This is a genomic window from Burkholderia sp. BKH01, from assembly GCF_025685725.1.
Lineage (GTDB): Bacteria > Pseudomonadota > Gammaproteobacteria > Burkholderiales > Burkholderiaceae > Burkholderia > Burkholderia pyrrocinia_C.
On the sequence record NZ_JAOTQT010000032.1, the window covers coordinates 1 to 57,414 of the forward strand.

47 protein-coding genes and 1 pseudogene are annotated in these 57,414 nt (G+C 68.1%); 16 read left to right on the top strand and 32 right to left on the bottom strand.

Going from position 1 to position 57,414, the window contains the following annotated elements; translation table 11 throughout:
- Positions 1-106 precede the first annotated feature (106 nt).
- The 3 genes from OEJ37_RS30940 to OEJ37_RS30950 are packed head-to-tail and all read left to right on the top strand — an operon-like array spanning position 107 to position 3,399.
- Positions 107-2,311 carry an FUSC family protein gene (locus OEJ37_RS30940; protein WP_174420472.1) on the top strand — a complete coding sequence of 735 codons (2,205 nt, stop codon included), beginning with the start codon at positions 107-109 and terminating at the stop codon, positions 2,309-2,311.
- On the top strand, positions 2,308-2,511 hold the full coding sequence (locus tag OEJ37_RS30945; protein ID WP_011351756.1) for a DUF1656 domain-containing protein: 204 nt from the start codon (positions 2,308-2,310) through the stop codon (positions 2,509-2,511). Before OEJ37_RS30940 ends, OEJ37_RS30945 begins: the two co-directional genes overlap by 4 nt.
- 12 nt (positions 2,512-2,523) lie before the next feature.
- Entirely contained in the window at positions 2,524-3,399 is an 876-nt protein-coding gene (locus OEJ37_RS30950; RefSeq protein WP_174420473.1) for an HlyD family secretion protein, read from the top strand.
- A 21-nt stretch (positions 3,400-3,420) separates the two neighbouring features.
- Here the strand turns inward: OEJ37_RS30950 and OEJ37_RS30955 are convergent, their stop codons facing one another.
- The gene (locus tag OEJ37_RS30955) at positions 3,421-5,094 is read right to left on the bottom strand and encodes a methyl-accepting chemotaxis protein (RefSeq protein ID WP_174420474.1); all 1,674 of its coding nucleotides are present in this window, start codon (positions 5,092-5,094) and stop codon (positions 3,421-3,423) included.
- A gap of 403 nt (positions 5,095-5,497) precedes the next feature.
- On the opposite strand from OEJ37_RS30955, the gene OEJ37_RS30960 reads away from it, so the two are divergent.
- A complete protein-coding gene (locus tag OEJ37_RS30960) occupies positions 5,498-6,736 on the top strand; it encodes an MFS transporter (RefSeq protein WP_174420475.1) in 1,239 nt (412 codons plus the stop codon).
- Between the two features lie 69 nt (positions 6,737-6,805).
- Here the strand turns inward: OEJ37_RS30960 and OEJ37_RS30965 are convergent, their stop codons facing one another.
- Positions 6,806-7,603, bottom strand: a complete 798-nt coding sequence (locus OEJ37_RS30965; RefSeq protein WP_174420476.1) for a 5'-methylthioadenosine/adenosylhomocysteine nucleosidase — start codon at positions 7,601-7,603, stop codon at positions 6,806-6,808.
- Positions 7,600-9,963 (bottom strand): UvrD-helicase domain-containing protein, encoded by a 2,364-nt coding sequence (locus OEJ37_RS30970; protein WP_263348562.1) that lies wholly within the window; start codon positions 9,961-9,963, stop codon positions 7,600-7,602. Before OEJ37_RS30970 ends, OEJ37_RS30965 begins: the two co-directional genes overlap by 4 nt.
- Before the next feature lie 213 nt (positions 9,964-10,176).
- Between OEJ37_RS30970 and OEJ37_RS30975 the strand changes: the two genes are divergently transcribed.
- Complete coding sequence (locus OEJ37_RS30975) at positions 10,177-13,044, top strand: valine--tRNA ligase (RefSeq protein WP_263348565.1); 2,868 nt, start codon at positions 10,177-10,179, stop codon at positions 13,042-13,044.
- Between the two features lie 87 nt (positions 13,045-13,131).
- Positions 13,132-14,016 (top strand): UTP--glucose-1-phosphate uridylyltransferase GalU, encoded by an 885-nt coding sequence (gene galU, locus OEJ37_RS30980; RefSeq protein WP_034183387.1) that lies wholly within the window; start codon positions 13,132-13,134, stop codon positions 14,014-14,016.
- Between the two features lie 52 nt (positions 14,017-14,068).
- Here galU and OEJ37_RS30985 read toward each other — a convergent pair whose 3' ends face one another.
- From OEJ37_RS30985 to OEJ37_RS31015, 7 genes are all read right to left on the bottom strand, one after another.
- A complete protein-coding gene (locus OEJ37_RS30985; RefSeq protein WP_263348566.1) occupies positions 14,069-14,683 on the bottom strand; it encodes a DUF4136 domain-containing protein in 615 nt (204 codons plus the stop codon).
- 37 nt (positions 14,684-14,720) lie between these two features.
- Positions 14,721-17,108, bottom strand: a complete 2,388-nt coding sequence (locus OEJ37_RS30990) for a CHASE2 domain-containing protein (protein ID WP_263348569.1) — start codon at positions 17,106-17,108, stop codon at positions 14,721-14,723.
- Between the two features lie 10 nt (positions 17,109-17,118).
- Complete coding sequence (locus OEJ37_RS30995; RefSeq protein ID WP_263348571.1) at positions 17,119-18,480, bottom strand: FecR domain-containing protein; 1,362 nt, start codon at positions 18,478-18,480, stop codon at positions 17,119-17,121.
- Positions 18,477-19,181: a response regulator transcription factor gene (locus OEJ37_RS31000; RefSeq protein ID WP_034183383.1), complete on the bottom strand. Its 705-nt coding sequence runs from the start codon at positions 19,179-19,181 to the stop codon at positions 18,477-18,479. The genes OEJ37_RS30995 and OEJ37_RS31000 overlap by 4 nt, the downstream gene beginning before the upstream one ends.
- Positions 19,182-19,447: 266 nt before the next feature.
- Entirely contained in the window at positions 19,448-19,873 is a 426-nt protein-coding gene (locus OEJ37_RS31005; RefSeq protein WP_175918740.1) for a peptidase, read from the bottom strand.
- A 228-nt stretch (positions 19,874-20,101) separates the two neighbouring features.
- Positions 20,102-20,329 (bottom strand): sulfurtransferase TusA family protein, encoded by a 228-nt coding sequence (locus tag OEJ37_RS31010; protein ID WP_006402122.1) that lies wholly within the window; start codon positions 20,327-20,329, stop codon positions 20,102-20,104.
- Positions 20,330-20,445: 116 nt separating this feature from the next.
- The gene (locus tag OEJ37_RS31015; RefSeq protein WP_263348576.1) at positions 20,446-21,381 is read right to left on the bottom strand and encodes a LysR family transcriptional regulator; all 936 of its coding nucleotides are present in this window, start codon (positions 21,379-21,381) and stop codon (positions 20,446-20,448) included.
- A gap of 109 nt (positions 21,382-21,490) precedes the next feature.
- Between OEJ37_RS31015 and OEJ37_RS31020 the strand changes: the two genes are divergently transcribed.
- Entirely contained in the window at positions 21,491-23,011 is a 1,521-nt protein-coding gene (locus OEJ37_RS31020; protein WP_174420484.1) for a CoA-acylating methylmalonate-semialdehyde dehydrogenase, read from the top strand.
- 57 nt (positions 23,012-23,068) lie between these two features.
- Here OEJ37_RS31020 and OEJ37_RS31025 read toward each other — a convergent pair whose 3' ends face one another.
- From OEJ37_RS31025 to OEJ37_RS31060, 8 genes are all read right to left on the bottom strand, one after another.
- The gene (locus OEJ37_RS31025; protein WP_174420485.1) at positions 23,069-23,953 is read right to left on the bottom strand and encodes a MurR/RpiR family transcriptional regulator; all 885 of its coding nucleotides are present in this window, start codon (positions 23,951-23,953) and stop codon (positions 23,069-23,071) included.
- A 296-nt stretch (positions 23,954-24,249) separates the two neighbouring features.
- The gene (locus OEJ37_RS31030) at positions 24,250-25,422 is read right to left on the bottom strand and encodes a Gfo/Idh/MocA family protein (protein ID WP_263348578.1); all 1,173 of its coding nucleotides are present in this window, start codon (positions 25,420-25,422) and stop codon (positions 24,250-24,252) included.
- A 57-nt stretch (positions 25,423-25,479) separates the two neighbouring features.
- Positions 25,480-26,406, bottom strand: a complete 927-nt coding sequence (locus OEJ37_RS31035; protein ID WP_175918743.1) for a TIM barrel protein — start codon at positions 26,404-26,406, stop codon at positions 25,480-25,482.
- A gap of 62 nt (positions 26,407-26,468) precedes the next feature.
- On the bottom strand, positions 26,469-27,482 hold the full coding sequence (locus OEJ37_RS31040; RefSeq protein WP_263348580.1) for a Gfo/Idh/MocA family oxidoreductase: 1,014 nt from the start codon (positions 27,480-27,482) through the stop codon (positions 26,469-26,471).
- 59 nt (positions 27,483-27,541) lie between these two features.
- The gene (locus OEJ37_RS31045; protein ID WP_175918745.1) at positions 27,542-28,453 is read right to left on the bottom strand and encodes a sugar phosphate isomerase/epimerase family protein; all 912 of its coding nucleotides are present in this window, start codon (positions 28,451-28,453) and stop codon (positions 27,542-27,544) included.
- 43 nt (positions 28,454-28,496) lie between these two features.
- A complete protein-coding gene (locus tag OEJ37_RS31050; RefSeq protein ID WP_263348673.1) occupies positions 28,497-29,522 on the bottom strand; it encodes an ABC transporter permease in 1,026 nt (341 codons plus the stop codon).
- 27 nt (positions 29,523-29,549) lie between these two features.
- The gene (locus OEJ37_RS31055; RefSeq protein WP_263348583.1) at positions 29,550-31,145 is read right to left on the bottom strand and encodes a sugar ABC transporter ATP-binding protein; all 1,596 of its coding nucleotides are present in this window, start codon (positions 31,143-31,145) and stop codon (positions 29,550-29,552) included.
- 69 nt (positions 31,146-31,214) lie between these two features.
- On the bottom strand, positions 31,215-32,141 hold the full coding sequence (locus OEJ37_RS31060) for a sugar ABC transporter substrate-binding protein (protein WP_263348584.1): 927 nt from the start codon (positions 32,139-32,141) through the stop codon (positions 31,215-31,217).
- A gap of 306 nt (positions 32,142-32,447) precedes the next feature.
- Between OEJ37_RS31060 and OEJ37_RS31065 the strand changes: the two genes are divergently transcribed.
- The 5 genes from OEJ37_RS31065 (at position 32,448) to OEJ37_RS31085 (ending at position 38,765) form a co-directional block, all read left to right on the top strand.
- Positions 32,448-34,403 carry a bifunctional 5-dehydro-2-deoxygluconokinase/5-dehydro-2-deoxyphosphogluconate aldolase gene (locus tag OEJ37_RS31065; RefSeq protein WP_263348586.1) on the top strand — a complete coding sequence of 652 codons (1,956 nt, stop codon included), beginning with the start codon at positions 32,448-32,450 and terminating at the stop codon, positions 34,401-34,403.
- A gap of 47 nt (positions 34,404-34,450) precedes the next feature.
- Positions 34,451-36,334: a 3D-(3,5/4)-trihydroxycyclohexane-1,2-dione acylhydrolase (decyclizing) gene (gene iolD / locus OEJ37_RS31070; protein ID WP_263348588.1), complete on the top strand. Its 1,884-nt coding sequence runs from the start codon at positions 34,451-34,453 to the stop codon at positions 36,332-36,334.
- A 55-nt stretch (positions 36,335-36,389) separates the two neighbouring features.
- Positions 36,390-37,319: a myo-inosose-2 dehydratase gene (gene iolE, locus OEJ37_RS31075; RefSeq protein ID WP_263348590.1), complete on the top strand. Its 930-nt coding sequence runs from the start codon at positions 36,390-36,392 to the stop codon at positions 37,317-37,319.
- 53 nt (positions 37,320-37,372) lie between these two features.
- Positions 37,373-38,191: a 5-deoxy-glucuronate isomerase gene (gene iolB / locus OEJ37_RS31080; RefSeq protein ID WP_263348592.1), complete on the top strand. Its 819-nt coding sequence runs from the start codon at positions 37,373-37,375 to the stop codon at positions 38,189-38,191.
- A 79-nt stretch (positions 38,192-38,270) separates the two neighbouring features.
- The gene (locus OEJ37_RS31085; protein WP_263348594.1) at positions 38,271-38,765 is read left to right on the top strand and encodes a heme-degrading domain-containing protein; all 495 of its coding nucleotides are present in this window, start codon (positions 38,271-38,273) and stop codon (positions 38,763-38,765) included.
- Between the two features lie 61 nt (positions 38,766-38,826).
- On the opposite strand, the gene OEJ37_RS31090 is transcribed toward OEJ37_RS31085, so the two are convergent.
- The 8 genes from OEJ37_RS31090 to OEJ37_RS31125 form a co-directional block, all read right to left on the bottom strand.
- On the bottom strand, positions 38,827-39,573 hold the full coding sequence (locus OEJ37_RS31090) for an SDR family NAD(P)-dependent oxidoreductase (RefSeq protein ID WP_174420497.1): 747 nt from the start codon (positions 39,571-39,573) through the stop codon (positions 38,827-38,829).
- Positions 39,574-39,734: 161 nt separating this feature from the next.
- Positions 39,735-40,442 carry an ABC transporter ATP-binding protein gene (locus OEJ37_RS31095; RefSeq protein ID WP_175918751.1) on the bottom strand — a complete coding sequence of 236 codons (708 nt, stop codon included), beginning with the start codon at positions 40,440-40,442 and terminating at the stop codon, positions 39,735-39,737.
- Positions 40,439-41,191 carry an ABC transporter ATP-binding protein gene (locus tag OEJ37_RS31100; RefSeq protein ID WP_175918752.1) on the bottom strand — a complete coding sequence of 251 codons (753 nt, stop codon included), beginning with the start codon at positions 41,189-41,191 and terminating at the stop codon, positions 40,439-40,441. Before OEJ37_RS31100 ends, OEJ37_RS31095 begins: the two co-directional genes overlap by 4 nt.
- Positions 41,188-42,417 (bottom strand): branched-chain amino acid ABC transporter permease, encoded by a 1,230-nt coding sequence (locus OEJ37_RS31105; RefSeq protein ID WP_263348597.1) that lies wholly within the window; start codon positions 42,415-42,417, stop codon positions 41,188-41,190. The genes OEJ37_RS31100 and OEJ37_RS31105 overlap by 4 nt, the downstream gene beginning before the upstream one ends.
- Entirely contained in the window at positions 42,410-43,345 is a 936-nt protein-coding gene (locus OEJ37_RS31110) for a branched-chain amino acid ABC transporter permease (protein WP_174420519.1), read from the bottom strand. The genes OEJ37_RS31105 and OEJ37_RS31110 overlap by 8 nt, the downstream gene beginning before the upstream one ends.
- A gap of 13 nt (positions 43,346-43,358) precedes the next feature.
- Positions 43,359-43,796: an acyl-CoA thioesterase gene (locus tag OEJ37_RS31115; protein WP_174420501.1), complete on the bottom strand. Its 438-nt coding sequence runs from the start codon at positions 43,794-43,796 to the stop codon at positions 43,359-43,361.
- 130 nt (positions 43,797-43,926) lie between these two features.
- On the bottom strand, positions 43,927-44,463 hold the full coding sequence (locus OEJ37_RS31120; RefSeq protein ID WP_263348600.1) for an NUDIX domain-containing protein: 537 nt from the start codon (positions 44,461-44,463) through the stop codon (positions 43,927-43,929).
- Between the two features lie 122 nt (positions 44,464-44,585).
- Positions 44,586-45,839: a YbfB/YjiJ family MFS transporter gene (locus OEJ37_RS31125; protein ID WP_263348603.1), complete on the bottom strand. Its 1,254-nt coding sequence runs from the start codon at positions 45,837-45,839 to the stop codon at positions 44,586-44,588.
- A 123-nt stretch (positions 45,840-45,962) separates the two neighbouring features.
- Here OEJ37_RS31125 and OEJ37_RS31130 point away from each other — a divergent pair, with 123 nt between their 5' ends.
- Positions 45,963-46,877, top strand: a complete 915-nt coding sequence (locus tag OEJ37_RS31130) for a LysR substrate-binding domain-containing protein (protein ID WP_263348606.1) — start codon at positions 45,963-45,965, stop codon at positions 46,875-46,877.
- A 237-nt stretch (positions 46,878-47,114) separates the two neighbouring features.
- Here the strand turns inward: OEJ37_RS31130 and alaS are convergent, their stop codons facing one another.
- Positions 47,115-49,739 carry an alanine--tRNA ligase gene (gene alaS, locus OEJ37_RS31135; RefSeq protein WP_263348609.1) on the bottom strand — a complete coding sequence of 875 codons (2,625 nt, stop codon included), beginning with the start codon at positions 49,737-49,739 and terminating at the stop codon, positions 47,115-47,117.
- 255 nt (positions 49,740-49,994) lie between these two features.
- On the opposite strand from alaS, the gene OEJ37_RS31140 reads away from it, so the two are divergent.
- Complete coding sequence (locus OEJ37_RS31140; RefSeq protein ID WP_263348676.1) at positions 49,995-51,215, top strand: CaiB/BaiF CoA transferase family protein; 1,221 nt, start codon at positions 49,995-49,997, stop codon at positions 51,213-51,215.
- A 34-nt stretch (positions 51,216-51,249) separates the two neighbouring features.
- On the opposite strand, the gene OEJ37_RS31145 is transcribed toward OEJ37_RS31140, so the two are convergent.
- Together OEJ37_RS31145 and OEJ37_RS31150 are read right to left on the bottom strand one after the other, a co-directional pair.
- Complete coding sequence (locus OEJ37_RS31145; protein ID WP_263348612.1) at positions 51,250-51,798, bottom strand: RBBP9/YdeN family alpha/beta hydrolase; 549 nt, start codon at positions 51,796-51,798, stop codon at positions 51,250-51,252.
- Positions 51,799-51,962: 164 nt separating this feature from the next.
- Positions 51,963-52,172, bottom strand: coding sequence for an ornithine acetyltransferase (locus OEJ37_RS31150; RefSeq protein WP_006497729.1), 210 nt, complete (start codon positions 52,170-52,172; stop codon positions 51,963-51,965).
- A gap of 252 nt (positions 52,173-52,424) precedes the next feature.
- On the opposite strand from OEJ37_RS31150, the gene OEJ37_RS31155 reads away from it, so the two are divergent.
- Both OEJ37_RS31155 and OEJ37_RS31160 read left to right on the top strand, forming a co-directional pair.
- Positions 52,425-54,134, top strand: a complete 1,710-nt coding sequence (locus OEJ37_RS31155; RefSeq protein WP_263348624.1) for a glutamine--tRNA ligase/YqeY domain fusion protein — start codon at positions 52,425-52,427, stop codon at positions 54,132-54,134.
- A gap of 312 nt (positions 54,135-54,446) precedes the next feature.
- Positions 54,447-55,646 carry a hypothetical protein gene (locus OEJ37_RS31160; protein WP_263348625.1) on the top strand — a complete coding sequence of 400 codons (1,200 nt, stop codon included), beginning with the start codon at positions 54,447-54,449 and terminating at the stop codon, positions 55,644-55,646.
- 69 nt (positions 55,647-55,715) lie between these two features.
- On the opposite strand, the pseudogene OEJ37_RS31165 reads toward OEJ37_RS31160, so the two are convergent.
- The 3 genes and pseudogenes from OEJ37_RS31165 to OEJ37_RS31175 all read right to left on the bottom strand — a co-directional run.
- A pseudogene (locus OEJ37_RS31165) lies at positions 55,716-56,240 on the bottom strand (transposase); the annotation flags it as partial.
- A gap of 216 nt (positions 56,241-56,456) precedes the next feature.
- On the bottom strand, positions 56,457-56,930 hold the full coding sequence (locus tag OEJ37_RS31170) for an NUDIX hydrolase (RefSeq protein ID WP_263348679.1): 474 nt from the start codon (positions 56,928-56,930) through the stop codon (positions 56,457-56,459).
- 8 nt (positions 56,931-56,938) lie between these two features.
- On the bottom strand, positions 56,939-57,325 hold the full coding sequence (locus OEJ37_RS31175) for an RT0821/Lpp0805 family surface protein (RefSeq protein WP_174420510.1): 387 nt from the start codon (positions 57,323-57,325) through the stop codon (positions 56,939-56,941).
- Positions 57,326-57,414: the final 89 nt, after the last annotated feature.

Genomic DNA, 57,414 nt, shown 5'->3' on the forward strand with positions numbered 1-57,414 from the left:
CTCGTCTGGCTCGTCTGGCTCGTCTGGCTCGTCTGGCTCGTCTGGCTCGTCTGGCATGTCCGGCATGTCCGGCATGTCGGCCGCACGGTAACGCGGAGCGACCGCCATGTCAGCCTCCTCCCCCGCTTCCACGCACGCCGGCAGTCCGCTCGCGGCCTGGTCCGCCGCGTTCGGCGACTGGGCCCGCAGCGACGGCGCCGCGTGGCTCTACCTGTTCAAGGCGCTGCTCGCCGCATTCATCGCAACCGGCGTGTCGATGCGGCTCGACCTGCCCGCGCCGAAAACGGCGATGACCACGGTGTTCATCGTGATGCAGCCGCAAAGCGGCGCGGTGCTCGCGAAGAGCTTCTACCGCGTCGCCGGCACGATCTTCGGGCTCATCGCGACGCTCACGTTCGTCGGGCTGTTCCCGCAGCAGCCGCAACTGTTCCTTCTGGCGGTCGCGCTGTGGGTCGCGCTGTGCACGGCCGGCGCCGCGCGCAACCGCAACTTCCGCAGCTATGGCTTCCTGCTGGCCGGCTACACGACCGCGCTGATCGGGCTGCCCGCGTCGCAGCACCCGGACGGTGCGTTCATGAGCGCGCTGACGCGCGTTGCCGAAATCATGGTCGGGATCGTGTCGGCCGGCGTGGTCAGCGCGCTCGTGTTTCCGCAGTACACGGGCGAGCAGATGCGCACGACGGTACGCAAGCGCTTCGGCAGCTTCGTCGACTATGTCGCTTCGGCGCTGTCGGGCAAGCTCGACCGCGCGCATATCGAAACCATCCATACGCGCTTCGTCGCCGACGTGGTCGGGTTCGAGGCGGCCCGCAGCATGGCCGTGTTCGAGGATCCGGATACGCGGATGCGCAGCGGCCGACTCGCGCGGCTGAACAGCGAGTTCATGAGCGCATCGAGCCGTTTCCATGCGCTGCACCAGTTGATGAACCGGCTGCACGCGGCCGGCGCGCAGGCCGCGATCGACGCGATCGAGCCGTACTTCCGCGAGATCGCGCCGCTGCTGCTGACGCCCACAGGCGAACCCGTGCGCACGTCGACCGACGCGGGGCACGCGGCCGAGCAACTGCTCGCATGGCGCGACGCGCTGCCGCGCCGCATCCGCGCGACCCGTGCGGCACTCGAAACGCAGCCGGACTTTCCGCTGCTCGACTTCGATACGGCCGCCGAGCTGCTGTACCGCTTCATCACCGACCTGCACGAGTACGCGGCGACCTATGCGTCGCTGTCGACCGCGACGCACGAACGCGAACGCTGGATCGAGCGCTACGAGCCGCGCACCAACATGACGGCGATGGTGATCGCGGCGATTCGCACCGCAACCGTGATCCTCGTGCTCGGCTGGTTCTGGATCGAGACCGCGTGGCCGAGCGGCGTGACGCTCACGCTGACGGCGGCGGCCACCTGCGCGCTCGCGTCGTCGACGCCGCGCCCGACCGCGATGTCCGCGCAGATGGGCATGGGGACGGCGCTCGCCGTCTGCACGGGCTTCCTGCTGACGTTCGGCATCTATCCGCACATCGACGGCTTCCCGCTGCTGTGCGTCGCGCTCGCGCCGCTGCTCGCGATCGGCATCTTCATGACGCTGAAGCCGAAGCTCGCGGGCTACGGGATGGGCTACCTGATCTTCTTCAGCTTCCTCGCCGGCCCGGACAACATCACGCACTACGACCCGACCAGCTTCATGAACGACGCGCTCGCGCTCGTGCTGTCGATGCTGGCGTCGGCGATCGCGTTCGCGGTGCTGTTCCCGCCTACCGCGCCGTGGCTCAAGAAGCGGCTGTTCGCCGACCTGCGCCACCAGGCCGTCGCGGCCTGCCACGCGCGGCTCGCCGGCTTGCGCACGCGCTTCGAGAGCGGCGCGCGCGACCTGATGTACCAGGCCCACACGCTGTCGGCCGACCAGCCCGACGTGCAGCGCGACGCGCTGCGCTGGATGTTCGCGGTACTCGAAACCGGCAACGCGGCGATCGACCTGCGTCACGAGCTGGCGACGCTGCCGTCCGACCCGCGCTATGCGCCGGCGATGCCGTGGCGTCGCGCGATCGAGACGATGCGCGGCTCGCTGTCGACGCTGTTCTCGAAGCCGAGCGCCGCGCGCTTCGATGCGACGCTCGCCGCGACCAATGCGGCGATCGACGCGACCCGGCAGACGCTCGACGCGTTCGAGCCGACACGCGACGAGCGCCACCGGCTGCAACGCATCCTGAGCCATCTGCATTTCGTGCGCACCGCGCTGCTCGATCCGGAATCGCCGCTCGAGCCGCTCAACCGCAACCGCCCCGTGCGTCCCCAACCAGGAGCCTCGTCATGATGCCGCGTGAAATCGCCATTCTCGATGCCTACATGCCCACGGTGGTGCTGATGTTCGTCCTCGGCGCGCTCGCGACCTGGGCCGTCGACCGCCTGCTCGCCTACACGGGCCTCTACCGTCTCGTCTGGCACCCGTCGCTGTTCCGGGCCTGCCTTCTCGTCTGCATTTGCGGCGGACTGAGTCTTGCCGTTTACCGTTGATTCCGAACCATCATGATTCTCAGAAAACTCTTCGGCTTCGTCGCGACCGCCGTCATCCTTGTCGTCGCGATCCTGATCGGGCGCTCGCTGTGGGTGCACTACATGGACGATCCGTGGACGCGCGACGGGCGCGTGCGCGCCGAGATCGTCAACGTCGCGCCGGACGTGTCGGGCGCGATCGTCGAGCTGCCCGTGCATGACAACCAGCTCGTGAAAAAGGGCGACCTGATCATGCAGATCGACCCGTCGCACTACCAGATCGCGGTCGAACAGGCGCAGGCGGCCGTCGCCGCCCGCCGCGCGGAACTGCAGATGCGCCGCGACGACGCGGCCCGCCGCGCCGATCTCGATGCGCTCGTCGTGTCGAAGGAAAACCGCGAGAACGCGGCGCACAGCGCGTCGAGCGCCGATGCGCAGTACCAGCAGGCGATCGCCGCGCTCGACGCCGCGAAGCTCAATCTCGAACGCACGCGCGTCGTCGCGCCGGTCGACGGCTACATCACGAACCTGCAGACGTTCAAGGGCAACTACGCGGTGGCGGGCCAGGCCAAGCTCGCGATCGTCGACAGCCACTCGTTCTGGGTCTACGGCTATTTCGAGGAAACCAAGCTGCCGCGCGTGAAGATCGGTGCGCCGGCCGAAATGCGGCTGATGAGCGGCGGCGTGATGAAGGGCCACGTCGAAAGCATCTCGCGCGGCATCTACGATCGCGACAACCCGCAAAGCCGCGACCTCGTCGCGGACGTGAACCCGACCTTCAACTGGGTGCGCCTCGCGCAGCGCGTGCCGGTGCGCATCCGGATCGACGAAGTGCCGGCCGACGTGGTGCTGTCGGCAGGCACGACCTGCACGGTCATCATCGATCCGGACAAGCCGAAGAAGTCGTAAGCGCGGGACGGCCGGGCGCGCTCAGGCCGCGATGCGAAAGCGCCCGACCAGCGACTTCAACGCCTGAGCCTGCTCATCGAGCGCGTTTGCGGCAGCCGCCGCCTGTTCGACGAGCGCCGCATTCTGCTGCGTGCCGGAGTCCATCTGCGTGACCGCGCGGCCGATCTCCTCGATCCCGGCGCTCTGCTCGTCCGATGCCGCCGAAATCTCGCCGATGATGTCCGTCACGCGCTTGACCGCGCGCACGACGTCGCCCATCGTGCGGCCCGCGTCGTGCGCGAGCGCGGCGCCGTTCGCGACGCGCTCGACCGATGCGCCGATCAGCGCGCGGATCTCCTTCGCCGCGGTCGCCGCGCGCTGAGCGAGCAGGCGCACCTCGCCCGCGACCACCGAGAAGCCGCGCCCCTGTTCGCCGGCGCGCGCGGCCTCGACCGCCGCATTCAACGCGAGAATGTTGGTCTGGAACGCGATCCCTTCGATCGTGCCGATGATCTCGCGAATGTTCTTCGCGCTGTCGTCGATCTCGCTCATCGTCGCGACCACGCGCCCGACGACTTCACCGCCCGTTTCCGCAACGGCCGACGCATTGGCGGCAAGCGTGCTCGCCTGCCGCGCGTTCTCGGCGTTCTGCCGCACGGTCGACGTGAGCTGCTCCATGCTGGCCGCGGTGCGCTCGAGCGCGACGGCCTGCTGCTCGGTGCGTCGCGACAGGTCGAGATTGCCGGTCGAGATCTCGCCGGATGCGGCCGCGATCGCCTCGGCACTGACGGCGATCTCGCCGACGGTCGCCGCGAGCCCCGTCTGCATCTCGGCCAGCGCGCGCACCATGCTGTCGCGGTCGTGCCGGCCGAGCGCGATCGGTCGCGTCAGGTCGCCGCGCGCGATGTCGGCCGCAATCGCCTTCGCGTGCGCGGGCTCGCCGCCGAGCTGCGACGCAAGGCGCCGCACGACGCGTTCGGCGATCGCGATCGCGAGCACGATCAGCGCGGCCGTCATGATCGCGATCATCGCGAACGACGACGAGAAGATGGTGGCGGACGCATCGAGCGTCGCCTTCGATTTCTCGCCGCGCGTCTTCACGAGTTCGGCGACGAGTTTTTCGAGCTTGCCGGTCTCGACCAGCAGCGACACGTCCTGCGTGCCGACCTGCCAGTTCATCTGCGACAGGTCGAGCGGCTGCGCGCGCACGAGCGCGACGAAATCGCGCAGATGCGCGCTCCACGTGCCGACAGCCGTCGAGAACGCACGCAGCCGCGCCGAATCGCCGGCGTCGGCCGGATCCGCATAGCGCTGCAGCGTGCCGAGCGCCTGGCCGATCGACGCGAGCCCCGCGCCGACCTCGGCGCCCAGTTCGTCGCGCTCCTTCGCGGTGGTCGCGGTCAGCAGCATCTTCTGCGCACGGCTCGCCCGCAGCACCTCGGCCCGGACTTCCTGCGCCGCGCGGCTCGCGACGTGGCCCTGCTCGTAGACCGACGAGATCGACGCGTTCAGCCGGCTGATCTGCCACAGCGAAAACACGCCGATCGCGAGCGTGCCGGCCAGCAGGATCGCGAACGCGGCGCGCAAGGTCGCCTTGACGGTCCACGGCCGGCGCTCGCGACGCGCCGCGCGCGGGCGCCGTGCGGCGCGACCGGCGGCAACGTCGGGTGCGGCGGCGGCCGCACCTGGCTGTGGATGCAATGATGCTGCTTTCATCGATATATCCCCGTATGGATCACGCTGCCGGAAAGGTCGGTCCCGGCGGTCCGCGATGGCAGGCCATGCCGCGCGTCCTGCGCCTGCACGGCGGGTAGCCGGTGCCGGGCGCGGCGCACCTGTGGTCATTGGGTCGTTCAACGGCCGCCACCGCCGTTTCTTGAGTCCGGTAAAACACGCACCGGGCTCCGGCGCGGCCTCGCAGTCAGGCAGCCCCGCCGCCAGCGTTATACCCGGTCAAAAAAACAGGTAACGGCCGATCTATCGGACGAATGTCCGATTCGCGACAAAACTTGGCCTGACATTCTCGATACGCCACATTACACTTCTTTGACGCATCAATGATTCGAAACGCGCCGATCCCCATCAGAGCGCGCCCGTTACCTCAACTCGTTCAGCTCACATGGAAACCAGCCTCGACACCGGAGCCGCCGGCGCAGCCGCCGCGCAGCCGTCCGCGCCACCCGCACCCCGCACCGTCTATCCGGTGCTCGGCGCGATCAGCTTCTCGCACATGCTCAACGACATGATCCAGTCGTTGATCCTCGCGATCTATCCAATGCTCAAGAGCCAGTTTGCGCTGTCGTTCGCGCAGATCGGCCTGATCACGCTCACCTACCAGATCACCGCGTCGCTGCTGCAGCCGCTCGTCGGCCTCTATACCGACAAGCGTCCGAAGCCGTATTCGCTGCCGGTCGGGATGGGCTTCACGCTCGCGGGGCTGCTGCTGATGTCGGTCGCGCCGAACTTCCCGATGCTGCTGGTGGCCGCGGCGCTGGTCGGCTGCGGCTCGTCGGTATTCCATCCCGAATCGTCGCGCGTCGCGCGGATGGCGTCGGGCGGCCAGCACGGGCTCGCGCAGTCGGTGTTCCAGGTCGGCGGCAACGCGGGCTCCGCGCTCGGGCCGCTGCTCGCCGCGCTCGTGATCATTCCGCACGGCCAGCACAGCATCGCGTGGTTCTCGGCGGCCGCACTCGTCGCGATGGTCGTGCTCACGCAGATCGGCCACTGGTACAAGAAGCATCCGTCGATGAAGAAGAAGGCCGCGGCGGCCGGCCACCCGACGCTGTCGCGCGGCCGCGTGATCGGCGCGATCGGCGTGCTGGTGCTGCTCGTGTTCTCGAAGTACTTCTACCTCGCGAGCATCAACAGCTATTTCACGTTCTACCTGATCGACAAGTTCCACCTGTCGGTGCAGGCCGCGCAGATCCACCTGTTCGTGTTCCTCGCGGCCGTGGCGGCCGGCACGCTGATCGGCGGTCCGGTCGGCGACCGGATCGGCCGCAAGTACGTGATCTGGGTATCGATCCTCGGCGTCGCGCCGTTCACGCTGCTGCTGCCGTACGCGAACCTGTTCTGGACCAGCGTGCTGACCGTGATCATCGGCATCGTGCTCGCGTCGGCGTTCGCCGCTATCCTCGTCTATGCGACGGAACTGATGCCCGGCAAGGTCGGGATGGTCGCGGGCCTGTTCTTCGGCTTCGCGTTCGGCCTCGGCGGCGTCGGCGCGGCCGTGCTCGGCCAGCTCGCCGACGCGACGAGCATCACGTTCGTCTACAAGGTGTGTTCGTTCCTGCCGCTGATCGGCGTGCTGACGGTGTTCCTGCCGAACCTCGAAAGCAGCCGGCGCAAGAAGGCGTGACGAGCCGGCCGCGGCGGCGTGCGCGCCGCGGCCGGTCGAACGGCTGGATCGGAGAAAACGACGGCGGCTTCAGGCCGCCGCCGTCGCATGCAGCGTCAGGAAACGCGTGAGGATGCCGGACGAATAGCTGCTCGCGATCGCCGACAGGAAGTGCGAGAACGACTGCGTCGCGTGATCGTCGGCCGTATCGGAGATCGTGCGCACCAGCGCGAACGGCACATCGTGTTCCGCGCACACCTGCGCGATCGCGGCGCCTTCCATTTCTACCGCGAGCGCGTCCGGCAGCGCCTCGCGCAGCGTGACGACCTCGCGCTCGCTCGACACGAACCGGTCGCCGCTGATGATGAGCCCCGCGTGCAGCGTCGCGCCGGCGAGCCCGAAGCGTTCGGCGAACCGCCCGCCCTCTTCCGCGACGAACAGCGTGCACGCGGCCCTGAGACGGGCCGTCAGTGCCGCGTCGGTCGCGAAACGCGTGATGCCGAGCAGCGGCACCTCGTAGCGCGGAAAGAGCGGCGACGCGTCGAGATCGTGCTGCAGCAGCGTATCGGCCACGACGACGTCGCCGACGCGCACCGCGCTCGACACGCCGCCCGCGACGCCGGTGAACACGACGCCCGCCACGCCGAACACGTGGATCAGCGCGCTGACCGTGGCGGCGGCCGCGACCTTGCCGACCCGTGCGAGCGTGACGACGCAGGCCGCGCCGTGCACGGTGCCGACGTGGTAATCGCGGCGGCCGAGCGTGACCGTCTTCATCGCGCCGTCGGCGCGCATCGCGGCGATCAGGTCGCCGAGTTCCTCGGGCAGCGCGGCGAGTATGCCGAGCGGGCGGGTCGAAGGCACGGCAACCATGTCGATGCCCATCATTCCACCGCCTGCAGTTTCGCGACCGCGAGCGCGAGCCACTTCTCGCCGTGCCGCTTGAACTTCACCTGCGCCTTCGCATCGGTGCCGTTGCCTTCGAGCGCGGTGACCGTGCCTTCGCCGAACTTGGTATGGAACACCTGCTGGCCGACCCGGAAGCCGGCGCCGGCCGCGCGCTGCTTGTCCGCGAACGCGGGCAGCGGCGCCGACACCGCTGCATCGACGATCTGCTCGCGACTGCCGCCGCCCGGCCGCGCGAACCAGTCGCGCCCGTACCCCGCGTTGTCCGATCGCCCGCCCCAGCGCGAACCGGCCTCGACCTTCGGCGTCAGCCACTTCAGCACGTGCTCCGGCAACTCGTCGAAGAAGCGCGAACGCACGTTGTAGCGCGTCTGGCCGTGCAGCATCCGGCTCTGCGCGAACGACAGGTAGAGCCGCTCCTTCGCGCGCGTAATCGCGACATACATCAGCCGGCGCTCCTCCTCGAGGCCGTCCGATTCGAGCACGCTGTTCTCGTGCGGGAACAGCCCTTCCTCGAGGCCCGTGATGAACACGGCCGAGAATTCGAGCCCCTTCGCCGCGTGCACCGTCATCAGTTGCACGGCGTCCTGCCCGGCCTGTGCCTGGTTGTCGCCGGCCTCCAGCGACGCATGCGACAGGAAACCGGCGAGCGGCGTCATCGTGTCGGGGTTCTGCGCCGGGTCGCCGGGCGATGCCGGATCGAGTACCTCGACCGCCGGATCGTCCGTCGCCGCGCCGAGCTCGGGCGCCGCGATCGCGCCCGCGCGCAGCGGGATCGAGCGGGCCGGCGTGTCGAGCCCGTAGCCTTCCTCGCTGACGAACGCGGTGGCCGCATTCACGAGTTCCTGCAAGTTCTCGAGGCGGTCCTGCCCTTCGCGCTCGCCCTGGTAGAAATCGGCGAGACCGCTCGCGCGCACGACATGCTCGACGGTCTCGGGCAGGCTCATCTGCTGCGTGTCGGTGCGCATCTTCGCGACCAGGTTCGCGAACCCGCCGAGGCTCGTGCCGGCCTTGCCGGTCACGTACGGAATTGCAGCGGCCATCGAGCAGCCGTACAGGCGCGCGGCGTCGGCGAGCTGCTCGATCGACCGCGCGCCGATCCCGCGCGTCGGGAAGTTCACGACGCGCACGAACGCCGTGTCGTCATTCGGGTTGTCGATCAGGCGCAGGTACGCGAGCGCATGCTTCACTTCCTGGCGCTCGAAGAAGCGCAGGCCGCCGTACACGCGGTACGGGATGCCCGACGACATCAGCGTGTGCTCGATCGAACGCGACTGCGCGTTGCTGCGATACAGGACGGCCACTTCGCTGCGCGCCATCCCGGTGTTGATCAGCGAGCGGATCTCTTCGACGATCCAGCCGGCTTCCTGCGAATCGGTGCTCGCCTCGTACACGCGCACGGGCTCGCCGTGGCCCGCGTCGGTGCGCAGGTTCTTGCCGAGGCGGTGTGCGTTGTTCGAGATCAGCTGGTTCGCCGCATCGAGGATGTTGCCGTGCGACCGGTAGTTCTGCTCGAGCTTGATCAGGTTGCGCACGCGGAATTCGTCTTCGAAATCGCGCATGTTGCCGACGTTCGCGCCGCGGAACGCGTAGATCGACTGGTCGTCGTCGCCGACCGCGAAGATCGCGTTCTGGCCGCCCGCGAGCATCTTGAGCCACGCATATTGCAGCTTGTTGGTGTCCTGGAACTCGTCGACGAGGATGTGCTTGAAGCGCGCCTGGTAGTGCGCGCGCAGCGGCGCGTTGTACGCGAGCAGCTCGTAGCAGCGTAGCAGCAGCTCGGGGAAATCGACGACGCCTTCGCGCTGGCACTGCTGGTCGTACGCCTGGTACAGCTCGACGAACTTGCGGTTGAAGTTGTCGGTCGCGTCGACCTTGTCGGGACGCAGCCCCTGCTCCTTCGCGTTGTTGATGAAGTACTGGACGTTCTTCGGCGGGTACTTCTCGTCGTCGACGTTCGCCGCCTTCATCAGCCGCTTGATCGCGGACAACTGGTCGGCCGTGTCGAGGATCTGGAAGGTCTGCGGCAGGCCGGCGTCGCGCCAGTGCGTGCGCAGCATCCGGTTGCACAGGCCGTGGAACGTGCCGATCCACATCCCGCGCGTGTCGATCGGCATCATCGCCGACAGGCGCGCCATCATCTCGCGCGCGGCCTTGTTCGTGAAGGTGACGGCGAGCACGGTGGGCGGCGACGCGTAGCCCTGCTGGATCAGCCACGCGATGCGCGTGATCAGCACGCGGGTCTTGCCGCTGCCCGCCCCTGCGAGGATCAGCGCCGGTTCGTTCGGCAACGTGACGGCGGCGTGTTGTTCGGGGTTCAGATTGGCGAGCAGATCGGGCATGGAGCGGCGGCGGACGGGCGAGAAAAATGCGGACCCGCCATTATAAGTCGGCCGCGCGATGCCGTTCCCGATCCGTTCGGTCGAGCGCCGCAAACGCGCCGCGGCCGCTTCGCGACAAGCCCGCGCCGGCAACGCGATGGCTGGCCGATGTGCATCCATTTATAATTGTCAGATTCGGCATCCAATTCACGCATTTTTCGGCAGATTTCCAACATGAGCGACAACACGCTTGCGAAGAGCTTCGAGCCCCACACCATCGAGTCCCAATGGGGGCCGGAGTGGGAAAAACGCGGCTATGCCGCCCCGGCGTTCGATCCGTCCCGCCCCGATTTCGCGATCCAGTTGCCGCCGCCGAACGTGACGGGCACGCTGCACATGGGCCATGCGTTCAACCAGACGATCATGGACGGCCTCGCCCGCTATCACCGGATGCTCGGCGAGAACACGCTGTGGGTGCCCGGCACCGATCACGCGGGGATCGCCACCCAGATCGTCGTCGAACGCCAGCTCGACGCGCAGGGCGTATCGCGCCACGACCTCGGCCGCGAGAAGTTCGTCGAGCGCGTGTGGGAATGGAAGCAGCAGTCCGGTTCGACGATCACGGGCCAGGTGCGCCGCCTCGGCGCGTCGACCGACTGGTCGCGCGAATACTTCACGATGGACGACAAGATGTCGGCCGCCGTGCGCGACGTGTTCGTGACGCTCCATGAACAGGGCCTGATCTACCGCGGCAAGCGCCTCGTCAACTGGGATCCGGTGCTGCTCACCGCGGTGTCGGATCTCGAAGTCGCGAGCGAAGAGGAAAACGGCCACCTGTGGCACATCCGCTACCCGCTCGTCGACGGCTCGGGCTCGCTGACCGTCGCGACGACGCGCCCCGAGACGATGCTCGGCGACGTCGCGCTGATGGTCCATCCGGAAGACGAGCGCTACGCACACCTGATCGGCAAGCTCGTCACGCTGCCGCTGACCGGCCGCGAGATCCCGGTGATCGCCGACGACTACGTCGACCGCGAATTCGGCACGGGCGTCGTGAAGGTCACGCCCGCGCACGACTTCAACGACTACCAGGTCGGCCTGCGCCACAACCTCGTGCCGATCGAGATCCTGACGCTCGACGCGAAGATCAACGACAACGGCCCCGAGCAGTATCGCGGCCTCGACCGCTTCGACGCACGCAAGGCGATCGTCGCCGACCTCGACGCGCTGGGCTTCCTCGACTCCGTGAAGCCGCACAAGCTGATGGTGCCGCGCGGCGACCGCACGGGCGTCGTGATCGAGCCGATGCTGACCGACCAGTGGTTCGTCGCGATGACGAAGGCGGCGCCGGAAGGCACGTTCAATCCCGGCAAGTCGATCACCGAAACGTCGCTCGACGTCGTGCGCAACGGCCAGATCAAGTTCGTCCCGGAAAACTGGACGACCACCTACTACCAGTGGCTCGAGAACATCCAGGACTGGTGCATCTCGCGCCAGCTGTGGTGGGGCCACCAGATCCCCGCGTGGTACGGCGAGAACGGCGAGGTGTTCGTCGCGCGCAGCGAGGAAGACGCGCGCGCGAAGGCCGCCGCGCAGGGCTACACGGGTGCGCTGAAGCGCGACGAAGACGTGCTCGACACGTGGTTCTCGTCGGCGCTCGTGCCGTTCTCGTCGCTCGGCTGGCCGAACGAGACGCCTGAACTGAAGCACTTCCTGCCGTCGTCGGTGCTCGTCACGGGCTTCGACATCATCTTCTTCTGGGTCGCCCGGATGGTGATGATGACCACGCACTTCACGGGCAAGGTGCCGTTCCATACCGTCTACGTGCACGGCCTCGTGCGCGACGCGGAAGGCCAGAAGATGTCGAAGAGCAAGGGCAACACGCTCGACCCGATCGACATCGTCGACGGCATCGACCTCGAGACGCTGGTCGCGAAACGCACGACGGGCCTGATGAATCCGAAGCAGGCCGCGACGATCGAGAAGAAGACGCGCAAGGAATTCCCGGACGGCATCCCCGCGTTCGGCACCGACGCGCTGCGCTTCACGATGGCGTCGATGGCGACGCTCGGCCGCAACGTGAACTTCGACCTCGCGCGCTGCGAAGGCTATCGCAACTTCTGCAACAAGCTGTGGAACGCGACGCGCTTCGTGCTGATGAACTGCGAAGGCCACGACTGCGGCGCCGACAAGCCGGAAGTCTGCGGCGCGGGCGACTGCGGCCCCGGCGGCTACCTCGACTTCTCGGCAGCCGACCGCTGGATCGTGTCGCTGCTGCAGCGTACCGAGGCCGACATCGCGAAGGGCTTCGCCGACTACCGCTTCGACAACGTCGCGACCAGCATCTACAAGTTCGTGTGGGACGAGTACTGCGACTGGTATCTCGAACTCGCGAAGGTGCAGATCCAGAACGGCACGCCGGAACAGCAGCGCGCCACGCGCCGCACGCTGCTGCGCGTGCTCGAGACGGTGCTGCGCCTCGCGCACCCGGTCATCCCGTTCATCACCGAAGCGCTCTGGCAGAAGGTCGCGCCGCTCGCGGGCCGCTATCCGCAGGGCTTGGCCGAAGGCGAAGCTTCACTGATGATGCAGGCGTATCCGGTCGCCAACCTGCAGAAGATCGACGAGGTGTCCGAGCAGTGGGCGGCCGACCTGAAGGCGATCGTCGACGCATGCCGCAACCTGCGCGGCGAGATGAACCTGTCGCCGGCGACGAAGGTGCCGCTGCTCGCGGCCGGCGATGCCGAGCGCCTGCGCTCGTTCGCGCCGTACGTCCAGGCGCTCGCGCGCCTGTCGGAAGTGCAGATCCTTGCCGACGAAGCAACCCTCGACAAGGAAGCGCACGGCGCGCCGATCGCGATCGTCGGCCCGAACAAGCTGGTGCTGAAGGTGGAAATCGACGTCGCGGCCGAACGCGAGCGCCTGTCGAAGGAAATCGCGCGCCTGACGGGCGAGATCGCGAAGTGCAACGCGAAGCTCGGCAACGAGGCATTCGTCGCGAAAGCGCCGCCGGCCGTGGTCGAACAGGAGCAGAAACGCGTCGCCGAATTCCAGAGCACGCTCGAGAAACTGCGTGCGCAGCTCGATCGGTTGCCCGCGTAACAAACCGTAAGGCCGTTTGCGTTCACTATAATGCGGACGTGAACATAGACCGTCTGACAAGTCGATTACAGGAATAAAGGTTCGATCATGTTGAAAGTCACCAAGGCGGTATTCCCCGTTGCCGGCCTCGGCACGCGGTTCCTGCCGGCAACGAAGGCGAGCCCGAAGGAGATGCTGCCGGTCGTCGACAAGCCGCTGATCCAGTACGCAGTCGAGGAAGCGATCGCCGCGGGCATCACCGAGATGATTTTCGTCACCGGGCGCAGCAAGCGCGCGATCGAGGATCATTTCGACAAGTCGTACGAGGTCGAAGCCGAGCTCGAGGCGCGCGGCAAGGAAAAGCTGCTCGAGCTCGTGCGCAGCATCAAGCCGAGCCATGTCGACTGCTTCTACGTGCGCCAACCGGAAGCGCTCGGCCTCGGCCATGCGGTGCTGTGCGCGGAGAAGCTCGTGGCCGACAACCCGTTCGCGGTGATCCTCGCGGACGACCTGCTCGACGGCAACCCGCCCGTGATGAAGCAGATGGTCGACGTGTTCGACCACTATCACAGCTCGGTGATCGGCGTCGAAGAGATCCCGCCGTCGGAAACGAAGTCGTACGGGATCGTCGACGGCAAGGAATGGGAAGAGTCGATCGTCAAGATGTCGGCGATCGTCGAGAAGCCCGCGCCGGAAGTCGCGCCGTCGAACCTCGGCGTGGTCGGCCGCTACATCCTGAAGCCGCGGATCTTCGAACACCTGCGCGCGCTGAAGCCGGGCGCGGGCGGCGAACTGCAGCTCACCGACGCGATCCAGGCACTGCTCGCCGACGAACAGGTGCTGGCCTACAAATACCAGGGCACGCGCTACGACTGCGGCAGCAAGCTCGGCTACCTGAAGGCGACGGTCGAATTCGCACTGCGCCACCCGGAAGTCGGCGCGGAATTCGACGAATACCTGCGCACGCGCGGCGGCGCGCAACCGGCCGCCTGAGCGCGGCAAGGGCTCGCCCCGGCGGGCCCGCCCTCACCTTACCGGCCGGCGCTCAGCGCGCCTCGGCCGGCTTCACCGAGACGACGCCCGGCATCCCGCCCGCGTCGTCTTTTTTCGTCTTGACGAGCCAGCCGTCGGCCGCGTCGAACGGCACCTTCGCGAGCGCGCTCTTCACGAGCGCCGGCGCGGCCTGCTGCGAGCCCGGTTCGCGATCGCGCAGCGCGGCCGTCACGCGATAGACGTCGGCGCCCGAATTCGCATCGACGAAACGCAGCGTCAGCACGTGGCGGTACACCTTGCCCGCGAACGGCAGCGCGAGCGGCGACGGCCCGTCGACCGTCACGCACGCGCTGCTCGCGGCGCCGCACTGGTCAGCGATGGCCGCGACCGCCGCCGGCTGCGTCGCGTACGCGATCGACAGCCGGTAGCGCGCGTCCTTGAGCGGCTGCGCGTCGAAGCCGCGGCGCACGAGTTCGTCGCGCACCAGCGTCTCGATCTGAAGGTATTCGGCGTCGTTCGCCTGCGCAGCCGTCCGGACGAAATCGTAGCCGTGCGCGCCGGCTGCGAATGCATCCGGCTGCCCGACCGCACTCACGCCGCTCGTCACGCCGGCGCAGCCCGTCAACAGCGACACCGCCAGCGCGGCCGCTGCCCATTCCTTTCTCATGGCTTTCCCCAGATGCCTGCCGTCGCGCCCGGCCCTGTCAGGCGGACGGCTCGTCGATCGCGGGCAGCGACACCGTCACCGCGGTGCCGACACCCACTTCGCTATCGACCGACACGCTGCCCCCATGGCGCGTGACGACCGTCTTCACGAATGCCATGCCGAGCCCGGAACCCGGAATCTCGGGCCGCTCGCCGGCATGGAATCGCTTGAAACGCTCGAACAGATGCCGCTGATCTTCCGGCGCAATGCCGTACCCCTGATCACGAATCGTACAGAACATCCGCTTCGACGCGTGCTCGACCTTCAGCGTACACGTGATCACGGTGTCGGACGGACTGTATTTGACCGCGTTGTTCAACAGGTTCACGAACGCGCGCGTGATCAGCGAGCGGTCCGCGCGCACCCAGCACATGTCGGCGCCGACGTCGGTGTAGACGCGGATGTGCTTTGCCTGCGCCTGCGGCCATACCTCGTCGCTCGCATCGATCAGCACGTCGACGAGGCTCGTCGCCTCGAGCTGGTACGCCTGCGACTCCGCGCGCGCCAGTTGCACGAACTCGTCGGCGAGCGACAGCGCGCGGTGCGCATAACGCTCGATCCGCGCGAGCAGCCCGCGCATCGCGTCGGTCTCGACGCGGTCGCGCTCGATCTCGACCAGCGCGAGGATCGACGACTGCGGCGAGCGCATGTCGTGCGACAGCAGGTGCAGCGCTTCCTCGCGATGCCGCTCGGCCGCGTGCAGTTCGGTCACGTCGACGAGGCCGGCAATCCAGCCCGTCACGCGGCCCTGCGCGTTCGTGCAAGCGGCATAGCGTAACAGATGGTCGAGCCCGTCACGGTCGCGCACCTCGATGCCGCGCGCCATCGCATCGTGCTCGGCTTCGAGCGTCGGGTCGAGCGCGGCCGGCCAGTGCTCGCGGATCGCCGCATCGTGTTCGGCGTTACCGTCGACGGTCTTCATGAACGTCAGCTCGCCGAGCGCGGCGCGCAGCGGCCGCCCTTCCGGCAGCGGCAGCGCGAGCCGCGACCCGTAGCGCTTCGCCGCATGGTTCGCGATCAGCACGGTGCCGGCCAGGTCGGTCACGAAGATCGGTTCGGGCATGCTGTCGAGGCTGTCCCACACGAAGCGCTTCATGTCCTGCACGCGCTGCGCGGCTTGCGCCATCAGCGCCATCTGGCGCTCGAGCACGTCGCCGCCGACGCTGCGCGTGCGCGGCGCCTCGGGCAGCAGGTGCGGCTCGTCGGCGAGCCGCTGCAGCTCGCGGCGCAGGTACGACATCGTCATTTCGAGGCGCCGCCAGTTCCAGATCGGGTAGACGGCGATCAGCCCGAAGATCGCCGGCGCCGGCGACAGCCAGATGCGCGCCTCGAACAGCAGCGCCATGCTCGCGACGACGGCGAGCGCGGCGAGGCTCAGCGTCAGCAGCAGCGCGCGCCACGGCGATAGCATCAGGAACCCGCCCAGCAGCGCGGCGAGCGGCAGCAGCGACGCGACGAACAGCCCCGCGCGCGACGCGGGCGAGATCGCGCTGCCGGTCGCCAGCATGTCGAGCACGTTGGCGTGGATATACACGCCGGCGAGCGGGCCGAAATCGCCGGATACGGGCGTCGCGAAACGGTCGTACAGCCCCGACGCGGTCACACCGACGACGACGATCTTGCCGCGCAGCGCGTCGGGCTTCACGCGCCCCTCGAGCACGTCGTCGAACGACACCGTCGGATAAGCAGGCGTGTTACGGCTGAACGGAATCAGGTAGCGGCCCTCGCCGGCCGCGTCGCGCGCCAGGTCGTGCGCGTTCGCGCCCGGCGCGCCGCCGGCCGGATGCAGTCGGCCGGCCTGGATCGCGCGGTACACGGGCACCATCAGTTGCGGCCAGCGCACGCGGCCGTCGCTTTCGAACAGCGCGACGCTGCGCACGATACCGTCGGGATCGACTTCGAGGTTGATGTGACCGAGCCCCGTCGCGCGCGCCGCGAGCGCGGCCACCGGCGGTTCGACGGTACGCGAGCCGTCCGCCTGCTCGGGGCTCAGCAGCACGGGCAGGAAGGTCGGCACGTGGCTCATCGCGTCCGCGAACGCGCGATCCTCCGGCGACGGTTCGGTGAACAGCACGTCGTAGACGACGGCGGCCGGCTGCGCGCGCGCCAGTGTGTCGAGCAGCCGCGCGTGCACGTCGCGCGACCACGGCCAGCGGCCGAGCGCCGACACGCTCTGGTTGTCGATGTCGACGACGACCACGTCGGGCGACAGCGGCAGGCTGCGCAGCATCAGCAGCCGGTCGTAGATCAGCCCGTCGACGCTCGACGACAGGCGGCCGAGCGCACACGCGAGGATCACCGCGATCCCGAGGCAGCCGATCGCGATCCATTCGATCAGGAAGCGGCGGCCGAGGTGCCGCCGCGGGGAAACGGAGTCGGGTTTCATGCGCCGCGGGTCAGCGCGACAGCGTGAACGCGCCAACCGGGCTGGTCTTTTCGTAGAACTTGCCGCCTTCGAACTCCTCGACGGTCACCGCCCAGAAATAATCGCCCGGCGGCAGGTGCGCGACGGTGATCTGGCGCGCATGCAGGCCGACCTGGTCGACGACCGGCGCGCTCAGGTCCTTCGAGCGCGACAGCACGAACCGGTAGCGCGCGTCCTTGCCCGAACCGTTCGGCGACCAGCGGAACTCGTAGCCATCCGCGCCGGGCGACGCGCTCGCGTCGAGCCCCATCACGCGGCGTTCGAACGCATAGGTGCGCGGCAGCCCCTCGAGGCCGTTGGCATCGATCGCGGCGATCCGCACGAAGTAGTTACCGTTCGGTATGTCGCGGAAGACCGCGCGCGGCGAATCGGTGCGCGTTTCGCGGAACAGGTCGAGCAGCCCCGCATCGTGCGCGAGCTGCACGCGGTACGCATGCGCGTTCGCCTGCGGCACGACGTCGAACGCGACGTCGGGTTCGTCCTGCACCTTGTCGGGATGCGCGAGCGCCGGCGCGGCCGGCAGCGCGACGGGCACGCCGACCGCACCGGACGACGTCGCGACGCTGCCGAAGTTCGCATGTACGAGCGTCGGCTTGGCCGATTGCCGGCCGCCCGCGACGCCGACGGTGCCGTCGAGCACTTCGACACGCGTCGACGCATTGCCGGCCGCGTCGTAGTTCACGCGAAAGCGCGTGCCGCGCACGCCGGCCACGACCGACGGCGAGCGGATCTGGAAGCGGTCGTCGCGTTTCTTCAGATGAGTGACTTCGCTGTCGACCGAGCCGCGCGTGAGTTCGAACTGGCGATCGAGCGTGCCGATCAGCACGGTGCGGCGCAGCGCCTTCAGGTCGAGTTGGCTGTCGGGCGGCAGGCTCATGTGCGTGCCGTCGGTGAGTTCGAGCGTCACGAAGCCGTTCGCGCCCGTGCGCACGCGGTCGCCCTCGGCGAGCGCCGTATCGTTCGCCAGCGGCACGTACGCGTCGCCGGACGCGCGCTCGGCCGTGCCCTGCACCGCGACGACACGCGCGGTCAGCTTTTCCTTGCGCAGGCGCGCGACCGGCAGCTTCAGCGCGACGCCGGGCTGCAGGTGCTTCGGCGCGGGCACGCCGTTGATCTGCTGGAGCAGTTGCCAGTCGTCCGCGCCCTGCAGGTAGCGGGCGGCGACGTCGTACAGCGTGTCGCCCGCCTCCGTGCGGTAGACGACCATCTTGCCCGCGGCAGCGGGCGGCTGCGCGGCCGCATGCTGCGCGGCGAATGCAAACGCGACCGCACAAGCCGCGCGCAGCACCATCGTGTGCAGGTTCGCCGTGCGCTGCGTGAATCCCGTGGTCACTCCGGTTCCCCCTGACCGACCCGCTCGAGCCGGTAGCCGTAGCCGTAGATCGGCGCGAGGCGATAGCCGTTTTCGGGCCGCAGGCCGAGCTTGGTGCGCAGCATCGAGATGTGCGTATCCATCGTGCGCGACGGGATGTCGGTCGCCTGCTTCCACACGAGATCGAGAATGTGCGCGCGCGACAGCGGCCGGTCGAGATGCTGGAACAGCAGCAGCGCGAGCTCGAATTCCTTCTGCGTCAGGCTCACGGGCTTGTCGCCGACGTAGGCCTGCTTCAGGTTCACGTCGAAACGGAATTGATCGAATTCGCGAACGGTCGCCTCGGCGTTGACCGGATACGCGCGGCGCAGCAGCGAGCCGATGCGCGCGCGCAGGATCGGGCCCGACACGGGCTTGACCACGTAATCGTCGGCGCCGGCGTTGAGGATCTGCGTGATCCCCGCCTCGTCGTCGCGGCTCGTCATGAAAATGATCGGCAGGCTGTGCTCGGTCTGGTTGGCGCGCACCCACTTGAGCACTTCCTCGCCGGACATGTCGGGCACGTTCCAGTCGAGCACCAGCAGATCGAACGTCTCGCGCTGCAGACGCTTCTTCAGGGCCTTGCCTTCCTTGAACGCATAGCACGTATGGCCAACGGCCGTCAGCGTTTGACTGACGAAATCCGTCTGGGCCGGATCGTCATCCAGTACAGCAATTCTCATAGCACCCCGCAAATCGAAATCGATTCGTCCAGTTCAGCTCCCCGCACCCACCTCGCAGCGCAACGCGCGCGGCTTCCGGATACGGGCCGGCGAGCCGTCGTTCGCCGCTCGCGCCACCTGCGCAAACCGGCGACCCCGGCTAAATATCTCAAAAACGGGGCGCGGACGAACCGGCGATTTCATCATAGTAGTATGAAATTCGCCAAGAAATTGCGCGGACTACCGTTCTTTCTTCGAATAATCCTTCCTGTCGCGCAATCTGACGCCTAATCGACACCCGCCACCGTTTCGGCGAAATCGTCGGTCGGCACGCGTTGCACCAGCGGTTGCGACAACGCCGGTTGCGCAAGCATCCGCTGCAACTGTTCGCGCACGCGCTCCCACGCGGTGGCCGCGTAGTCGGGCTGGCCCGCCGCCCATGCCTGCGCCAGATCGAACACGCGCTCGATCGTCGCACCGCAGTAGGTCAGGCCCGAGCCGTCGTCCTGCGCGGCATCGCGCAGCCGTTCGTCCAGCCACTCGGCCAGCCACGGCATCTCGGCCGCGGCCGAATCCGCGTAGGCCTCCAGCGCGGCACGCGCGTGGCGATCCTGCTGCGGATCGAGCTCGATACGGCTCAATTCCGACGCACGCTCGGGCGCAATGCATTCCGCTCCGGACGGACTTCGAAGGGTCCCTGGTCTGAAGGACATGTCCTCTCCCCGTTGTACGACGGTAGCGTCAGGCATGGCCCCCGTGCCCGCCATACGACGTACCGCGGCCGGCGCCTCCGCTGGGAGCGGACGACCGGCCGGGTCAGTATACGCAGCCAGTCACGAAGCGAGGTTTAAGAATTGTCAGAGGCTCGACCGGCCGGCGCCGGGCGTTGCCGGCCCGTGCACCGCGAGTGGATGCCACGGCCGGGCGCGCGATGCGGGCCGTCAGCGGCGGCGCATCAGGAACACGAAGGTCTTGTCCTGCGTCGTCGATTCGACGATCTCGTTGCCCGTCTGCTTCGCGAACGCGGCGAAATCGCGCTGCGAGCCGGGATCGGTCGCGAGCACCTTGAGGATCTGCCCGCTTTCCATATCGGCAAGCGCTTTCTTGGCACGCAGGATCGGCAACGGGCAATTGAGCCCGCGCGCGTCCACTTCCTTGTGAATCTGCATCGGCTGTCGACCTTCGAATGTCACGCCACAGGAGGCGCGGGAGGAAGCCGCGATTTTACCGCAGCGCCGCCCTGCCCGCCCGGGCACCCCACGGCCCGGCGCCGCGGGCACCGGCGTCACGTGCCGGAGAAGCCGCCCGCGAGCCGTTCGCGCAGGTGCCGCACGAGCGCGCGCACCGCGCTCGGCACGACCGGGCTGTACGGGCGGATCGCGAAGACGTGATCGCCGAACGCGCCCGACGGCCGCCAGCCGTCGAGCAGCGAGACGAGCCGGCCGGCGTCGAGATCGCGCCGCGCGCTGAAATCGGGCAGCAGCGCGATGCCGAGCCCGCCGAGCGCGGCCTCGCGCATCGCCTCGCTGTTGTTTGCCGCGAAACTGCCGCGCACCGGCACGCTCACGCGCTGGCGGCGCCGGCCGTCCGGCTCGAAGCTCCATGCGGCCGGTTCGTTGTCGCGCAGGTAGCACAGGCAGCTGTGGTCGACGAGTTCGCTCGGGTGCCGCGGCGCGCCGCGCGCGTCGAGGTAGTCGCGGCTCGCGACGAGCAGCGAGCGCGTGTCGCACAGCTTCCACGCGACGTGGGTCTGCGGCGCGGTGGTCGTATGGCGGATCGCGAGGTCGAAGCCTTCCTGAGTCAGCGAATGCAGCCGGTCCGACAGGTCGAGCTCGATGTGCACGCCCGGATGCTGCCGCAGGAAATCGGGCAGGTGGGGCACGACCTGCTGGCGCCCGAGCGCGACCGGCGCCGTCACGCGCAACAGGCCGCGCGGCTCGCCGGCCAGGTCCTTCACGCGCGCGAAATGCTGCCCGATCGACTCGAACGCGTCGCGCGTGCTGTCGACGAGCGTCTGGCCCGCATCGGTGAGCCGCACGCTGCGCGTCGTGCGGCGCACGAGCGGCACGCCGGCCGCCTTTTCGAGATCGGCGATACGCTGGCTCATCGCGGCCTTGCTGATGCCGAGCCGCTGCGCGGCGGCCGTGAAACTGCCGGCCGCGGCGAGTACCGTCAGCGAATGGATATGCGGCCAGAGCGCCTGGACATTTTGCTGATTCATCCGTCGATTATTCAGAATTCTGAACAGTGAATCAAGTTGCGCGGGCTTCTCCCGCCCCGTCGGTTTCCCTAGACTAGGTTCCGTTCCCCCCTCATCCCCAGGAGACACGATGAATCCGGTTCCCGCGTACACGTCCGACGCCGACGTCGGCCACTATGTCGACGGCGCAGCCGTCGCCGGCCGCAGCGGCCGCTTCCAGGACGTCCTCAACCCGGCGCTCGGCCGCGCGGTGCGCCGCGTGGCGCTCGCGGATAACAACGAAGTGCAGCGGGCCGTCGCATCGGCCCACGCCGCGTTCCCGGCCTGGGCCGAGACGCCGCCGATCCGCCGCGCGCGTGTGCTGCACCGCTTCCTGCAACTGATGAACGAGCACCGCGACACGCTCGCGGCAATCATCACGGCCGAGCACGGCAAGGTGTTCTCCGATGCGCAGGGCGAAGTCGCGCGCGGCATCGACATCGTCGAATTCGCATGCGGCGTGCCGCAACTGCTGAAGGGCGACTTCACCGATCAGGTCAGCACCGGCATCGACAACTGGACGATGCGCCAGCCGCTCGGCGTGGTCGCGGGCATCACGCCGTTCAACTTCCCGTGCATGGTGCCGTGCTGGATGTTCCCGGTCGCGATCGCGACGGGCAACACGTTCGTGCTGAAGCCGAGCGAGCGCGACCCGTCGGCGGCGCTGTTCATCGCCGACCTGCTCACGCAGGCCGGGCTGCCGCCCGGCGTGTTCAACGTCGTGCAGGGCAACAAGGACGCGGTCGACGCGCTGCTCGACCACCCGGACGTGCAGGCCGTCAGCTTCGTCGGCTCGACGCCGATCGCGGCCTACGTGCAGCAGCGCGCGGTACAGTCGGGCAAGCGCGTGCAGGCGCTCGGCGGCGCGAAGAACCATCTCGTCGTGATGCCCGATGCGAACATCGATCAGGCGGTCGACGCGCTGATCGGCGCCGCGTACGGGTCGGCCGGCGAGCGCTGCATGGCGATCAGCATCGCGGTGCTGGTCGGCGACGTGGCCGACCGGATCGTGCCGGCGGTCGCCGAACGCGCGCGCAAGCTGGTGATCGGCGACGGCATGCAACCGGAAGTCGAGATGGGCCCGATCGTCACCGGCGACGCGCTGAAGCGCATCGAAGGCTATATCGAGCAAGGCGTGAGCGAAGGCGCGCAACTGGTGGTCGACGGGCGCGGGCTGCGCGTGCCGGGCCGCGAGGCGGGCTTCTTCACCGGCGGCACGCTGTTCGACCACGTGACGCCCGACATGCGGATCTACAAGGAGGAAATCTTCGGGCCCGTACTCGGCTGCGTGCGCGTGAAGGATTTCGGCGAAGCGGTCGACCTGATCAACGCGCACGAGTTCGGCAACGGCGTGTCGTGCTTCACGAGCGACGGCGGCATCGCGCGCGAATTCGCGCGGCGCATCCAGGTCGGGATGGTCGGCATCAACGTGCCGATTCCGGTGCCGATGGCGTGGCACGGCTTCGGCGGCTGGAAGAAGAGCCTGTTCGGCGACATGCACGCGTACGGCGAGGAAGGCGTGCGCTTCTACACGCGCCAGAAGTCGGTGATGCAGCGCTGGTCGTCGAGTATCGGCAAGGGTGCCGAATTCGCGATGCCGACCGCGAAGTAAGCAGGCCGGTGGGCCGCCCGCCCGACCGATCGGCGGGCGGTGCACCGGCAGAATGCGTCAGCCGGCCTTCTTGCCGTGCGCACCGCCGGCGGTCGGCAGGTACGACAGTTCGAGCCGGTACGCGAGCGCGACGAACAGGCTCTGCGCGAGGCCCATCGTGGCCGTCAGCGCGCGGAACCCGAACGTCTCGCTGTCCTGCACCATCAGCGTCACCTCGGCCTCCCGCGCGAGCGGGCTCATCCGGCTGTCGGTGATCGCGATCAGGCGCGCGCCGCGCTGCACGGCCTGCTGCGCGACCTGCACGGTCTCGTCCGCATACGGCATGAACGAGATGACGATCATCACGTCGCCGTTGCGCACCGACCGGATCTGCCCGAGATGCATGCTGCCGAGCGCGCTGAACAGCCCGATGCGCTTGTCGGTGTGCTGCAGCGCGTAGTCGAGATACACGGCGATCGGAAACGCGCGCCGCGAGCCGGCAATCCAGATCGCCTGCGTGTCGGCGAGCAGTTCGACGGCTTGCGCGAGCGCCTGCGGGTCGAGCGTCTGCCGCAGCTGCTGCATCCCGGCAATGCTGCCCTTGATGAATTCGTCGGCGATCTGCTCGGGCTGCAGGCTCGACGAGCCCGATTCGATCACGTCGCGCAACCGCAGATTGTATGCGCGCCCCGGCGCGATCTGCTGCGCGAGCCCTTCGCGGAACAACCGCTGCATCTCGGAGAAGCCGGAGAAGCCGAAATGCTTCGCGAAGCGCACGACCGCCGACGGCTGGACGCCGCACGCCTCCGCCAGCGACTGGATGCCTTCCAGGCCCAGCTGGTCCCGATGCGTTTCCACGTGGCGCGCAATGACCTTCAGGCGATTGCTGAGGCCGTCGTATTCCTGTGTCAGATGCTGCAGGAACTGCTCGACGGTGGCGGGAGGTTTCTCGGATGAACTCATCGGATGGCGCGAAGTTGACGGCCCCGGTGCGCGCGCGATGCTGACGGACGCGGCCCGAGGCTCACCTGGATACATGCATGAAGGGCGAATTTAATCACGTTTGCGGCACGGCCCGCGCCGCGCGTTTCGCTCCCACGCGCTCGATCATCACCTGCACACGCTCCACGGCAAGACTGGAAACGATTGTCCAACGCTCTCGCGGCGTCGTAAAGATTAGGGTGTCTACCGAGTCTGCCGAGGCCGACGGCCGGCGCAAAGCGGCGCGCGGCGCACCGCGGCCTGCCTGCCGGCCCTGCTCAGCGATAGTCGACCCACACGCCGCCCGCGTCGGCGGAGCGCACGCAGTTCTCGACCCATCGGACGCCCTCGACGCCCGCATGGACGTCCGGAAAGCGGATGCCCTTCAGCGTCGCGGCGTCGCCGCGATCGGCCGCGTCCATCGCGAGCGCGAAGCGCGCATAGAGATTCGACCAGGCCTCGAACAGCCCTTCAGGATGTCCGGCACCGATGCGATCCTCGCGCAACGCATTCGGATGCAGGTAGCCCATCCCGCGATCGAGCACCTGCGCGGGCTGCCCCTGCACTTCGTAGCGCAACTGGTTCGGATGCTCGTCCCACCATTCGACGCTCGCCTTCGAACCGATCACGCGCACCTTCTGGCTGTGCATCGAACCCGCGTTGACCGCGCTCGACCATACGTAGCCGATCGCGCCCGTGTCGTATTCCATGATCGTGAACGCGTTGTCCTCGAGCGGCGCGCGGCTCTTCACGAAGCTCTGCCGCGAACACATCAGCCGCCGGATCTTCAGCTCCGGCGCCATCACCTCGGAGATGTACAGCGGATGCGTGCCGATGTCGCCGAGCACGTAGCTCGGGCCCGCGAACTTCGGGTCGACGCGCCAGCGTGCGGCCGCGCTCGCGGCCTCGACGCCTTCGCTGTGGAAGCCGTGCGCGAACTGCATCTGCACGATGCGGATCTCGCCGAGATCGCCGCGCGCGATCATCTCGCGCGCCTGTTCGATCATCTGGTGACCCGAGTAGCCGTATGCGACGCCGACGATCCGGTTCTTCTCGATCGACAGCCGCTGCAGCGTCTCGGCCTCGTCGGTCGTGAAGCACAGCGGCTTCTCGCAGACCACGTGCAGCCCTGCGTTCAGCGCGGCGCGGCAGATCTCGAAGTGCGTGTTGTTGGGCGTCGCGATCGACACCGCGCGAATGCCGTCCGGGCGGCGCGCCTCGGCGTCGAACATCGTCGCGTAGTCGGGATAACAACGCTCGGACGCGACGCCGAGCTTCACGCCGAACTGGCGGCCGCGTTCGGGATCGATGTCGAATGCGCCGGCGACCAGCTCGAAACTGCCGTCGCGCAACGCCGCCGACCGGTGGCTGTAGCCGATCTGGCTGCCGAGCCCGCCGCCGACCATGCCCCAGCGAATCGAATGTCCAAGCAGAATCTGTCCGTCAATCATGGTGGTGTTCCTGGTCCGTGTTCGGGTGTTCGGTGGTTCAGGTGTTCATGCGAATGTTCATGCGAAGCCGGCCGACGCGAGAAACGCGCGGCTCGCGGCGACGTCGCGCAGGCTCGTGCCCGCATTGCGCGGGTCGCGTTCCTGCTCGATCGTGATGTAGCCCGCGTAGCCGATGTCGTCGAGCGCACGCCGGATCGACCGGTAGTCGAGCACGCCGGTGCCGATCGGGCACATCACGCCGCGCGCGCACGCGGCGAAGAATGCGATGTGCTCGCCCATCACCGCGTCGTACACGGCCTTGTCGATATCCTTGAAATGCACGTAGTCGAGACGCGCCGCATGGCGGCGCAGCCATGTTTCCGGGTCCATGCCCGAGTAGTACAGGTGCCCCGTATCGAGACAGAGGCCGACCGTGTCGGCCGGAAGATCCGCGACGATCCGGTCGATCTCGTCCGCGAACTCGATGTAGCCGCCCGCATGCGGATGGATCACCGCGCGCACGCCGAACTCGTCGCGCGCGATCGTCGCGATCTGCCGGATGTGCTCGACCATCCGCGCCCACCGTTCGTCGGACAGCCGCGGCGCGCGATCGGCGTGGCCGGCCGCGTAATCGCGTTCTTCGTGGCCCCAGTCCATCACGACCAGGTACGGCGCCGCGTAGCGCTGCCCGTCCTGCGTCGGCAGCTTCGGCAGCCGCGTGATCAGCGCGCAGATCTCGCGCGTCTGGCGCAGCAGGTTCGGCAGGTTCTCCGGCGATACGAGATCGTCGAAGATCGTGCCGGCGGTAATGCTCAGGCGCTGCCGCTCGAGCTCGGCGCTCACCACGTCGAGTTCGAGCGGGATATAGCCGTACGGCCCGAGCTCGATGCCCGAGTAGCCGGCCTGCGCGGCCTCGGCGAGCACGTGCCGCCACGGCGGCAGGTGCGGGTTCTTCACGTCGTCGACACCCCAGCAGCAGGGTGCGCAACCAATCTTCATCGTCATGTCGGTCAGTCCGGCAGGAAAGCGGCGCACGGCCGCACGAGTCGTCGCGACGCGGCCACGGTTCAGCCGCGATAGAACGCGGGGCGTTCGGCCATCGCGATCGGTTCGACCGCGCCACTCTTTTGCGCTCGCACGCACGCGTCGGCCGCGACCGCCGCCGCGTAGCCGTCCCAGGCCGACGGGCCGGTGAGCGCACGCTGCCGCACGCCGTCGATGAACGCCTGCAGCTCGACGTCGTACGACGCGATGAAGCGCTCCTTCCAGTCGGTCATGATGTCGACCGATTGCCGCGCTGCATGCTTGAGCCCCACGGCCGGCGGATCCGGCAGCTTCGCGATGCCCTGCTCGCCGACCACCTCGCACTGGATGTCGTAGCCGTACTGGCAGTTCACGAAAATCTCGACGTCGATGCGCACGCCGCTCGCGGTTTCCAGCAGCACGATCTGCGGATCGGCGAGATGCGCGGACGCATGGCGCGTCTTCTTCGGATAAACGACCTGCGCACTCGCGTAATCTTCGCCGAGCAGCCAGCGCAGCACGTCGAGCTCGTGGATCAGCGTGTCGGTGATCGCCATGTCGGTCGTGTAGCGCTCGCCGACCGACTGGTTGCGGTGTGCGCAATGCAGCATCAGCGGCGCGCCGATCTCGCCGCTGTCGATCACGCGCTTCAGCGCACGATAGCCTTCGTCGTACGGCCGCATGAAGCCGACCTGCACGAGCCGCTTGCCGTGCGCGACTTCCGCTTCGACGATCCGCATGCAGCCGTCGGCCGTGACGGCGAGCGGCTTCTCGCAGAACACGGGCTTGCCGTGCGCGATCGCGTCGAGCACGAACGCTTCGTGCGTCGGCCCCCACGACGTGACGAGCACGGCCTGCACGTCGGCGGCCGCGACCACTTCATGGCCGTCGCCGTAGATCTCGGCATCGAGCCCGTACTTCGTCACCGCATCGCGCGCCTGCTGCGGATCGATGTCGTTGACGGCAACCACGCGCGCGCCGGACAGCGTGCGGGTCAATCTGCGGATATGGTCCTGGCCGATCGCGCCGCAACCGATCACGCCGATTTGCAAGGTCATCTATGATTCTCCAGTCGTTCATCAGCGGCGCGGCCCATGCCGCACCGGTCAGTAATCGTTCAGCGCGCCGTGCGATCGAAATGACGATCGACGTAGCGCTGGATCGTGTCGCGCATGTAGCGCGACGACGCTTCCGCGCGGTCCTCCCACGCGAACACGCACGACGACATCACGCCGTCGAAGCCCGCGGCGCCCAGCGCGCGGAAAAACACGTCCCAGTCGATCTCACCCTGCCCGATGTCGAGATGCTGGTGCACGCGGATCTGGTTCGAACCCGGCGGGTTCACGATGTAGCGCAGCTGGCTGCTCTTGCGGTGGTCGAAGGTGTCGGCCACGCGCACGTGCGCGAGGATCGGCGCGGCCTGCGCGATCATCGCGGCCATGTCGTCGCCGTAGTAGAACGTGTGCGGCGCGATATACGACAGCTTCAGCGACGGCGAGCCGAGGTTCGTCACGATGTCGATCGCCGGCTGCAGCTGCTCGATCCAGTCCTCCGGATGCGGCTCGACCGACAGCACGATGCCCTCGCGTTCGAGAATCGGCAGCAGCTCGTCCATCGACCGGAACCACGCGGCTTCGCACAGCTCCTTCGGATTCGCGCCCGGCCGCTCGCCGACCGAGCGCTCCGGCGACGCGCCGCGCCCGAACTCGGACACCATCAGCGCGCACTCCATCTCGAGCGCGACCTCGATCGCCTTCTTCCAGCAGCGCACGGCCCATTGACGCTCGTCCTCGAACGGACTCGCCCAGCGGTACATCGGCTGCAGCGATGCGAGGCCGACGCCGCTCGCACGCATCGCGTGGCGGAACGCGGCCATGCGTTCGCGCGTCGCGCGCGGCATCACCCACCAGTCGAGGAAATCGCTGCGCGGCGACAACTCGATCTGGTCGTAGCCGAGTTCGGCCACCGCGTGCGGCAACCGGTCGAGCGGCAGGTGGCGAATCATGTACGGGTCCAGCGCGATCTTCATCAGGCTTCCTTGGCGATATCGGATTCCGGTCGAACCGGCAGGGTCAGCGACGCTTCTTCTTGTTGCGATACTGGTCGGCGATCACGGCCGCGACGATGATCGCGCCCTTGACCATCTCCTGGTAATACGCGTCGATGCGGATGAACGTGAAGCCCGACGTCATCACACCGAGGATCAGCACGCCGATCACGGTGCCCGTCACGCGGCCGAGGCCGCCCGACAGCGACGTGCCGCCGATCACGACCGCGGCGATCGCGTCGAGCTCGTACATCACGCCCATGCCCGACTGGCCCGAGATCGCGCGCGCGGCCGTCACGGTGCCGGCGATCCCGCTCAGCAGGCCCGCGATCGCATAGACGAAGACCAGGTGACGCGTGACGTTGATACCCGACACGACGGCCGCGTGGCGGTTCGCGCCGATCGCATAGGTGTACTTGCCGAAGCGGGTGTAGCGCAGCACGACGTGGAAGATCGCGGCGATCACGAGAAAGATGATCACCGGATTGGCGCCCGCGCCGATGGCCGCGAACTGGTCGGTCAGCATCGACACGGGCATCCCGTTGGTGAACCACTTCGCGAACCCGCGTGCGGCGACCATCGTGCCGAGCGTCGCGATGAACGGCGGAATGCCCGTCATCGCGATCAGCGAGCCGTTCAGCAGGCCGACCAGCAGCCCGACGCACACGCCGGCCAGCACCGGCCAGATGATCGGCAGGTCGGTCAGGTGCGGAAACACCGCGCGCGGGAAGTCGGACACCTGCGCGAGGCTCGCCGACACGACCGCCGCAGCCGCCACGACCGACCCCGACGACAGGTCGATCCCGCTGGTGATGATCACGAGGTTCACGCCGACCGCGATGATGCCGATCACGGCCATCTGCAGCACGATGATCTCGAGCCGCTCGGCGTTGAACAGGAAGCTCTGGCCGACGACGATCCAGCCGACGATCTCGAAGAACAGGCTGATGCCGACCAGCACGAGAAAGATGCTCAGCTCGGGCGGCCACTTCGTGTGCCGCGACTTGATTGTCATGGACTGCGCGTCCGCGACCGGGTTCAGGTTGCCCATTTCAGTTGTCTCCAATCTTGTTTCGGCTCAACGCGACGCGAGATCCATGATGCGGACCTGGTCGGCGTCCTTGCGTTCGACGATGCCGGTCATGCGCCCTTCGTGCATCACCATCACGCGGTCGCTCATCCCCAGCACCTCCGGCATCTCCGACGAGATCATCAGCACCGCGACGCCCTTGCCGGCGAGCGCGCTGACGAGCCGGTGGATCTCGGCCTTCGCGCCGACGTCGATGCCGCGCGTCGGTTCGTCGAGGATCAGGATGCGCGGCTGCGTGAGCAGCCAGCGCCCGATCAGCACCTTCTGCTGGTTGCCGCCAGACAGGTTCTGGATCTCCTCGTGCAGGCCGGGCGATTTCACGCGCAGCATCCGGCTCATTTCCTCGCAGTCGCGCTTCAACTGCGCCTGCTGCACGAAATTGAACTTCACGTAGCGGTTGCTGAGCACCGCCGCTTCCATGTTCGCGAGCAGGTCGAGATTCAGGAAGCAGCCGCTGTCCTTGCGGTCCTCGGTCAGGAACGCCATCCCGTGCTTCATCGCCTGCGCCGGCGTCGCGATCCGCACCGGCTTGCCGTCGATCCGGATCTCGCCCGACGTGGCCGGCACGACGCCGAACAGCGCCTCGGCGACGTTCGAGCGCCCCGAGCCGACCAGGCCCGCGACACCGAGAATTTCTCCTGCACGCAGCTCGAAGCTCACGTCGCGGAACACGCCGTCGACGGCGAGGTTCTTCACCGACAGCACGACGTCGCCGATCGGCACCTCTTCCTTCGGGAACATCTGCGTGATCTCGCGCCCGACCATCATGCGGATGATGTCGTCGCGCGTGACGTCGCTCGACGCATGCGTGCCGATGTACTTGCCGTCGCGGAACACCGAGAACTCGTCGGCGATCTCGAACAGCTCGTTCATCTTGTGCGTGATGTAGACGATGCCCTTGCCCTGCTCGCGCAGCTGGCGAATGATCCGGAACAGGTGCGTGACCTCCTTGTCGGTCAGCGCCGACGTCGGCTCGTCCATGATCAGCACGTCCGAGTCGAACGACACGGCCTTCGCGATCTCGACCATCTGGCGGCTCGCGACCGTCAGCGTGCGCACGTCGGTTTCCGGATCGATGTCGATCGACAGCCGCTCGAACAGCGCGGCCGTGCGGCGGCGCAGCTCCGCGTGATCGATCAGGCCGAAGCGGTTCTTCGGTTCGCGGCGGATCCAGATGTTCTCCGCGACCGTCATGTACGGCATCAGGTTGAGTTCCTGGTGGATCATCGCGATCCCGCGATCGAGCGCATCGAGCGGGCCGTTCAGCACGACGGGTTCGCCGTTGATCAGGATCTCGCCCTGATCGGGCGTGTAGACGCCCGCGATGATCTTCATCAGCGTCGACTTGCCCGCGCCGTTCTCGCCCATCAGCGCATGGACGGTGCCGCGGCGCACGCGGAACTGCACGCCGTCGAGCGCGACGACGCCGGGAAAGGACTTGCCGACGCCGCGCACCTCGAGCACGCAGTCGGCCGCGGAAGGAGCCGGCGAACCGGGCGACCCGGATGCGCCGGACGACCCTCCGGATGAAGCGGCCGGCGCGTCGACGCCGGCCATCGGGCGCGCGATCCTGGCTGTAAACATGGACGTTCCTCGACAAGTCGCGCGCGAGCCCGGCCAGGCCGGGCCCGCGCAGTTCAACGGAAAAGCCGGTCAGTGCTTGGCGTACTGGTTCATGTTCTCCGGCGTCACGAGCTCGAACGGCACGTTCACGAAGCGGTCGACGTTCTGCTTCTTCGCGAGCTTCAGCGCGGCGGCAACCGACTGCGCGCCCTGCCCGATCGCGTTCTGGTACACGGACACCTTCAGCTCGCCGTTTTTCATCGATGCGAGGCCGTCCGGCGTCGCGTCGATGCCGGCGACGACGGTCTTCGGCGTCCACTTGCGCGCGGCTTTCAACGCGTTGATCGCGCCGATCGCCATTTCGTCGTTGTTCGACACGATCGCGTCGAACTTGGTCCCGGAGCTCAGCCAGTTCATCGTGATGTCCTGGCCCTGCGTGCGGCTCCACTTGCCTTCGCGCTTGTCGACGATCTTCATGCCCGAGCAGTCCTTCGTCGCGATCACGTCCTCGATGTCCTTGGTGCGGGCGCGCGCCGATTCGTTGGACAGCTCGCCCATCAGCACGAGGAGGTCGCCCTTGCCGCCGAGCAGCTTGCACACCTGGCGCGCCTGCAGCGTGCCCGACTGCTTCTCGTCGGACGCGACGACCGCGACGCCGGCCGGCAGCTTGTCGAAATCGACCGGCTTGCGGTTCACGTAGACGAGCGGGATCTTCGCCGCCGTCGCCATCTTCGTGATCTTCGGCGTCGCGTCGGTGTCGACCGCGTTCACGATGATCGCGTCGACCTTCTGCGCGATCATGTTCTGAACCTGGCTCAACTGCTTGCCGACGTCGTTGCCGCCGTCCTCGATCTGCACCGTCGCACCGTCCTTCTTCGCTGCGTCGGTGATGCTGTTGCGCAGGATCGTCAGGAACGTGTCGTCGAACGACGCCATCGTCACGCCGATCTTCTCGGCATGCGCGAGCGGCGCAGCCAGGATCGCGGCGGCCGCGACGGCCATCAGCTTGGTCTTCATGATCACTCTGTCTCCTCATCTCCGGGGGGCGGAAGACGGCGCGTTGCGCGCCGCCGGGCCGAGTCCGATACGGACTGAAGCATCCGGATGAAACTGTAGATCACTTCCTCGAAAATTTGGAAATTTATTTCTACGTGATTTCACCTAGGGAACTGGATTTCCAAAAAGTCTAGACTGCGTCCGTAGCCCGATTCCTTGCGGCAGGCAGCCTCGCGTCGTGCAGCGCACGTTGCGGACCGCCGCCGGAAGATCGGTCCCCTAAACTGCCGGCAGCGCGGAACGCCGGCCGCGAGCGTGATACGTGATATGAGCCTGCTGAACTTTCCGAGTGACCGCCCCATCGATCTCGCCTGCCTCGGCCGCGTGGCCGTGGATCTCTATGCGCAGCAGTACGGCAGCCGCCTGGAGGACGCGCGCAGCTTCCAGATGTATCTCGGCGGCTCGTCGGGCAACGTCGCGTTCGGCGTCGCCCGGCTCGGGCTGAAGACCGCGATGATCTCGCGCGTCGGCGACGAGCAGATGGGCCGCTTCCTGCGCGAGACGCTCGAGCGCGAAGGCTGCGACACGAGCCAGTTGCAGACCGACCGCGAGCGCCTCACCGCGCTGGTGCTGCTCGGGCTGAAGGATCGCGACACGTTCCCGCTGCTGTTCGTGCGCGAGAACTGCGCGGACATGGCCGTGCGCGCCGACGAGATCCGCGAGGACTTCATCGCCGGCTGCCGCGCGCTCGCGATCACCGGCACGCACCTTTCGACGCCGGCCACGCGCGAAGCGTCGCTGACCGCGCTCGGCTACGCGCGCCGCCATGGCGTCGTGCGGATCCTCGACATCGACTACCGGCCCGTGCTGTGGGGGCTGACCGCGCGCGGCGCGGGCGAAAACCGCTACGTGCCGGACGAGCAGGTGACGCGGCAGTTGCAGCAGGTGCTCGGCGAATTCGACCTGCTGGTCGGCACCGAGGAGGAATTCCTGATCGCGGGCGGCGTGCCGCACGACCTGATCGGTTCGTTGCAGGCGGTGCGCGGGATCACGAACGCCACGCTGGTCGTCAAGCGCGGCGCGCTCGGCTGCTGCGTGATCGAAGGCGACATCCCCGCGCGCATCGACGATGCGCCGACCTTCCTCGGCGAACGCGTCGAAGTGCTCAACGTGCTCGGCGCAGGCGACGCGTTCCTGTCCGGCCTGCTGTCGGGGCTGCTGCGCGGCCGCGACTGGGCCGAATCGACGCGCATCGCGAACGCGTGCGGCGCGATCGTCGTGTCGCGCCATGCATGCTCGGCCGCGATGCCGACGCCGGCCGAACTCGCACACTGGTTCGACGGTAGCCGCAATCCCGTGGTCGACGCGGACCGCACGCTCGCGCACCTGCATCGCGTCACGGTGCCGCGCCGCGAATGGGACGACCTGTGCGTGATGGCGTTCGACCATCGCAGCCAGTTCTACGAACTCGCGGTGCAGGCCGGCGCGGACGAAGCGCGGATCAAGACGCTGAAGCGCCTGCTCGTGCGCGCGGCCGAACAGGTCGAGCGCGATCGTCATATCGAAGGCCACGTCGGCGTGCTGATCGACGGCGGCGCGTACGGCAGCGACGCGCTCGCGTCGGCCACCGGGCGCGGCTGGTGGGTCGGCCGCCCGGTCGAGCTGCCGGGCTCGCGGCCGCTGCGCTTCGACGAGACGCGCTCGGTCGGCTCGTCGCTCACGCACTGGCCGACCGAGCAGGTCGTGAAGTGCCTCGTTCACTACCACCCCGACGACGACGTCGACCTGCGCGTCGAGCAGGAGCAGCGCGTGCTGGAGCTGTGGGAAGCCACGCGCGCCAGCGGCAACGAGCTGCTGCTGGAAGTCATTCCGCCGCGCGCGGTCACGCCGGCCGGCACCGAGGACGATGCGGTGCTGCGCGCGGTCGCGCGCTTCTACAACCTCGGCGTGATGCCTGAATGGTGGAAGCTCACGCCGATGAGCGCCGACGGCTGGGCACGGCTCGAAGCGCTGGTCGCCGAACGCGATCGTTACTGCCGCGGCGCGGTGATCCTCGGGCTGAACCAGCCGCTGCAATATCTCGTCGACAGCTTCCGCTCGGCGACCAACCCGATCGTCAAGGGCTTCATGGTCGGGCGCACGCTGTGGGCCGATGCGTCGCTGAACTGGCTTGCCGGCCGGATCGACGACCAGGCGCTGATCGACGAAGTCGCCGGCAACTTCGCGCAGCTCGTGGACGCGTGGCTCGGCCGCCGCGGCACCGCGCGCGCCGCCGCGGCCTGATGCGCGTGCCCGTCATGACCGATCCGATCCTTCCTCACCGACCGACGATGACCCCTACCGTGAGACTGACCGTCAGCCAGGCGCTCGTGCGCTACCTGGCCGCCCTGCGCGCCGAAGTCGTCCAGCCCGACGGCCGCACCGAGATCCTGCCGTACTGCGGCGGCGTGTTCGCCATCTTCGGCCACGGCAACGTGGCCGGGCTCGGCGAAGCGTTGCACGCCGAGAAAGACCGGCTGCCGACGTTCCGCGCGCATAACGAGCAAGGGATGGCCAACGCGGCCGTCGCGTTCGCGAAAGCGAATTTCCGCCAGCGGATGATGGCCGCGACGTCGAGCATCGGCCCCGGCGCGACCAACATGCTGACGTCGGCCGCGCTCGCGCACGTCGGCCGGCTGCCGCTGTTGCTGCTGCCCGGCGACGTGTTCGTGTCGCGGCTGCCCGACCCCGTGCTGCAGCAGGTCGAGAATTTCGAACAGGGCGACGTCAGCGCGAACGACTGCTTCCGCCCCGTCACGCGCTACTTCGACCGCATCACGTCGCCCGAGCAACTGCTCGTCGCGCTGCCGCGCGCGATCCAGGTGATGACCGACCCCGCGCAGTGCGGCCCCGTGTGCCTCGCGCTGCCTCAGGACGTGCAGACCTTCGCGTACGACTGGCCCGAGGATTTCTTCGCGCCGCCGGTGATCCGGATGCGCCGGCCGCCGGCCGACCCGCTCGAACTCGCCGATGCGCTCGACGTGCTGAAGGCGGCGAAGAAGCCGCTGATCGTCGCCGGCGGCGGCGTGCTGTACAGCCAGGCGTGGGACGCGCTGCGCGCGTTCGCCGACACGCACGGCGTGCCGGTCGCCGAATCGCAGGCCGGCAAGGGCAGCCTCGCGTGGGACCATCCGCTGAACCTCGGGTCGATCGGCGTGACGGGCTCGCCCGCCGCGAACCGTGCGGCCGCGCAGGCCGACGTCGTGCTCGCGGTCGGCACGCGGCTGCAGGATTTCACGACCGGCTCGCACGCGCTTTACGGCGACGCGACGCTGCTGAGCCTGAACGTGCAGCCGTTCGATGCGGGCAAGAAACGCGGCCGGCAACTGGTCGCCGATGCGCGCACGGGCCTCGGCCAGTTGTCGGCCGCGCTGGCCGGCTGGCGCGCCGACGCGGCGTGGACGGCCGCCAACCGCGACCAGGCCGCCGCGTGGAACGCGCGCGTGGCCGAGCTGACGACGCGTGTGCCGAAGGACACGCTGCCGTACGACGCGGAAGTGATCGGCGCGGTGCGCGACTCCGCGGCCGACGCGGGGCGCGACAGCGCGCGCGACGACCTCGTCGTGTGCGCGGCCGGCACGCTGCCGGCCGAGCTGCACAAGCTGTGGCGCAGCGGCGTGCCGGGCAACTACCACATGGACTATGCGTATTCGTGCATGGGCTACGAGGTCGCGGGCGGCCTCGGCGCGAAGCTCGCACGGCCCGAGCGCGAAGTGATCGTGATCGTCGGCGACGGCTCGTACATGATGCTCAACGCGGAGCTCGCCACGTCCGTGATGCTCGGCCGCAAGCTGATCGTCGTGATCCTCGACAACCGCGGCTACGGCTGCATCGAGCGGCTGCAACTGAATTGTGGCGGCGCGAGCTTCAACAACATGCTCGACGACTGCGTGCCGGAAGGCGGCGCGCGCTCGACGATCGACTTCGCGATGCATGCGCGTGCGATGGGCGCCGACGCCGTGCACGTGCGCGACGTCGGCGAGCTGCGCAGCGAAATGAAGCGCGCACGCGCGGCGAAGACGAGCCAGGTACTCGTGATCGACACCACGCACAAGCGCACGACCGACGACGGCGGCGCGTGGTGGGAAGTCGCGGTGCCGCAGGTATCCGAGCGCGCCGGCGTCGAGCAGGCGCACCGCGCGTATCTCGACGCAAAGACCCGGCAGCGGCGCTGATGCCGCGCGCTGCCCCCTCCCCGCGAAAAACACATTCGAAGCAAGGAATCACGTCATGAGCTGGAACGTCCGCATCGGTATCAATCCCCTGTCGTGGATGAACGACGACCTGCCTTCGCTCGGCGGCGAGACGCCGCTCGAAACGGCACTGAAGGAAGGCGCCGAAATCGGCTACGCAGGCTTCGAGCTCGGCAACAAGTTCCCGAAGACGGGCCCCGAACTGAAGGCGAAGCTCGCCGAGTTCGGGCTCGTGTGCGTATCGGGCTGGTATTCGGGCTTCCTCGCGGAAGTCGAACCGGGCATGACCGACGCCGATGCGGTCGATGTGGAAATCGAGCGCTGCCGCGCGCACATGACGAAGCTGCAGTACAACGACGTGAAGGTCGTCGTGTACGGCGAATGCGCGGGCACGATCCAGGGCAGCATCGACACGCCGGTCGCGAAGCGGCCGCGCTTCGTCGACGACGCAGCATGGCAGCGCTATGCGGCGCGCCTCGACGCATTCGGCGCGCACCTGCTCGACACGTACGGGATCAAGCTCGCCTACCATCACCACATGGGCGCGTACGTCGAATCGCCCGACGACGTCGACCGGCTGATGGCGCTGACCGACCCGGCGAAGGTGTTCCTGCTGTTCGACACCGGCCACGCATATTTCGGCGGCGCGGCCGACCCGGTGACGCTGCTGAAGAAGCACGTGTCGCGTGTGGTCCACGTGCACTGCAAGGACGTGCGCGCGCAAGTCGTCACGCAGGCGCGCAACGATGGCTGGAGCTTCCTGAACGGCGTGATCAACGGCACCTTCACGGTGCCCGGCGACGGCGCGCTCGACTACGACGCGACACTGCGCACGCTGAAGGACGCCGGCTACGAAGGCTGGCTCGTCGTCGAGGCCGAGCAGGATCCGGCCGTCGCGCCGAGCTACGCGTATGCGAAAAAGGGCTACGAGTCGCTGCGCGCGATCGTCGACCGGTTGAGTGCGTGAGCCACGCAAGTGCCCGAACGCTTGAGCCCTACCCTATTGCGGAGCCCCACCCCATGACGATTTCTCCCCTGCTGGTCAAGGCATCCGCCGACCGCGAAATCTGCAACGTCACGCCCGAGTCGGCCGGCTGGAAGCATGTCGGTTTTCGCGCGCTGCGCCTGAAGGCCGGCGACACCGAAACGCTCGACACAGGCACGCGCGAGCTGTGCGTCGTCGTGCTGACGGGCACGGTGCGCGCGGACGTCGACGGCGAAACCTACGATGCGCTCGGCAAGCGCGACAGCGTATTCGAAGACGTGTCGCCGGACGCGCTGTACGTGCCGGGCGGCAAGACGGTCACGCTGGTCGCGACGCGCGATGCGGAAGTCGCGCTGTGCACCGCGCCGTCCGCGAGCGGCGACAAGCCGGTGCGGCGCCTCGACGGCGAACGGATGCGCCGTTCGGTGCGCGGGCAAGGCACCAACACGCGCTACGTGTGCGACATCCTGATGGGCGACAACCCTGCGGCCGACCGGCTGCTGGTCGTCGAGGTCGTCACGCCGGCCAGCCATTCGAGCAGCTATCCGCCGCACAAGCACGACCGCGACGCGGCGCCCGACGAAACCTCGCTCGAGGAAACCTATTACCACCGGATCGATCCGCCGCAGGGCTTTGCGTTCCAGCGCGTGTACACGGACGACCGCAGCCTCGACGAAGCGTGCGCGGTCGAGAACCACGACGTCGTGATGGTGCCGCGCGGCTATCACCCGGTCGTCGCGCCGCACGGCTACAACCTGTATTACCTGAACGTGATGGCCGGGCCGAGCCGCGCGTGGGCGTTCAAGAACGATCCCGCGCACGAGTGGATGCTCGACGCGGCGCCGAAGCGCTGAACGAATCACGGGCAAGCGCGCGGCCCGTGACGAGGCGACGCCGGCGCGCGAACACGACTTGCGACGATACGGAGCCGCCATGGTGACGACCTTCCTGCGCAGCGATCACGCGCCCTTCGACGACGACACGCCGCACACGGCGCTGCCGCGCTTCAATGCCGACGTCGCGCGCCGGCTCGGGGAAATCGCGGTCAATATCGCGTCGCGCCGCGGGCTGCCGATCGCGGTCGGCATCGTCGGCGAAGCGGCACCGCTGTTCTACTGCGTGCTAGACGGCAGCCGTGCGGAAGACAGCGACGCGATCCGCCGCCGGCAAAACACGGTGCTCCGTTTCGGCCTGAGTTCGCTCGAGGTCGGCGCGCGGTTTCGCCGCGCCGGCTGGTCGCTGCGGTCGCAGGGCCTGTCGGACGACGACTATGCGCTCGACGGCGGCGGCGTGCCGTTGCGAGTCGCCGGCGCGGGCCTCGTCGGTGCGATGACGATCGCGGGGCTCGATTCCGAACGCAATCACGCGCTCGTCGTCGAGAGCCTGCGCTGGCATGTCGGCGCGAACGCGCTGGCGATGATCGCTTGACGACGCGATCGGCACGATCGGCGCATGCTCGCCGATCGTGCCGATTTGCCGTATCGCAGGATCAGTTCAACCCGCCGCTCACGACGAGGTGTTCGCCGGTCATCCAGCGTGCATCGTCCGATGCGAGGAACACGGCGACCGACGCGATGTCGTTCGGCTCGCCGAGGCGGCCGAGCGGCGTCTGGCCAAGCACCTGCGCTTCGAGATCGGAACCGATGATGCCCGCGCTGTGCGTGCCCTCGGTCACCACCATGCCCGGGTTGATCGCGTTCACGCGGATCTTGCGCGGGCCGAGCTCGAGCGCGAGCACGCCGGTGATCGCGTCGACCGCGCCCTTGGTGCCGCTGTACACCGCGCTGGCGGGCGGCGTGATGCTGGTCACCACCGAGCTGATGTTGATGATGCTCGCGCCTTCGCCGAGATGCTTGACGGCCGCCTGCGTCGTGAGCAGCACGCCGAACACGTTCGTATCGAACTGCCGGCGGTAGTGCTCTTCGGTGATCGCTTCGATCGGCGCGAATTCGTACACGCCGGAATTGTTGACGAGCACGTCGAGACGGCCGTACGTGTCGATCGCCGTATCGACGATGCGCTGCGCGTCGGCTGCCTTCGACACGTCGCCGCCGACCGCGACCGCGCGGCCGCCGGCTTCGACGATCGCGCTCACCACCGCGTCGGCACCCGCCTTGCTGCTCGCGTAATTGACGACGACCGACGCGCCTTCCGCGGCCAGCGCCCGCGCGATCGCGGCGCCGATGCCCTTCGATCCGCCCGTGACGATCGCTACCTTGCCTGTCAGCTTGCTCATGATTTCATTCCTCTGTCAGATGACTTTCGATGGATGGCGCCGGTTGCTGCGTCGATGCCGCGGCCCGGCATGAGGGGCAATTTAAGGCGCCGCGCGGCGGCGATAAAGCGGCTCGACGCGAATTGTCTGGCGGGGCCAGCCGAACAATCGGTTCGGCGCCGTCAGCCGGCGCTCAGCCAGGCGTTGGCGATGTCTCCGCCCAGGCCGTCGAGCGCGCCGTCGTAGACGATCCGTCCGCGCCCCATTACCGCGACGCGCGTCGTCAACCTCGGCGCAAGCTGCAAGCGCTGCTCGATCAACACGATCGCGACGCCATCGGCCTGCAGTGCGGCGAGGCACGCACCGACTTCGTCGGCCGCGAGCGGCGCGAGCCCTTCGGCCGGTTCGTCGACGATCAGCACGCGCGGGCTGCCGGCGAGCGCACGCACCAGCGCGAGCACCTGCTGCTCGCCGCCCGACAGCCGCCCGGCCTTCACGTCCGCGCGCGCGGCCAGCAGCGGAAAACGGTCGAACAGGCGGTCGAGTGCCACGTGTTCGGCCACGCCACGCGTGCCGCGCAGCCCGAGCTTCAGGTTGTCGCGCACGGTCAGCAGCGGAAACACGTCGCGGCTTTCGGCAACGTAAGCGACGCCGCGCCGCGCGATCTCGAACGTGCGCGCACCCGCGCATTCGGCGCCGGCGATGCGCACCGAGCCGGCCGTGCGCACGAGCCCCATCACGGCCTTCGCGAGCGTCGAGCGCCCCGAGCCGTTGCGGCCGAGCAGCGCGAGCGTCTCGCCCGGCGCGAGCGCGAGATCGACGCCGTCGAGCACGGGCTGCAGCCCGTACCACGCGCGCAGGTCGCGAATGTCGAGCAGTGCGTTCGTCATACGCTGCCCTCCCCGAGATACGCGGCGCGCACGGCTGGATCGGCGCGGATCGCATCGGGCTCGCCGGTCGCGACCACCGTGCCGCGCACGAGCACCGTGATGCGCTCGGCGAAGCCGAACACCGCATCCATGTCGTGCTCGATCATCAGCACCGTACGGCCCTGCGTCGTCGCCCGGATCAGCGCGATCATCCGCGCCGCCTGCGCGCGGCTCATGCCGGCCGTCGGCTCGTCGAGCAGCAGCGTGCGCGCGCCGCTCGCGAGCGCGATCCCGAGATCGAGCGCACGCTGCTCCGCATAGCCCAGTTCGGCGGCCGGCGTGTCGCGCCGCGCGTCGAGACCGATGTCGCGCAGCACGCGCGCGGCCGCGAGATCGACCGACGCCGATTCGCGCAGCCGGTTCCACCAGCGCCGCCGCTCGGCCGGCGCATGCAGCGCCGCGCAGCGCAGGTTGTCGAATACGGTCAGCCGCGCGAACGCGCTCGTCTGCTGGAAACTGCGGCCGATGCCGAGGCGGCTCGCGACGACCGGCCCGCGTCCGCGCAACTCGACGCCGTGTAGCACGACGCGCCCGCGCGTCGGCCGCGTCGCACCCGCGATCACGCCGAACAACGTCGACTTGCCCGCGCCGTTCGGCCCGATCAGCGCATGGCGCTCGCCGGCCGCGATGTTCAATTCGACGCCGTCGAGCACGGTCTGCGCACCGAAACGCTGCGTGATGCCGTGGAGCGCGATCGCATTGCCGTTCATCGCCCGTCCTCCCGCTTGCCGGCCTGCGTGCCCTGCGCGAACCGCGCGCGCCAGCCCCACAGCAGCGTGCCGATGCCGGCCGCCGAGCACGCGACGGCCCAGCCGGCCGGTGTATCGGCGTCGATGCCCCAGGCGCCGAACGCGAGGCCCGTGCCGTCATCCTGCGCGAAGCGCCACGCGTAACCGAGCTCGGCCGCGCAGACGATCGCGACGCCCCAGAACACGCACGCGCCGACGCCGCACAGCATGCGCCACCGCTCGGCCGCCGGCGCGCCACGGCGCAACGCATGCGCGAGCGCTTGCGCGATGCCCGCGATCCCGCGCGGCGCAGCAACGACGATCACGACGAACAACACGCCGAGATACAGCGCCCACGCGCGCGACACGCCCGCGACGACGATGCTCAGCGCGGTCAGCATCGCCGCGCCGGCCGCCGGCCCGAAGAACGCGCCGGTGCCGCCGATCACCACGGCGATCAGCACGGTCGCCGAGCGCGCCATCGACACGCTGTCGGGTGTCGCTATTTCGACGTCGATCAGCGTCAGCGTGCCGGCGATGCCCGCGAAGAACGATGCGCAAGTGACCATCCAGAGCCGCACGCGGCGCGGATCGGTGCCGAGCGCGGCAACGCGTTCCGGGTTGTCGCGCACCGCGTTCGCGAGCCGCGCAAGCGGCGTGCGCGTCAGCGCATGCATCGCGAACGCCGACACGACGCACCATGCGGCGATCACCGCGTACGCCTGCACCGGCGCGCCGAAATGCCAGCCGCCCCACTGTGTGCCGCTCGCGCGATCGATCGGCACGCCGCCGATGCCGCCGAACCACGCGGGCACGCTCCACGCGGCGGCGGCGACGCATTCGCCGAGCCCCAGCGTGATCATCGCGAACGCGGTGCCTGAACGGCGCGTCGCGAGCAGCCCGGCGACGAAGCCGAAGCCCGCGCCGGCCGTGCCGCCGACGAGCGGCAGCAGCGGCAGCGGGCCGCCGAAGCGGTTGAACCAGTGCGCGGCCGCGAAGGCGCCGAGGCCCGCAAACGCCGCATGCCCGAACGACAGCAGCCCGGTCGTGCCGAGCTGCAGGTTGTACGACAGCGCGAGCACGACGAGCGCGGCCGTCTGTGCGAGATAACCGAGCACCGCGCCGTGCGGCCACAGCCACGCGGGCAGCGCGACGCAGGCGGCGAACAGCGCCCAGCCTGCAAGGTCGGCGAGCGCGCGGCTACGCATCGGCACGCTCGCCGAACAGCCCACGCGGCCGCGCGACCAGCACCGCGACCAGCAGCAGGTACGGCACCAGCGGCGCCAGCTGCGCGATCGACACCGCGGCCACGCTGTCGGGCAGCGCGACGCCGGCCCATAACGCGAGGTCGCGCAGCGACGTGTCGCTCGCGGCCGCGAAGGTCTGCGCGAAACCGACCGCGAGCGACGCGGCGAACGCGCCGCCGAGCGAGCCGAGCCCGCCGATCACGACGACCGCGAACACGACCGACCCGACGGTCTCGGCCAGCGCGGGTTCGATCACCGCGAGCGGCGCACCGATCACGCCGGCCAGCGCCGCGAGCGCGGTGCCCGTGCCGAACAACAAGGTCATCACGCGCGGCACGTCGTAGCCGAGCGCCTCGACGGCCGCGCGATGCGTGAGCGCCGCGCGCACGACGAGCCCGATGCGCGACACGCGCAACAGCGCGCCGAGCGCGACCAGCATCGCCGCGGACATCCCCATCATGAACAACCGGTAGCGCGGCAGCGCGAGGCCGAACACGGTCACGGGCGCACCGTCGAACAGCGGCGGCACGGGCGCCGGCAGCGGCGCGAGCCCCCACAGCAGTTTCGCGCCCTCGCCGATCAGGTACGCGAGGCCGAAGGTCAGCAGCAACTCGCTCGTATGGCCGCGTGCCTGCACGCGGCGCAGCAGCCAGCGTTCGCAGCCGGCGCCGAGCAGCCCGACCGCGAGCGGCGCGAGCACGAGCGCGGGCCAGAAGCCCGCGCTCGCCGCGATGCTGTAGCCGACATACGCGCCGAGCATGTAGAAACTCGCATGCGCGAAGTTGAGCACGCCCTGCACGCTGAAGATCAGCGTGAGGCCCGCCGACAGCATGAACAGCAGCAAACCGTAGCTGAGGCCGTTGAAGGCCTGGAGCGCGAACGCGTGCACCGCCGCGCGCCCGTCAGCCGGCGAGCGGTTCGAGCGCCGCGCGCAGCGCGTCCGGCAGCGCGACCGGGCGGCGCGTGCCGCGATCGACGTATACATGCACGAAATGCCCCTGCGCGGCGGGCGACGCATCGCCTTGCGCGAACAGCCCGACCTCGTAGCGCACGCTCGACGTGCCGAGTTTCGCGACGCGCAGCCCCGCGTCGACCGACTGCGGAAACACCAGCGGCGCGAAGTAGTTGCACTGCGTTTCGACGACGAGCCCGATCGTCTGCCCGTGCTCGACGTCGAGCACGCCCGCGCGGATCAGGTACTCGTTCACGACGGTGTCGAAGTAGCTGTAGTAGACGACGTTGTTCACGTGCCCGTAGACGTCGTTGTCCATCCAGCGGGTCGTGATCGGCAGAAAGTGGCGGTAGGCGTCGCGGGAACGCGGCTGCGGCTTGTCGGACATGGCGATGGCGGTCAGGACGATGAAGACGAAGCGCGGCGGCCGAGTGGCACGGCGCGCCGGCAACAAGCGAAGCGCCGCGCCGCGATCGCGCGCGGCACGGCGGATGAAACCCTGCGGACGAGCCGGCCCGTCACTGCCCCGGCCGGTCGACGAATTCGAAATCGAGGCCGCGCGCCCGCATCCAGTCGGCGAGCGCGACGCCCGTGCCGGCGCGCCACGGGCGCAACAGCGGCGGCTCGACGAGCCGGTATTCGAGCAGTTCGGGCGACAGCGCGACCGTGCCCGACGCGCGCACGTGGTACGCGATGATCAGTTCGTTCTTGCGGATGAATTCGTACACGCCGACGAGCGACACGTGCTCGGCCTTCAGCGCCGTTTCCTCGAACACCTCGCGCGCGATGCCGTCCTCGGGCGTCTCGCCGTTCTCGAGGAAGCCGGTGATCAGCGCGAACATCCCTTCGGGCCAGGCTGCGTTGCGCGCGAGCAGGATCTTGCCGTCGAGCTCGACGATCGCGGCGACGACGGGCAGCGGGTTGTTCCAGTGAACATAGCCGCAGGCATCGTCGGGGCACGCCTGGCGGACGCGGCCGCCTTCATGTTCGGGATCGGCGCGCTCGGTCAGCGGGCTCGCGCAGCGCGGGCAAAAGCGGTAGTCGGCGATGGTCATCGATGGGGATCTGGCGGACGCCCGGTGGCCGCCTGCCGGCCGCCCGCGCGCCCGCTCGGCGCGGGAAAGGCTTCCATTCTAGCGAGTTTGCCCGCGCCGCAGACGATCCGGCCCCGCGAGCGTCAGGGTCGCGGGCGGCCCTTTGCGGCGATCGTTGCGAAGCCGGCGGCGCCCGCAAGCAGCGCGGCCACCGCGACCCACAGCGCCGGGGAAAACGACCCGAAGCGCGCGGCAAGCGGTGCCGCGACGAGCGGCCCGATAATCTGCCCGACCCCGTACGACGCGGTCGCATAGCCCATCAGCCCGGCCGCCCGCTCGCCGTGCAGGCGCCGCGCCTCGCGCATCGCGAACAGCGTGATCGCGGTGAACGGCAGCCCGAGCAGTGCGCTGCCGACCGAGAAGCCGAGCGCGTTCGGCCACACGATCCCGGCCGCGATGCCGAGCGCCTGCGTCGTGCAGCCGGCCGCCAGCAGCAGCCGGTTGTCCCAGTGCCCGGGCAGCCGCGCGGCGGCGATCGCGCCGACGATCAGCGCCGCGCCGAACATCGGCCAGAACAGGTCGGGCCACGGCGAACCGGCCGGCAGCGCGGTGCGTGCGATCACGGGCAGGAACGTCGCGGTGATGATGTAGCCGAAGCCCGGCGTCCCGTACAGCACGACGAGCCACGCGGCCTCCACGCGCCGGCGGCGCGCGTCGGCCGGCGCCGCGGAGACTGCCGAAGCTGCGGCGGCCGCATGCGGCGCGGCGCCGGCCGCCGGCACGCCTTGTGCCGGCACGACCGCAAAGGTGCGCCAGATCGCGACCGACAGCACGGCCGACAGCGCCGCGAAGCCGAGCCAGCCCGACGCCGCCGGCCGGCCGGCCAGCGCACTGCCGATCAGCCCCGTCAGCACGATGCCGACGCCGGGCCCCGCGTAGATCACGCCGCTCCACTCGGGCGCGTGCAGCTCGGCCAGGCGTCGCAGCCCCCATTGCGACACGAACACGAACGTCCACGCGCTGACGACGCCCGCGACGAAGCGCACCGCGAGCCACACGGGCAGCAGGTGGCCGATGCCCATCGCGGCGGTGAGCAGCACGGTGGCCGCGAGCCCGAAGCGGACCATCCGCGCGGGCGCGACGCGCAGCGCCGCGCAACTGACCGCGCCTATGAAGTAACCCGCATAGTTCGCCGATGCGAGCCAGCCGCCGGCCTTCAGGCCGATCGAGCCGTCCGCGAGCATCAGCGGCAGCAGCGGCGTGAACGCGAAACGGCCGACGCCGAGCACGATGGCGAGGCCGACCATGCAGGCCAGCGCAGCCGCGCGGGCGCGGCGGTCGGCCTGATCGGACGGAAGCTCGCTGGCGGCAGCGGTCGGGGCATCGGAGCGGGACATGGCGGCATGGGCCGGCGCGCGATGCGCCGGCCGGATCGGAAACCGGAATGCATCCATCGTAGCTTGACCAGACGTTCTCGAAAAATGAATAATTGAGAATCCATTCATCGCTTGGAGAGAATCATGGACCTGGCGGCGCTGGCGATTTTCCGGGCCGTCGTGCGCGAGAACGGCGTGACGCGCGCGGCGGCGAAGCTCAATCGCGTGCAGTCGAACGTCACGACGCGCATCAAGCAGCTCGAAGAGGAACTCGGCGCCGCGCTGTTCGTGCGCGACGGCCGCCGGCTCGTACTAACGCCGGCCGGGCACACGCTGCTGCCGTATGCGGAGCGCCTGCTGGCGCTCGCCGACGAGGCGCGCGACGCGGTGCGCGAGGACACGCCGCGCGGGCGGCTGCGGCTCGGCACGATGGAAAGCACGGCCGCGAGCCGGCTGCCGACCGTGCTCGCGCGCTATCACCATGCATGGCCCGACGTGTCGCTCGAACTGGTGACGGGTACGACTGGCTGGCTGATCGGCAAGGTGCGCGACTTCGAGATCGACGCCGCGCTGTTCGCGCGCCCGCCCGCGCCGGACACGCTGCCCGACACGTTCGAGACGGTGCCGGTCTTCCGCGAGGACCTGGCGCTGCTCACGCCGCGCGGCCATCCGCCGGTGCGCACGCCGCGCGACGTGATCCTGCCGACGCTGATCGCGTTCGAGCGCGGCTGCGCGTATCGCAAGTACGCCGAGCAGTGGTATGCCGCGCATGGGATGAAGCCGGCGCGCGTGCTAGAACTCGGCTCGTATCACGCGATCGTCGCGTGCGTCGCGGCCGGCGCGGGCATCGCGGTCGCGCCGCGTTCGGTGCTCGACCTGCAGCCCGAGACCGGCAACATCGCCGCGCACACGATTCCCGAACTCGAAGGCATCGACACGCTGCTCGCGTGGCGGCAGGGTTACGCGTCGGCGGCGCTCGCCGCGCTGCGCGACGCGCTTGAGGAGGCCGCGCGGCAGCCCGACCCGGCGCGGAAGTCGCGCGTGGCGCAGCCGGCCTGACGCGATCCGCCGACGGACGCACGACGACGCACCCGCGCGCCGCCCGTCTGCATGCCTGGCTACCGCTCGTGCGTCAGGCATGGCGGCGGATCAGCCAGCCGCACCCCGCGCAAACGCAAAACGACCCGACCGGCCAATGGCCGAATCGGGTCGTTTCGTTTCATGCGATTCCGTCAAAAGAATCGCGCAGTGCCGGCCGGCGCTCCGCCCTCGCAGGCGCCGCGCCGGCCAGGCCGATCAAAGACGCTCTTCGACCCAGCCCTTGACGCCGGCCAGCGCGCCCGCCAGGTTCGCCGGCTCGGTGCCGCCTGCCTGCGCCATGTCCGGACGGCCGCCGCCCTTGCCGCCGACCTGCTGCGCGACGAAGTTCACGAGCTCGCCGGCCTTGACCTTCTTGCTCGCGTCGGGCGTGACGCCCGCGATCAGGCTGACCTTGCCGCCTTCGACGGCCGCCAGCACGATCGCCGCGCTCTTCAGCTTGTCCTTCAGCTTGTCGACAGTTTCGCGCAGCGTCTTCGCGTCGGCGCCGTCGAGCGTCGCGGCCAGCACGTACACGCCGCCGATTTCGATGGCCTGCTGCGCGAGTTCGTCGCCCTGGCTCGATGCGAGCTTCGACTTCAGCGCGCCCAGTTCCTTCTCGAGCGACTTCACCTGGTCCTGCACCTGCGCGATGCGCTGCGTGAGCTCCGACGGCTGCGCCTTCAGCGCGGCCGCGGCTTCGTTCACGCGGGCGTCGAGATCCTGCACGAAGCGCACCGCGTTGTCGCCGGTGATCGCCTCGACGCGGCGGATGCCGGCCGCGACGCCGCCTTCGACGACGATCTTGAAGAAGCCGATGTCGCCGGTGCGGTGCACGTGCGTGCCGCCGCACAGTTCGCGCGAGAAGCCGAGGTCGAGCACGCGCACTTCATCGCCGTACTTCTCGCCGAACAGCGCCATCGCGCCGCCCTTCACCGCTTCGTCGTACGGCATCACGCGCACGATGCCCGGCGCGTTCGCGAGGATTTCGTTGTTGACGATCTGCTCGACGCGACGGATTTCGTCGTCCGTCATCGGCGCGTTGTGCGCGAAGTCGAAACGGGTCTTGTCGGCGTCGACGAGCGAGCCCTTCTGCTGCACGTGCGCGCCGAGTACCTCGCGCAGCGCCTTGTGCATCAGGTGGGTGGCCGAGTGGTTGCGCTGCGTGCGCGCACGACGGTGCGCGTCGATTTCCGCGCGCAGCACGTCGCCGACCTTCAGCGTGCCCTGCTCGAGCGTGCCGTGGTGGCCGATCACGTCGGCCTGCACCTTCAGCGTGTCGGCCACCGCGAAGCGCGTCGACGCATTCGCGAGCACGCCCTGGTCGCCGACCTGGCCGCCGGATTCCGCGTAGAACGGCGTGTGATCGAGCACGACGACCGCATCCTGGCCGCCCTTCACTTCGTTGACCGACGAGCCGTCGACGTACAGCGCGACGACCTTCGCGTCGTCGAACGCGATTTCCTCGTAGCCGTGGAAGGTGGTCTTCGCGCCCGTGTATTCGAGGCCCTGCGTGGCCTTGAACTTGCCGGCCGCGCGTGCCTGCTCGCGCTGGCGCGCCATCGCGTCGTCGAATGCCGGCTCGTCGACCGTCATGCCGCGCTCGCGGCATACGTCGGCCGTGAGGTCGAGCGGGAAGCCGTAGGTATCGTGCAGCTTGAACGCGAGTTCGCCGTCGAGCACCTTGCCGCCCTTCGCTTCGACGTCGGCCAGCGCGCCCTCGAGGATCGACATCCCGTGCTCGATCGTTTCGAAGAAGCGCTCTTCTTCCTGGCGCAGCACGTCGGTCACGCGCTGTTCGGCTTCCTTCAGCTCCGGATACGCGACGCCCATCTCGGCGACGAGGTCGGCCACCAGCTTGTGGAAGAACGAACCCTTGCGGCCGAGCTTGTAGCCGTGGCGGATCGCGCGGCGCACGATCCGGCGCAGCACGTAGCCGCGGCCTTCGTTGCCGGGGATCACGCCGTCGACGATCAGGAACGAGCACGCGCGGATGTGATCGGCGATCACCTTCAGCGAGTTGTTGCTGAGGTCGCTGATCTCGGTCACGCGCGCGGCGGCCTTGATCAGGTTCTGGAACAGGTCGATCTCGTAGTTGCTGTGCACGTGCTGCAGCACCGCGGCGAGGCGCTCGAGGCCCATGCCGGTGTCGACGGACTGCTTCGGCAGGCGCGTCATGTTGCCCTGCGCGTCGCGGTTGAACTGCATGAACACGAGGTTCCAGATCTCGATGTAGCGGTCGCCGTCTTCCTCGGCCGACCCCGGCGGGCCGCCCCACACGTCCGGGCCGTGATCGTAGAAGATCTCGGTGCACGGGCCGCACGGGCCCGTATCGCCCATCGTCCAGAAGTTGTCGGACGCGTAGCGCGCGCCCTTGTTGTCGCCGATCCGGATGATGCGCTCGGCCGGCACGCCGACTTCCTTCGCCCAGATGTCGTACGCCTCGTCGTCTTCCTGGTAGACGGTGACCCACAGCTTTTCCTTCGGCAGCTGGTAGACCGTGGTCAGCAGCTCCCACGCGAACTTGATCGCGTCGTGCTTGAAGTAGTCGCCGAACGAGAAGTTGCCGAGCATCTCGAAGAACGTGTGGTGGCGCGCCGTGTAGCCGACGTTCTCGAGGTCGTTGTGCTTGCCGCCCGCGCGCACGCTGCGCTGCGCCGTCGTGGCGCGCGAATACGGTCGCGGGTCCGTGCCGAGGAAGACGTCCTTGAACTGGACCATGCCCGAGTTCGTGAACATCAGCGTGGGGTCGTTACCGGGCACGAGGCTCGACGAGCGGACGATCGTGTGGCCCTTCGATTCGAAGAATTTGAGGAATTTCTCGCGGATTTCGGCAGCTTTCATGGCGTGCGGGGGACAGTCTGGCAAAGACGGCTTCAAACGCCGTCGCCCTTGGCGGGGCGCGCGGCGGCATGGATTCGGAAACGATCGATTATACGGGATCGGGGCCGGCTTCCGGGCAAAGCGCCGGCAAAGCGGCTCGGCCATCCGGCCGGCTCGGCTGGGCCACCCGCGCGGCCGATTCGCCTTAAGATGCTCGGCATGCCAATCGGCCTTGCCGGGCAACGGAGGCCAGCCATGAAAGGAGACGATTCGACGATGGGTGCCCTGAGCCATATCCGCGTGCTGGACCTCACCCGCGTGCTCGCGGGCCCGTGGTGCGCGCAGACCCTCGCCGATTTCGGCGCGGACGTGATCAAGGTCGAGCGCCCGGGCGCCGGCGACGACACGCGCCACTGGGGGCCGCCGTACCTGAAGGACGCGGACGGCGCGGATACCGCCGAGGCGGCGTACTACCTCGCGGCGAACCGCAACAAGCGCTCGGTGACGATCGACATCGCGACGCCCGAAGGCCAGCAGATCGTGCGCGAACTCGCCGCGCAAAGCGACGTCGTGCTCGAGAACTACAAGGTCGGCCAGTTGAAGAAATACGGGCTCGATTACGAATCGCTGCGCGCGGTGAAACCCGATCTCGTCTACTGCTCGGTCACCGGCTTCGGCCAGACCGGCCCGTACGCGCACCGCGCGGGCTACGACTTCATCGTGCAGGGAATCGGCGGCTTCATGAGCATCACCGGCGAGCGCGACGGCGAGCCGGGCGGCGGCCCGCAGAAGGCCGGCGTCGCGATCGCCGATCTCGCGACCGGCCTCTACTCGACGATCGCCGTGCTCGCCGCGCTCGCGCACCGCGACCGTACGGGCGAAGGCCAGTACATCGACATGGCGCTGCTCGACGTGCAGGTCGCGCTGCTCGCGAACATGAACACCAACTTCCTCGCGAGCGGCACGCCGCCGATGCGCTGGGGCAACGCACATCCGAACATCGTGCCGTACCAGACGTTCCAGACGAGCGACGGGTGGATCATCGTCGCGGTCGGCAACGACGGGCAGTTCCGCAAGTTCGTCGAGGCCGGCGGCCGACCCGAACTGGCCGACGACGAACGCTTCGCGACGAACCCGTCGCGCGTGCGCCACCGCGACACGCTGGTGCCGATCCTCGCGGAGATGGTGAAGGCGCGCGGCAAGGCCGACTGGATCGGCGTGCTCGAAGCGGCCGGCGTGCCGTGCGGGCCGATCAACGATCTGGAGGAAGTGTTCGACAACGAACAGGTCGTCGCGCGCGGGATGCAGGTGTCGCTGCCGCACCCGTGCGGCGCCGACGTGCAGCTCGTGCGCAACCCGATCCGGATGAGCGCGACGCCGCCCGACGCGCGCACGGCCCCGCCGCTGCTCGGCGCGCAGACCGACGACGTGCTGCGCGACATGCTCGGCTACGACGACGAACGGATCGCGGCGTTGAAGGCGAAGCAGGCGATCTGACGAACGGCCGCTTCAACGGCTCGCGCGGCGGCGCCTAGCGGGCGAGCGCGTCGAGCCAGCCGCGCGCGGCCGGCCAGTCGCCGAGCCCGCTGTCCGCGTTGATGTGGCCGCGCGGGCCGATGTCGCGAAACTCGCTGCCCCACGCGTGCGCACAGCCGCGCGCGAACGCGAGCGAGCCGTACGGATCGTCGCTGCTCGCGACGACGCAAGTCGGAAACGGCAGCCGCTCGTGCGGCACGGGCCCGAAGCCGTGCGCGTCGGCCGGAAACGCCGGGCCGCCGGGATCGGGCAGTGCGACGAGCAGCGCGCCGCGCACTTTCGCGAGCGCGGCCGGGCGCGCATAACGCGTCGCCCACCACGCGGCGGTCAGCGTGCCGAGGCTGTGACCGGCGATCAGCACCGGCCCGCGCGCGGCTTCGACCGCACGATCGAGCGCGAGACACCAGCCGTTGCGGAACGCACGATCCCAGTCGGGCATCGCGACGCGCGAGAAGCGCGCATCGGCACGCTCCCAGCGGCTCTGCCAGTGAAGCGGGCCCGAATTGGCGTAACCCGGCAGGACGAAAACGAGGGGGTCGCTCATGAAAGGATTCGTCGACGGATGGTGTCGTAATGTGATGTCGACGAAGTGTCGCACACCCTCCTCTCCCTGATGCTGCCTGTCAAAAACCGGAAGGGTATGCAGCGGGTCGTGATGCGTTCAGGACGATGTCACGACCGACCGGCGCGCATGCGCGCCGGCTTCGATCAGCGTACGCCGGCGCCGACCAGGCCGCCTGCCGCCGCGCCGGCAACCGTGCCGACCGGGCCGCCCGTGATCAGGTAGCCGAGCGCGCCGCCCGCGGCCGCGCCGATACCGGCATTACGTTGCGTATGCGTCATCGCGCATGCGCCGAGTTGCGACAGCGCCGCGACGATCACCGCGGTACGAACCAGAAAAGTGGTCTTCTTCATCATGATTATTGGCTTCCTCCCGCCACGCAATTACGCGAATGGCGGCATTGAATCGGTGAAGCCATCATAGGAAAACCCGAACGGCGCGAGCAATCCGATTTACGTCGTGTTACAGCGGACACACTATCGAGATATTGCGGTACGCATCGCGAACGCACCGCCCTTCACCCGCAAGCCGCGCGGGACGGACCCCGGTCAGGTAGAATTACAGGATTAAACCGGCGCGACGCGCCGACACAACCTGACGCCAACCGCATGAGCACCGAACGCAACGACGCCCCCGCGGCTTCCAACTTCATCCGCAACATCATCGACGACGACAACCGCACCGGCAAATGGGGCGGCCGCGTCGAAACGCGCTTCCCGCCCGAGCCGAACGGCTATCTGCACATCGGCCACGCGAAGAGCATCTGCCTGAACTTCAGCGTCGCGCGCGACTACGGCGGCGTGTGCCACCTGCGCTTCGACGACACGAACCCGGAAAAGGAAAGCGTCGAGTACGTCGACTCGATCGTCGACGCGGTGCGCTGGCTCGGTTTCGACTGGCGCAAGGACGCGGTCGACCACCAGTATTTCGCGAGCGACTACTACGACAAGCTGTACGAGTTCGCCGAGCTGCTGATCAAGCGCGGCAAGGCATATGTCGACAGCCAGAGCGCCGACGAAATGCGCGCGAACCGCGGCTCGCTGACGGAAGGCGGCAAGCCGTCGCCGTTCCGCGACCGCTCGCCCGACGAGAACCTCGACTTGTTCCGCCGCATGAAGGCCGGCGAGTTCAAGGAAGGCGAGCACGTGCTGCGCGCGAAGATCGACATGGCTTCGCCGAACATGAACATGCGCGACCCGGTGATCTACCGGATCCGCTACGCGCATCACTACCGCACCGGCGACGCGTGGTGCGTGTATCCGATGTACGACTACACGCACTGCATCTCGGATGCGCTCGAAGGCATCACGCATTCGCTGTGCACGCTCGAATTCGAGGATCACCGCCCGCTGTACGACTGGGTGCTGAACGAACTCGCGGAAGCCGGCGTGTTCACGCGCCCTCTGCCGCAACAGATCGAATTCTCGCGGCTGAACCTCACGTACGCGATCACCAGCAAGCGCAAGCTGCTGCAGCTCGTCACCGAAGGCCACGTCGACGGCTGGGACGACCCGCGGATGCCGACGATCGTCGGCGTGCGCCGCCGCGGCTTCACGCCGGAGAGCATCCACCTGTTCTGCGAGCGGATCGGCGTGACGAAGATCGATTCGTGGATCGACATGAGCATCTTCGAAGGCGCGCTGCGCGACGACCTCGACGACAAGGCGGCGCGCACGGTCGCCGTGCTCGATCCGCTGAAGCTCGTGATCGACAACTATCCGGAAGACCTGGAAGAAGCGTGCACGGCGCCCGTGCATCCGCATCACCCGGAGCGCGGCGTGCGCACGTTCCCGATCTCGCGCGAGCTGTGGATCGAGCGCGAGGATTTCGTCGAGAACCCGCCGAAGGGCTATTTCCGCCTGTTCCCGGGCAACAAGGTGCGCCTGCGCTACGGCTACGTGATCGAGTGCACGGGCTTCGACAAGGACGCCGACGGCAACGTGACGGCCGTGCACTGCAACTACTTCCCGGACAGCAAGTCGGGCACCGAAGGCGCGAACACGTACAAGGTCAAGGGCAACATCCACTGGGTCAGCGCGAAGCATGCGCAGCCGGCCGAAGTGCGGATCTACGACCGCCTGTTCAAGGAGCCGCATCCGGACGCGGGCGGCGCGAACTTCCTCGAGGCGCTGAATCCCGATTCGAAGAAGATCGTGCAAGCGTACGTCGAGCCGGGCAACAGCGACATCGCGCCGGAAACGCGCCTGCAGTTCGAGCGGCACGGCTACTTCGTTGCCGACCGCGTCGATTCGAAGCCGGGCAAGCCCGTGTTCAACCGGATCGTCGGGCTGCGCGACAGCTGGGGCAAGCCGGCCTGACGGCCTGCTCCGCGTGCGGCGCGCGGCCTCGGGCCGACGTCGCGCGACCATGAAAAAACCGGCTCGAGGGCCTAATGCCGTTCAGTTAAGAACTGAACGGCATTTTTTATTAGCAGCGCCACCCGATAGAACGGGTGGCGTTTTTTTGCAATCGCGTCGCATGACGCGCCGGGTTGCCATCGTGCTTCGGATTTCAGTGCGCGGATTCGCGGGTGGCGCAAGCGCGCCGGAGACGCTGGGCGATAGTCAGGCACTCGCCAGGACGATCGCAATGAGCCTGGCATTCACACGTCTCAAAATGGAGAATTGGCCATGAGCAGCCCGTCGGGAATTAACCGTTCGTCACCGAGCACGCGGCAGTTGGAAACATCCCAGGTTATCGCCCCGCGCCCCGACAATTCGCGTCCCGGCGGGAGCGTATCGGGAGGCGGATCGTCACCACAGCTCCAGGCTTTGACGCCTCATTCGAGTACGGCGACACTGGTAACGAACAGGCCCCCCCTGCCCTCCGCACGCGCGTCATCGGCACCCGCACCGGAAACCGGCTTTTCACCGGCGCCGACGAGAGGAGGCGCCAAGGACTGGGCGGAATGGTATGCAGCCAACGCGTCGAAAGTCGGCACGTCGGCGGGCGACGTAGCGGCAGGAAAACAAAGGAAGCTGCCGGAAGAACTCCCTCCGAGGCTCCAGGAGGCGCTCAGATTCCTCGAGAAAACGGATGACCTCAAACAATATAGCTCTCCGAACGAACTTATCGACCACCTCAGGCAAGTGAACGACTCTCGGCCGGGTGTGGAATTTTTCAGCGAGACCAAGAGCCAGTTTCGCGTTTTCCCCGGTGAAATGGACCCCTCCAAAAATGGGTTCCCGAAGAATTGGGACCTTGGAACACCCACGGCGCATGCGGTTCCGACCGAACTGGACCCGGCGACCACGACCTCCCTCGCACACGTCACCCGGCCGAGTGCGCTTCGCCACTTCGATCACGCACGGGTCAATGTGGACAGTGGAGAGGGAGAATTCGGCAAAGGATTCTATCTGACGACCGGGCACGAGACCGCCGCACAAAACCAAATTGCTTCGGTCTGGAACAAGCCGGGCGCCAAGGAGAACCTTCAGGAGGTGCTTCGCTTCGACGTCGGAAACAACGTGTTGCGCAAGATGGTCGAGACGGATGGACAGCGCGATTTCCTCGTCCATGTGATGCAGAATCGCAATGGTTACCCGGAGGACATGACCGAGCAGGCTGCCGTCGAGATGATCAATCAGATCAACGCGCAGGGAAAGGTTCTGATCTTTCCCGACAACAAGGACACCAAGGTCAAGATCGACTCGACCAACGAGAAGAGTTGGCACGAGTATGTCGAAATGAAAGGCGGGACCGGCGATCACTATATGGTGATCGGTCCGCAAAAGCCGGACGACCTACAAGGCATCCGGCAAATCGCGATGCGTTATCAGATGGGCGAGTTCATGATCAATTCGGTTCCGCGCTCGCATCAACAGATGTGAACCGAACAGGTGGCGGTGGCCCGTACCGGCCCCGCTTCTGGAAAAGACCGGGCATCGCCCTAATGCCGTTCAGTTAAGGTCTTTCCGAAGATATCGAACGGCATAACGAGCCGGACGGGATTTGACGGCCCGATCGCATTTGCGGTCGGGCCGTTTTACGTTGATGAGCAGTTTGAGGTGCTCGCGCAGTCGTTTGAGAACGGCGGGAAGCTTGGCCAATGCTGGCGTACGTGCAGCCCACATCATCTCGTGCTGGATGAGATGGAAGGAGCGGACGAAACTGAGTTCGGTCGGCTCGCACTTGGCCTCGAAGGCAGCACTGGCCATTTCGCGGCGGACAGGTTCGGCGATCAAGGCGCCCCAGATTTCCTGATAAATGCCCTCGACAGTCCGACTGCGTAGCGTCAGTTCGCTGCCAAGCATGGATTGCTTGAGTTCGCGATAGCTGGTTTCGACCTGCCAGCGACGTTCGTAGCAGGCATCCAGATCCGCCACCTTGAAACGACGTCGATCGGTCAACGAAGTCAGCAGTACCCGCTCGCGGCCTCCGGCATCAAGCACACGAATCGCACGAGCCGTCCACCATTCAGGCAGCCGACTTAGGTCGGCGAGCGCTGCATCCAATAGGAAGGTCAGCTGGTCGCTTAGCATCGCGACCAAACTTAACAGCTTGCCGCTCCGTTTACAACTCCAACCCTAAAAACAAAAATGCCGTTCAGGTCTTAACTGAACGGCATTAGGCTCGAGGGCCGGTTTTTTATTGCATGCAACGAAGCCAAGCGACGCGGCAACGGAAGCCACCGCATTCATTCACGCACCCGACAACCGCCGATGCAGTTCCGCGAGCGACAGCTTCGTGCGGAACAAGCGCGCGAGGCTGCGGCTCGCATACGCGTCGATATCGCCCGGCGCGGTCCAGCGATACGCATCCATCTCGGGAATCATCGAGCCGTCGCGACGGCTCGGGAACAGCGACGTGCACGTGCACAGCGCGGGATCGATCTCGCCGTCCGCCACCTGCACCGCAAACAGGTGCAGGTCCTTGTCGTGCCGGTACGCGAAGCGGCCGAGATCGAGCAGTCGCGCCGGCGCGAACTCGATGCCGGTTTCCTCGAGCAGCTCTCGCAGCGCCGCGTCGGCCGGCGTCTCGTCGGGCTCGCCCTGCCCCTTCGGGATGTCCCAGTGCGTGGTATCCGTCGCGTGCGCGAGGAACACGCGGCCGGCCGCATCGAGGATCACGACGCCGCACGACACCGTGCGCGGCGCGTCGCCCCGCTTCGTCACACGCGTGCTCAGCGCTTCTGCAACTGCCACTTGCCCGCGGCCGTCTTGCAGTAGACGGGCTTGAGCGTCATCGTCTGGCCCTTCGCGGTGATGTCGGTGGCGATTTCGCGGCAGGTCTTGCCGTCCGTCTCGGTCGTGGTCGGCGTGAGCTTCGCTTCGATCTGCGTGCGGCTGCCGCTGTTCTGCCACGTCGTGGTCTCGCCGTCCTTGCCTTCGTCGCGCACCTTCGCGGCGGCCTTCGACAGCGACGCGGTGTCGGCCTTGCTGAAATAGCTGAGCGGCGTGTCGTTCAGGAAGTTCAGGTTGTTCTGCGCGTGGGCGGGCAGCATCGCGGCTGCGCACGCGGCGCCGGCCAGCATACGCGTGACGATGGAAAGGGATGCACGCATCGACATGTTGTTCTCCTTGGATGTTCGATCGAACGGCGCGGTGCATGCCGGCGAACCGGCACGCGCCACGCCCGTCAGCGAGCGAGCATAGCATG

Coding starts and splice junctions, on each gene's coding strand:
- OEJ37_RS30940 (WP_174420472.1), top strand. CDS start 107: ATGTCAGCCTCCTCCCCCGCTTCCACGCACGCCGGCAGTCCGCTCGCG.
- OEJ37_RS30945 (WP_011351756.1), top strand. CDS start 2,308: ATGATGCCGCGTGAAATCGCCATTCTCGATGCCTACATGCCCACGGTG.
- OEJ37_RS30950 (WP_174420473.1), top strand. CDS start 2,524: ATGATTCTCAGAAAACTCTTCGGCTTCGTCGCGACCGCCGTCATCCTT.
- OEJ37_RS30955 (WP_174420474.1), bottom strand. CDS start 5,094: ATGAAAGCAGCATCATTGCATCCACAGCCAGGTGCGGCCGCCGCCGCA.
- OEJ37_RS30960 (WP_174420475.1), top strand. CDS start 5,498: ATGGAAACCAGCCTCGACACCGGAGCCGCCGGCGCAGCCGCCGCGCAG.
- OEJ37_RS30965 (WP_174420476.1), bottom strand. CDS start 7,603: ATGATGGGCATCGACATGGTTGCCGTGCCTTCGACCCGCCCGCTCGGC.
- OEJ37_RS30970 (WP_263348562.1), bottom strand. CDS start 9,963: ATGCCCGATCTGCTCGCCAATCTGAACCCCGAACAACACGCCGCCGTC.
- OEJ37_RS30975 (WP_263348565.1), top strand. CDS start 10,177: ATGAGCGACAACACGCTTGCGAAGAGCTTCGAGCCCCACACCATCGAG.
- galU (WP_034183387.1), top strand. CDS start 13,132: ATGTTGAAAGTCACCAAGGCGGTATTCCCCGTTGCCGGCCTCGGCACG.
- OEJ37_RS30985 (WP_263348566.1), bottom strand. CDS start 14,683: ATGAGAAAGGAATGGGCAGCGGCCGCGCTGGCGGTGTCGCTGTTGACG.
- OEJ37_RS30990 (WP_263348569.1), bottom strand. CDS start 17,108: ATGAAACCCGACTCCGTTTCCCCGCGGCGGCACCTCGGCCGCCGCTTC.
- OEJ37_RS31000 (WP_034183383.1), bottom strand. CDS start 19,181: ATGAGAATTGCTGTACTGGATGACGATCCGGCCCAGACGGATTTCGTC.
- OEJ37_RS31005 (WP_175918740.1), bottom strand. CDS start 19,873: ATGTCCTTCAGACCAGGGACCCTTCGAAGTCCGTCCGGAGCGGAATGC.
- OEJ37_RS31010 (WP_006402122.1), bottom strand. CDS start 20,329: ATGCAGATTCACAAGGAAGTGGACGCGCGCGGGCTCAATTGCCCGTTG.
- OEJ37_RS31015 (WP_263348576.1), bottom strand. CDS start 21,381: ATGAATCAGCAAAATGTCCAGGCGCTCTGGCCGCATATCCATTCGCTG.
- OEJ37_RS31020 (WP_174420484.1), top strand. CDS start 21,491: ATGAATCCGGTTCCCGCGTACACGTCCGACGCCGACGTCGGCCACTAT.
- OEJ37_RS31025 (WP_174420485.1), bottom strand. CDS start 23,953: ATGAGTTCATCCGAGAAACCTCCCGCCACCGTCGAGCAGTTCCTGCAG.
- OEJ37_RS31030 (WP_263348578.1), bottom strand. CDS start 25,422: ATGATTGACGGACAGATTCTGCTTGGACATTCGATTCGCTGGGGCATG.
- OEJ37_RS31035 (WP_175918743.1), bottom strand. CDS start 26,406: ATGACGATGAAGATTGGTTGCGCACCCTGCTGCTGGGGTGTCGACGAC.
- OEJ37_RS31040 (WP_263348580.1), bottom strand. CDS start 27,482: ATGACCTTGCAAATCGGCGTGATCGGTTGCGGCGCGATCGGCCAGGAC.
- OEJ37_RS31045 (WP_175918745.1), bottom strand. CDS start 28,453: ATGAAGATCGCGCTGGACCCGTACATGATTCGCCACCTGCCGCTCGAC.
- OEJ37_RS31050 (WP_263348673.1), bottom strand. CDS start 29,522: ATGGGCAACCTGAACCCGGTCGCGGACGCGCAGTCCATGACAATCAAG.
- OEJ37_RS31055 (WP_263348583.1), bottom strand. CDS start 31,145: ATGTTTACAGCCAGGATCGCGCGCCCGATGGCCGGCGTCGACGCGCCG.
- OEJ37_RS31060 (WP_263348584.1), bottom strand. CDS start 32,141: ATGAAGACCAAGCTGATGGCCGTCGCGGCCGCCGCGATCCTGGCTGCG.
- OEJ37_RS31065 (WP_263348586.1), top strand. CDS start 32,448: ATGAGCCTGCTGAACTTTCCGAGTGACCGCCCCATCGATCTCGCCTGC.
- iolD (WP_263348588.1), top strand. CDS start 34,451: ATGACCCCTACCGTGAGACTGACCGTCAGCCAGGCGCTCGTGCGCTAC.
- iolE (WP_263348590.1), top strand. CDS start 36,390: ATGAGCTGGAACGTCCGCATCGGTATCAATCCCCTGTCGTGGATGAAC.
- iolB (WP_263348592.1), top strand. CDS start 37,373: ATGACGATTTCTCCCCTGCTGGTCAAGGCATCCGCCGACCGCGAAATC.
- OEJ37_RS31085 (WP_263348594.1), top strand. CDS start 38,271: ATGGTGACGACCTTCCTGCGCAGCGATCACGCGCCCTTCGACGACGAC.
- OEJ37_RS31090 (WP_174420497.1), bottom strand. CDS start 39,573: ATGAGCAAGCTGACAGGCAAGGTAGCGATCGTCACGGGCGGATCGAAG.
- OEJ37_RS31095 (WP_175918751.1), bottom strand. CDS start 40,442: ATGACGAACGCACTGCTCGACATTCGCGACCTGCGCGCGTGGTACGGG.
- OEJ37_RS31100 (WP_175918752.1), bottom strand. CDS start 41,191: ATGAACGGCAATGCGATCGCGCTCCACGGCATCACGCAGCGTTTCGGT.
- OEJ37_RS31105 (WP_263348597.1), bottom strand. CDS start 42,417: ATGCGTAGCCGCGCGCTCGCCGACCTTGCAGGCTGGGCGCTGTTCGCC.
- OEJ37_RS31115 (WP_174420501.1), bottom strand. CDS start 43,796: ATGTCCGACAAGCCGCAGCCGCGTTCCCGCGACGCCTACCGCCACTTT.
- OEJ37_RS31120 (WP_263348600.1), bottom strand. CDS start 44,463: ATGACCATCGCCGACTACCGCTTTTGCCCGCGCTGCGCGAGCCCGCTG.
- OEJ37_RS31125 (WP_263348603.1), bottom strand. CDS start 45,839: ATGTCCCGCTCCGATGCCCCGACCGCTGCCGCCAGCGAGCTTCCGTCC.
- OEJ37_RS31130 (WP_263348606.1), top strand. CDS start 45,963: ATGGACCTGGCGGCGCTGGCGATTTTCCGGGCCGTCGTGCGCGAGAAC.
- alaS (WP_263348609.1), bottom strand. CDS start 49,739: ATGAAAGCTGCCGAAATCCGCGAGAAATTCCTCAAATTCTTCGAATCG.
- OEJ37_RS31140 (WP_263348676.1), top strand. CDS start 49,995: ATGGGTGCCCTGAGCCATATCCGCGTGCTGGACCTCACCCGCGTGCTC.
- OEJ37_RS31145 (WP_263348612.1), bottom strand. CDS start 51,798: ATGAGCGACCCCCTCGTTTTCGTCCTGCCGGGTTACGCCAATTCGGGC.
- OEJ37_RS31150 (WP_006497729.1), bottom strand. CDS start 52,172: ATGATGAAGAAGACCACTTTTCTGGTTCGTACCGCGGTGATCGTCGCG.
- OEJ37_RS31155 (WP_263348624.1), top strand. CDS start 52,425: ATGAGCACCGAACGCAACGACGCCCCCGCGGCTTCCAACTTCATCCGC.
- OEJ37_RS31160 (WP_263348625.1), top strand. CDS start 54,447: ATGAGCAGCCCGTCGGGAATTAACCGTTCGTCACCGAGCACGCGGCAG.
- OEJ37_RS31175 (WP_174420510.1), bottom strand. CDS start 57,325: ATGTCGATGCGTGCATCCCTTTCCATCGTCACGCGTATGCTGGCCGGC.